This is a genomic window from Pseudomonas entomophila (assembly GCF_029193575.1).
Taxonomy (GTDB): domain Bacteria; phylum Pseudomonadota; class Gammaproteobacteria; order Pseudomonadales; family Pseudomonadaceae; genus Aquipseudomonas; species Aquipseudomonas entomophila_G.
This window is the reverse complement of record NZ_JARGCS010000056.1, coordinates 56,621-111,698: the sequence shown is the minus strand read 5'-3', so window position 1 is coordinate 111,698 and position 55,078 is coordinate 56,621. Positions and strand designations below refer to the sequence as shown.

51 protein-coding genes and 1 pseudogene (2 of these 52 cut by a window edge) are annotated in these 55,078 nt (G+C 67.0%); 15 read left to right on the top strand and 37 right to left on the bottom strand.

Going from position 1 to position 55,078, the window contains the following annotated elements:
- A protein-coding gene (locus P0Y43_RS24305) for a phage infection protein (protein ID WP_275639797.1) crosses the window boundary here: on the bottom strand, positions 1-42 show its beginning. 504 nt of this gene lie to the left of the window's left edge; 42 of the gene's 546 nt are visible here — the first part of the coding sequence; the start codon lies at positions 40-42; its stop codon lies beyond the left edge, outside the window.
- 341 nt (positions 43-383) lie between these two features.
- On the opposite strand from P0Y43_RS24305, the gene P0Y43_RS24300 reads away from it, so the two are divergent.
- A complete protein-coding gene (locus P0Y43_RS24300) occupies positions 384-2,447 on the top strand; it encodes an AsmA family protein (RefSeq protein ID WP_275639796.1) in 2,064 nt (687 codons plus the stop codon).
- 96 nt (positions 2,448-2,543) lie between these two features.
- Here P0Y43_RS24300 and P0Y43_RS24295 read toward each other — a convergent pair whose 3' ends face one another.
- Together P0Y43_RS24295 and osmE are read right to left on the bottom strand one after the other, a co-directional pair.
- Complete coding sequence (locus tag P0Y43_RS24295; protein ID WP_275639795.1) at positions 2,544-3,074, bottom strand: ferritin-like domain-containing protein; 531 nt, start codon at positions 3,072-3,074, stop codon at positions 2,544-2,546.
- A gap of 41 nt (positions 3,075-3,115) precedes the next feature.
- Positions 3,116-3,457 carry an osmotically-inducible lipoprotein OsmE gene (gene osmE / locus P0Y43_RS24290; RefSeq protein ID WP_275639794.1) on the bottom strand — a complete coding sequence of 114 codons (342 nt, stop codon included), beginning with the start codon at positions 3,455-3,457 and terminating at the stop codon, positions 3,116-3,118.
- A gap of 106 nt (positions 3,458-3,563) precedes the next feature.
- On the opposite strand from osmE, the gene P0Y43_RS24285 reads away from it, so the two are divergent.
- Entirely contained in the window at positions 3,564-4,454 is an 891-nt protein-coding gene (locus P0Y43_RS24285; RefSeq protein ID WP_275639793.1) for an esterase/lipase family protein, read from the top strand.
- On the opposite strand, the gene P0Y43_RS24280 is transcribed toward P0Y43_RS24285, so the two are convergent.
- The gene (locus P0Y43_RS24280) at positions 4,435-5,328 is read right to left on the bottom strand and encodes a DMT family transporter (protein ID WP_275639792.1); all 894 of its coding nucleotides are present in this window, start codon (positions 5,326-5,328) and stop codon (positions 4,435-4,437) included. The genes P0Y43_RS24285 and P0Y43_RS24280 overlap by 20 nt on opposite strands.
- Before the next feature lie 161 nt (positions 5,329-5,489).
- Here P0Y43_RS24280 and P0Y43_RS24275 point away from each other — a divergent pair, with 161 nt between their 5' ends.
- The 3 genes from P0Y43_RS24275 to P0Y43_RS24265 all read left to right on the top strand — a co-directional run bounded on the left by P0Y43_RS24275 (position 5,490) and on the right by P0Y43_RS24265 (position 7,712).
- Positions 5,490-6,275, top strand: coding sequence for an AraC family transcriptional regulator (locus tag P0Y43_RS24275; protein ID WP_275639791.1), 786 nt, complete (start codon positions 5,490-5,492; stop codon positions 6,273-6,275).
- Between the two features lie 74 nt (positions 6,276-6,349).
- Positions 6,350-6,634 (top strand): PsiF family protein, encoded by a 285-nt coding sequence (locus tag P0Y43_RS24270; protein ID WP_275639790.1) that lies wholly within the window; start codon positions 6,350-6,352, stop codon positions 6,632-6,634.
- A 70-nt stretch (positions 6,635-6,704) separates the two neighbouring features.
- Positions 6,705-7,712 (top strand): AI-2E family transporter, encoded by a 1,008-nt coding sequence (locus P0Y43_RS24265; protein WP_275639789.1) that lies wholly within the window; start codon positions 6,705-6,707, stop codon positions 7,710-7,712.
- Positions 7,713-7,753: 41 nt separating this feature from the next.
- Here P0Y43_RS24265 and P0Y43_RS24260 read toward each other — a convergent pair whose 3' ends face one another.
- Positions 7,754-9,025, bottom strand: a complete 1,272-nt coding sequence (locus P0Y43_RS24260) for an Hsp70 family protein (protein ID WP_275639788.1) — start codon at positions 9,023-9,025, stop codon at positions 7,754-7,756.
- Positions 9,026-9,189: 164 nt separating this feature from the next.
- On the opposite strand from P0Y43_RS24260, the gene cbpA reads away from it, so the two are divergent.
- On the top strand, positions 9,190-10,140 hold the full coding sequence (cbpA, locus tag P0Y43_RS24255; protein ID WP_275639787.1) for a curved DNA-binding protein: 951 nt from the start codon (positions 9,190-9,192) through the stop codon (positions 10,138-10,140).
- Positions 10,141-10,142: 2 nt separating this feature from the next.
- Positions 10,143-10,448, top strand: coding sequence for a chaperone modulator CbpM (locus P0Y43_RS24250; RefSeq protein WP_275639786.1), 306 nt, complete (start codon positions 10,143-10,145; stop codon positions 10,446-10,448).
- A gap of 74 nt (positions 10,449-10,522) precedes the next feature.
- Here the strand turns inward: P0Y43_RS24250 and P0Y43_RS24245 are convergent, their stop codons facing one another.
- The 18 genes from P0Y43_RS24245 to cbiE form a co-directional block, all read right to left on the bottom strand.
- Entirely contained in the window at positions 10,523-11,056 is a 534-nt protein-coding gene (locus P0Y43_RS24245) for a GNAT family N-acetyltransferase (protein WP_275639785.1), read from the bottom strand.
- A 6-nt stretch (positions 11,057-11,062) separates the two neighbouring features.
- Positions 11,063-11,587, bottom strand: a complete 525-nt coding sequence (locus P0Y43_RS24240; protein ID WP_275639784.1) for a GNAT family N-acetyltransferase — start codon at positions 11,585-11,587, stop codon at positions 11,063-11,065.
- Between the two features lie 30 nt (positions 11,588-11,617).
- The gene (gene urtE, locus P0Y43_RS24235; RefSeq protein WP_275639783.1) at positions 11,618-12,316 is read right to left on the bottom strand and encodes an urea ABC transporter ATP-binding subunit UrtE; all 699 of its coding nucleotides are present in this window, start codon (positions 12,314-12,316) and stop codon (positions 11,618-11,620) included.
- 65 nt (positions 12,317-12,381) lie between these two features.
- The gene (gene urtD / locus P0Y43_RS24230; protein WP_275639782.1) at positions 12,382-13,239 is read right to left on the bottom strand and encodes an urea ABC transporter ATP-binding protein UrtD; all 858 of its coding nucleotides are present in this window, start codon (positions 13,237-13,239) and stop codon (positions 12,382-12,384) included.
- A complete protein-coding gene (gene urtC / locus P0Y43_RS24225; RefSeq protein WP_275639781.1) occupies positions 13,236-14,315 on the bottom strand; it encodes an urea ABC transporter permease subunit UrtC in 1,080 nt (359 codons plus the stop codon). The genes urtD and urtC overlap by 4 nt, the downstream gene beginning before the upstream one ends.
- Positions 14,315-15,802 carry an urea ABC transporter permease subunit UrtB gene (gene urtB, locus P0Y43_RS24220; protein ID WP_275639780.1) on the bottom strand — a complete coding sequence of 496 codons (1,488 nt, stop codon included), beginning with the start codon at positions 15,800-15,802 and terminating at the stop codon, positions 14,315-14,317. Before urtB ends, urtC begins: the two co-directional genes overlap by 1 nt.
- Positions 15,803-15,941: 139 nt before the next feature.
- Positions 15,942-17,207: an urea ABC transporter substrate-binding protein gene (urtA, locus tag P0Y43_RS24215; protein WP_275639779.1), complete on the bottom strand. Its 1,266-nt coding sequence runs from the start codon at positions 17,205-17,207 to the stop codon at positions 15,942-15,944.
- A 248-nt stretch (positions 17,208-17,455) separates the two neighbouring features.
- Positions 17,456-18,868, bottom strand: a complete 1,413-nt coding sequence (cycA, locus tag P0Y43_RS24210) for a D-serine/D-alanine/glycine transporter (RefSeq protein ID WP_275639778.1) — start codon at positions 18,866-18,868, stop codon at positions 17,456-17,458.
- A 228-nt stretch (positions 18,869-19,096) separates the two neighbouring features.
- The gene (locus P0Y43_RS24205; RefSeq protein ID WP_275639777.1) at positions 19,097-20,461 is read right to left on the bottom strand and encodes a PepSY-associated TM helix domain-containing protein; all 1,365 of its coding nucleotides are present in this window, start codon (positions 20,459-20,461) and stop codon (positions 19,097-19,099) included.
- A gap of 55 nt (positions 20,462-20,516) precedes the next feature.
- A complete protein-coding gene (locus tag P0Y43_RS24200) occupies positions 20,517-22,583 on the bottom strand; it encodes a TonB-dependent copper receptor (protein WP_275639776.1) in 2,067 nt (688 codons plus the stop codon).
- Positions 22,584-22,650: 67 nt separating this feature from the next.
- Entirely contained in the window at positions 22,651-23,088 is a 438-nt protein-coding gene (locus tag P0Y43_RS24195) for a DUF2946 domain-containing protein (protein ID WP_275639775.1), read from the bottom strand.
- Positions 23,089-23,107: 19 nt separating this feature from the next.
- Positions 23,108-23,590 (bottom strand): copper chaperone PCu(A)C, encoded by a 483-nt coding sequence (locus P0Y43_RS24190; protein ID WP_275639774.1) that lies wholly within the window; start codon positions 23,588-23,590, stop codon positions 23,108-23,110.
- A gap of 45 nt (positions 23,591-23,635) precedes the next feature.
- Entirely contained in the window at positions 23,636-24,025 is a 390-nt protein-coding gene (locus P0Y43_RS24185) for a DUF2946 domain-containing protein (RefSeq protein ID WP_275639773.1), read from the bottom strand.
- Between the two features lie 172 nt (positions 24,026-24,197).
- Positions 24,198-25,052, bottom strand: a complete 855-nt coding sequence (locus tag P0Y43_RS24180; RefSeq protein ID WP_275639772.1) for an SPFH domain-containing protein — start codon at positions 25,050-25,052, stop codon at positions 24,198-24,200.
- Between the two features lie 27 nt (positions 25,053-25,079).
- Positions 25,080-25,517 (bottom strand): NfeD family protein, encoded by a 438-nt coding sequence (locus P0Y43_RS24175; RefSeq protein ID WP_275639771.1) that lies wholly within the window; start codon positions 25,515-25,517, stop codon positions 25,080-25,082.
- A gap of 112 nt (positions 25,518-25,629) precedes the next feature.
- Complete coding sequence (locus tag P0Y43_RS24170; RefSeq protein WP_275639770.1) at positions 25,630-26,349, bottom strand: cobalt-precorrin-6A reductase; 720 nt, start codon at positions 26,347-26,349, stop codon at positions 25,630-25,632.
- Positions 26,346-27,440, bottom strand: coding sequence for a cobalt-precorrin-5B (C(1))-methyltransferase (locus tag P0Y43_RS24165; protein WP_275639769.1), 1,095 nt, complete (start codon positions 27,438-27,440; stop codon positions 26,346-26,348). The genes P0Y43_RS24170 and P0Y43_RS24165 overlap by 4 nt, the downstream gene beginning before the upstream one ends.
- Entirely contained in the window at positions 27,433-28,644 is a 1,212-nt protein-coding gene (cbiE, locus tag P0Y43_RS24160) for a precorrin-6y C5,15-methyltransferase (decarboxylating) subunit CbiE (RefSeq protein ID WP_275639768.1), read from the bottom strand. Before cbiE ends, P0Y43_RS24165 begins: the two co-directional genes overlap by 8 nt.
- Positions 28,645-28,782: 138 nt before the next feature.
- Here cbiE and cobG point away from each other — a divergent pair, with 138 nt between their 5' ends.
- The 7 genes from cobG (at position 28,783) to P0Y43_RS24125 (ending at position 35,297) form a co-directional block, all read left to right on the top strand.
- On the top strand, positions 28,783-30,114 hold the full coding sequence (gene cobG, locus P0Y43_RS24155; protein ID WP_430540277.1) for a precorrin-3B synthase: 1,332 nt from the start codon (positions 28,783-28,785) through the stop codon (positions 30,112-30,114).
- Complete coding sequence (locus P0Y43_RS24150; RefSeq protein ID WP_275639766.1) at positions 30,107-30,733, top strand: precorrin-8X methylmutase; 627 nt, start codon at positions 30,107-30,109, stop codon at positions 30,731-30,733. The genes cobG and P0Y43_RS24150 overlap by 8 nt, the downstream gene beginning before the upstream one ends.
- Positions 30,730-31,464, top strand: a complete 735-nt coding sequence (locus tag P0Y43_RS24145) for a precorrin-2 C(20)-methyltransferase (RefSeq protein WP_275639765.1) — start codon at positions 30,730-30,732, stop codon at positions 31,462-31,464. Before P0Y43_RS24150 ends, P0Y43_RS24145 begins: the two co-directional genes overlap by 4 nt.
- Positions 31,452-33,158: a precorrin-3B C(17)-methyltransferase gene (gene cobJ, locus P0Y43_RS24140; protein WP_275639764.1), complete on the top strand. Its 1,707-nt coding sequence runs from the start codon at positions 31,452-31,454 to the stop codon at positions 33,156-33,158. The genes P0Y43_RS24145 and cobJ overlap by 13 nt, the downstream gene beginning before the upstream one ends.
- A gap of 100 nt (positions 33,159-33,258) precedes the next feature.
- Positions 33,259-33,948 (top strand): hypothetical protein, encoded by a 690-nt coding sequence (locus tag P0Y43_RS24135; protein WP_275639763.1) that lies wholly within the window; start codon positions 33,259-33,261, stop codon positions 33,946-33,948.
- Positions 33,949-34,009: 61 nt separating this feature from the next.
- Entirely contained in the window at positions 34,010-34,687 is a 678-nt protein-coding gene (locus P0Y43_RS24130; RefSeq protein WP_275639762.1) for a hypothetical protein, read from the top strand.
- Positions 34,674-35,297: a hypothetical protein gene (locus P0Y43_RS24125; protein ID WP_275639761.1), complete on the top strand. Its 624-nt coding sequence runs from the start codon at positions 34,674-34,676 to the stop codon at positions 35,295-35,297. The genes P0Y43_RS24130 and P0Y43_RS24125 overlap by 14 nt, the downstream gene beginning before the upstream one ends.
- On the opposite strand, the gene P0Y43_RS24120 is transcribed toward P0Y43_RS24125, so the two are convergent.
- The 14 genes and pseudogenes from P0Y43_RS24120 to P0Y43_RS24055 all read right to left on the bottom strand — a co-directional run bounded on the left by P0Y43_RS24120 (position 35,294) and on the right by P0Y43_RS24055 (position 54,175).
- A complete protein-coding gene (locus tag P0Y43_RS24120; RefSeq protein ID WP_275639760.1) occupies positions 35,294-35,890 on the bottom strand; it encodes a MarC family protein in 597 nt (198 codons plus the stop codon). The genes P0Y43_RS24125 and P0Y43_RS24120 overlap by 4 nt on opposite strands.
- A gap of 83 nt (positions 35,891-35,973) precedes the next feature.
- Positions 35,974-38,748 carry a hybrid sensor histidine kinase/response regulator gene (locus P0Y43_RS24115; RefSeq protein WP_275639759.1) on the bottom strand — a complete coding sequence of 925 codons (2,775 nt, stop codon included), beginning with the start codon at positions 38,746-38,748 and terminating at the stop codon, positions 35,974-35,976.
- A gap of 135 nt (positions 38,749-38,883) precedes the next feature.
- Positions 38,884-40,179 (bottom strand): phosphoribosylamine--glycine ligase, encoded by a 1,296-nt coding sequence (gene purD / locus P0Y43_RS24110; protein ID WP_275639758.1) that lies wholly within the window; start codon positions 40,177-40,179, stop codon positions 38,884-38,886.
- 182 nt (positions 40,180-40,361) lie between these two features.
- Positions 40,362-41,969 carry a bifunctional phosphoribosylaminoimidazolecarboxamide formyltransferase/IMP cyclohydrolase gene (gene purH, locus P0Y43_RS24105; RefSeq protein ID WP_275639757.1) on the bottom strand — a complete coding sequence of 536 codons (1,608 nt, stop codon included), beginning with the start codon at positions 41,967-41,969 and terminating at the stop codon, positions 40,362-40,364.
- Positions 41,970-42,048: 79 nt separating this feature from the next.
- Positions 42,049-42,369, bottom strand: coding sequence for a DNA-binding transcriptional regulator Fis (gene fis, locus P0Y43_RS24100; RefSeq protein WP_275639756.1), 321 nt, complete (start codon positions 42,367-42,369; stop codon positions 42,049-42,051).
- A complete protein-coding gene (gene dusB / locus P0Y43_RS24095; RefSeq protein ID WP_275639755.1) occupies positions 42,366-43,379 on the bottom strand; it encodes a tRNA dihydrouridine synthase DusB in 1,014 nt (337 codons plus the stop codon). The genes fis and dusB overlap by 4 nt, the downstream gene beginning before the upstream one ends.
- A gap of 202 nt (positions 43,380-43,581) precedes the next feature.
- Positions 43,582-44,910, bottom strand: a complete 1,329-nt coding sequence (locus P0Y43_RS24090; protein ID WP_275639754.1) for a DUF3426 domain-containing protein — start codon at positions 44,908-44,910, stop codon at positions 43,582-43,584.
- Positions 44,911-44,953: 43 nt separating this feature from the next.
- Positions 44,954-45,832 (bottom strand): 50S ribosomal protein L11 methyltransferase, encoded by an 879-nt coding sequence (gene prmA / locus P0Y43_RS24085; RefSeq protein WP_275639753.1) that lies wholly within the window; start codon positions 45,830-45,832, stop codon positions 44,954-44,956.
- A 170-nt stretch (positions 45,833-46,002) separates the two neighbouring features.
- Positions 46,003-47,358 (bottom strand): acetyl-CoA carboxylase biotin carboxylase subunit, encoded by a 1,356-nt coding sequence (accC, locus tag P0Y43_RS24080; protein ID WP_275639752.1) that lies wholly within the window; start codon positions 47,356-47,358, stop codon positions 46,003-46,005.
- 17 nt (positions 47,359-47,375) lie between these two features.
- Complete coding sequence (gene accB / locus P0Y43_RS24075; RefSeq protein WP_275639751.1) at positions 47,376-47,834, bottom strand: acetyl-CoA carboxylase biotin carboxyl carrier protein; 459 nt, start codon at positions 47,832-47,834, stop codon at positions 47,376-47,378.
- A 99-nt stretch (positions 47,835-47,933) separates the two neighbouring features.
- Positions 47,934-48,386 (bottom strand): type II 3-dehydroquinate dehydratase, encoded by a 453-nt coding sequence (aroQ, locus tag P0Y43_RS24070; protein ID WP_011535870.1) that lies wholly within the window; start codon positions 48,384-48,386, stop codon positions 47,934-47,936.
- Between the two features lie 179 nt (positions 48,387-48,565).
- Positions 48,566-50,341, bottom strand: coding sequence for a protein-disulfide reductase DsbD (locus P0Y43_RS24065; protein WP_275639750.1), 1,776 nt, complete (start codon positions 50,339-50,341; stop codon positions 48,566-48,568).
- Positions 50,342-50,461: 120 nt separating this feature from the next.
- Positions 50,462-50,977, bottom strand: a pseudogene (locus tag P0Y43_RS27195) (methyl-accepting chemotaxis protein); the annotation flags it as partial.
- Between the two features lie 1,581 nt (positions 50,978-52,558).
- Entirely contained in the window at positions 52,559-54,175 is a 1,617-nt protein-coding gene (locus tag P0Y43_RS24055) for a response regulator (RefSeq protein WP_275639748.1), read from the bottom strand.
- A 250-nt stretch (positions 54,176-54,425) separates the two neighbouring features.
- Here P0Y43_RS24055 and P0Y43_RS24050 point away from each other — a divergent pair, with 250 nt between their 5' ends.
- Positions 54,426-55,078 carry the 5' portion of a DUF2333 family protein gene (locus tag P0Y43_RS24050; protein WP_275639747.1) on the top strand. The gene runs 415 nt beyond the window's last position, so only the first 653 of its 1,068 coding nucleotides appear in the window; its start codon is at positions 54,426-54,428; the stop codon falls past the right edge of the window.

Here is a 55,078-nt window from a genome sequence, read left to right as displayed (position 1 = left end):
CAGGATGGATAGACTCAGGCTCAGCAGCAGTTGGCGTTTCATGATTCGGTGCTCCTCGTGGGGGGCTGGAAAGTGGCTACGAGGGCAATGCTACGCTTGGTAACTCAAGATAAAAGTTCATAAAGATAATGGTAACAATCGACGGAATTGATGGTAGGTCTAAACCGCTCTATATCAGTGGTTTCGTTGATGATTGTGGCAAAGTGCTACTCGGCTTTTGCAGTAACACCGCATAGCGTTTTCGAGGAAAAGCTGCGAAAGAGGTCAGGAAAATCTTCGCTATCATTGCCGCCATCGATAAAACCCCACAGGTTTTCATCAGTCCCACTCAATAAGTGCCCTCGTCGCGCCACCATCGGTCACGCAGTCAGGAGAACTCCGCAATGACGCGCCCCGCCAGAATCCTCACTTGGACCCTCGCCAGCCTGTTGGCTTTGCTCGCGATACTGCTGGTGGTGATCGCTACCTTCGACTGGAACCGCGTCAAGCCGCTGCTCAACGAGAAAGTTTCCGAAGCCCTGCACCGGCCCTTCGCCATCAATGGCAACCTGGCGGTGCAGTGGCAGCGCGAGCCTGACGAGGGCGGCTGGCGCGCCTGGGTGCCGTGGCCGCGTTTCGTCGCCGAGGACCTGACCCTGGGCAACCCCGAGTGGCTCAAGGAGCCGAACATGGTCGGCCTTGAGCGCGTGGAGTTCCGCCTGTCACCGCTGCCGCTGCTGTGGCAGCGGATCGTCATCCCGCGCATCGATCTGACCCAGCCCAACGCCAGCCTCACCCGCCTGGCCGATGGGCGGGCCAACTGGACCTTCGACTTCGGCCCCAAGGATGAAAACACCGAGCCCTCGAAGTGGGTGCTGGACATCGGCGCCATTGGTTTCGACCAGGGCAACGTCGCCTTCGACGACCAGACCCTGAAAACCAGCCTGAAGGTGCAGATCGACCCGCTGGGCAAGCCCATCCCGTTCAGCGACATCGTCGGCAAGGCCAGCGCCGAAAAGGCCGGTGGCGCCCAGGACTACGCCTTCGGCCTCAAGGCCCAGGGCCGCTACAAGGGCCAGGCGGTCTCGGCCAGTGGCAAGATCGGCGGGCTGCTGGCGCTGCAGGACGCCAGCCAGCCGTTCCCCCTACAGGCCGACGCGCGCGTCGGCGATACCCGGGTGACCCTGGCCGGCACCCTGACCGACCCCCGCAACCTGGGTGCCCTCGACCTGCGCCTGCGCTTGTCCGGCAGCAGCCTGGGCAACCTCTACCCGCTGACCGGCGTGACCCTGCCCGACACCCCGGCCTACGCCACCGACGGCCACCTGATCGCTAACCTGCACGACCCCGAGGGCGCGCGGTTCCGCTATGAAGGCTTCAACGGCAAGATCGGCGACAGCGACATCCATGGCGACCTGGCGTTCGTCGCCAGCCAGCCGCGGCCGAAGTTGTCCGGCAACCTGGTGTCCAACCAGTTGCTGTTCAAGGACCTGGCCCCATTGATCGGCGCCGACTCCAACGTCGAGCAGAAGGCCCGTGGCGGTGCCAGCAAACAGCCCACCGGCAAGATGCTGCCGGTGGAGGCGTTTCGCACCGAGCGCTGGCGGGCGATGGATGCCGACGTCACCTTTGCCGGCAAGCGCATCGTCCATAGCGAGCAGCTGCCCTTCAACGACCTCTCCGCCCATGTGCTGCTCGATGACGGCGTGCTGCGTCTGGAGCCGCTGCGTTTCGGCGTGGCCGGTGGCAACCTGAATGCGAACATCCGCCTCGATGGTCGCGCCGCCCCGTTGCAAGGCCGTGCCCAACTGACGGCCCGGGGCTTCAAGCTCAAGCAACTGTTCCCGACCTTCGCGCCGATGCAGACCAGCTTCGGCGAGCTCAACGGTGACGCCGACATCAGCGGGCTTGGCAACTCGGTGGCGGCGTTGCTGGGCAAGGCCAATGGCGATCTGCGGCTGTTGATCAACGACGGTGCGATCAGCCGCAGCCTGATGGAGATCGCCGGTCTCAACGTCGGCAACTACGTGGTCGACAAGCTGTTCGGCGATGAGGACGTGAAGATCAACTGCGCGGCGGCGAATGTCGGCATCAAGGATGGCTTGGCGACGACACGGCTGTTCGTCTTCGATACCGAGAACGCGATCATCTATATCAATGGCACCGCGAACTTCGCCAGCGAGCAGTTGGACCTGAAGATCACCCCGGAGTCCAAGGGCATGCGGTTGTTCTCGCTGCGCTCGCCGTTGTACGTGCGCGGGCCATTCGCCAAGCCCAATGCGGGGGTGCAGGCCGTGCCGCTGGCGTTGCGCGGGGCGGGGATGGTCGCGCTGGGGGTGGCCATCGGGCCAGCGGCGGGGTTGCTGGCGCTGATCGCGCCCAGTGGCGATGTGCCTAACCAGTGCACGCCGTTGCTGGAACAGATGAAGGCCGGCAAGGCGCCGGCGGCGGTGAAGGCGAAGCGGTAGAGGGGGAGGGCTGCGCCCGTGATCACGGGGCAAGCCCGCACCCACAGGTGCAGCACTGGCTTCTAGAACAGTGCGATACCTGTGGGCGCGGGGGCTTCACAGCCCTTGCAAGAGGTCCGCCATGTCGTCGGCGTGCTCTTCTTCCTGCGCGAGGATGTCCTCGAAGATGCGCCGGGTGGTCGGGTCCTTCTCACCGATGTACTGGATGATCTCCCGGTAGCTATCGATGGCGATCCGCTCGGCCACCAGGTCTTCCAGCACCATCTCCTTCAGCGACCCGCCCGCCACGTACTGGGCGTGGGAGTTCTTGGTCAGGTTGTCCGGGTTGAAGTCGGGCTCGCCACCCAACTGCACGATGCGCTCGGCCAGCTTGTCGGCGTGCTCGGCCTCTTGGGTGGCATGCTCGAGGAACTCCTCGGCGGCCACGCTGGCCTTGATGCCGCTGGCCATGAAGTAGTGGCGCTTGTAGCGCAGCACGCAGACCAGCTCCGTGGCCAGCGACTCGTTGAGCAGGCGCAGGATCTGCTCGCGGTCGGCGTTGTAGCCCTCGGTCACGGCGCCTTGCTCGACATGCTGGCGGGCACGTTCGCGCAGGGTCTTCACATCGGTCAGTTCAACGTTGCTCATGGTCATCTCCGAAAGTCAGGGTGGTCAGGGGGCGGGACGGCTCAGGCGCCGGGAACGGCCTGGCGGTCCTCTTCTCGTTGTTTGCAGGTCTTGAAGCCTTTGGCATCGACATGCCCGGTGGCGTCGAAGCGCACGTAGTAGGGCTGCTGCTTGCCGTCGTGGTTGAGGATGTAGTCATTGCAGGTGCCACCGTGCGGCAGGTCGCTGGCGTTGGACGGGTTGCCGCCGATGGCGATGACCTTCTGCATGGTCATGCCGTGCTCCACCTGCTTGACCAGCGGTTCGTCGCGATAGGTGACGTAGTCCACCGGGTTTTCCGGGCGACTGCCGCAGGCGGCGAGGGTGGCGCTCGCCAGCAGGATGGCCAGAGTCTTTCTGTACATGGTCACGCTCCTTGCTCGGGTCTGTTCTGGTTGGAACCGCGCGGCGCGCCAGGAGTTCGATCGCAACCTATAGTGAGCAGGGGCTTGTCCAGGGAGAGGGAAGGGGATGAAACAAGAACTGGCCACGCGCTACCCGCTGGTGCTGGTGCCCGGCATGCTCGGCTTCGTGCGCCTGCTGCTGTACCCGTACTGGTTCGGCATCGTCCCGGCGTTGCGCCAGGGCGGGGCGCAGGTGTTCCCGGTGCAGGTCTCGCCGCTGCATTCGAGCGAGGTGCGCGGTGAGCAACTGCTGGCGATCATCGAAGACATCTGCGCGCGCACCGGTGCCGACAAGGTCAACCTGATCGGCCATAGCCAGGGCGCGCTCAGTGCCCGCTACGCCGCAGCGCTTCGGCCGCAGCGGGTGGCCTCGGTGACCTCGGTGGCCGGCCCCAACCACGGCTCGGAGCTGGCCGACCACCTGGAGCGCACGGCCCCCGGCGACTCACCCGGGGGCCGTCTGCTCAAGGCCGCGCTGCATGGCCTGGGGCTGCTGCTGGTGTGGCTGGAGACGGGCTGGCGCCGCGACCCGCTGCCGATCGACGTGCACGCCTCGCACCAGTCGCTGACCAGCGCCGGGGTGGCGCTGTTCAACCAGGCTTATCCACAGGGCTTGCCCGATACCTGGGGTGGGCACGGGCCGGGCGAGGTCGGCGGGGTGCGCTACTACTCGTGGTCCGGCACCTTGCAGCCCGGCCGCACCGACCGCGGCCTGAACCGTTTCGACGGCAGCAACCGCTTCTGCCGCCTGTTCGCCCGCAGCTTCGTGCGCGAAAAGGGCCACTGCGACGGCATGGTCGGGCGCTGCAGCTCGCACCTGGGCGAGGTGATCGGCGATGACTACCCGCTCGACCACCTGGACATCGTCAACCAGCAGTTCGGCGCGGTCGGCAAGGGTGCCGACCCGGTGCGGCTGTTCATCGAGCATGCCGCCCGGCTCAAGGCTGCGGGGCTTTAACGGGGCGGCGTAGCGGGGTGGTCCAGCGCTCGGCGAGAATCACCCCGGCGAGGGTCAGCAGGCCGCCGTACAGGTGGTAGCCGGCCAGTCGCTCGCCCAGCACCAGCGCGGCGATCAGCGCGGTGACCACCGGCAGCAGGTTGAAGAACTGCGTGGTGCGGCTGGGCCCCAGGCGCTGCACGGCCTGCATCCAGAACAGCGGGGCGATCATCGAGGCCAGCACGCAGGCATACAGCACCAGGCCGATGTTGCGGGCGGTCAGGCCGGTTTTCTCCGATACCAGGTACAGCGGCAGCAGCACCAGGATCGCCACCAGGATCTGCAGGTACAACAGCTGCAACGGCGGCAGGCGCAGTTGCCATTTCTTCAGCAGGCAGCTGTACAGCGCGTAGGCGAAGGTGGCCACCAGCATCAGCAGGTCGCCACGATTGAGACCGTGCTGCAGCAGCGCCGCTGGTTGGCCCGCCGAGACCACTTCCAGCACCCCGATGAACGACACCACGGCGCCGAGCAGGGCACCGAAGGTGAGGCGCTGGCCCAGCCAGGCGATGGACAGGGCCAGCGACATCAACGGCATCAGCGAGAGGATGATGCCCATGTTGGTGGCGCTGGTGATGCCGGCGGCGAAGTAGGCCAGGCTCTGGTACATGGCCATGCCCAGCACACCGAGGATGAACACCTTGCCCAGGTGCGGGCGGATGGCGGCGCGGTTGCGCCATACCTGGGGCAGCAGGAAGGGGGTGAACAGCAAGCCGGCCAGCAGCCAGCGGTAGAGGCCGATCTCGGCGGGGAAGATGGCCCCGGCCGACATCTTGGTGACCACGGTGTTGCCGGCCCAGATGAGGATGGCCAGCAGTGGGAAGGTGTAGTTCATAGATCTCTCGAAAACGGTACGTCGCCCCTTTGTAGGCGCGGGCGCGTGGCTGTTCTGCCGGCAACGGGAAATGGAGGATGTGCCGATTGGCGGCCATTATCCCCTGTCTGTCCACAAGCCTATACTTCCATCCAGACAACCAGCCCATCGAACCAGACACCATGGCCGGCAAATACCTCGACATCCCCACCTTCAGCGAACTCCCCGCCCCGGTGTACTTCCGTTACGACGAGTTCAGCGCCGACACTATCAGCGCCCCGCACCGCCACGCCTGGGGCCAGCTCAACTACGCCGCCCACGGCGTGATGCACCTGGACGTCGACGGCCAGCGCTTCGTCTCGCCCCCGCACTACGCGGTCTGGGTACCGCCCGGCCACGAGCACGGCTGCTACAACCCCCAGGCCATCGTCTACCGTTCGGTCTACCTCGACCGCAGCCTGTGCGCCGACCTGCCCGCACAACCCTGCAGCCTGTTGATCAGCGACATCCTCAAGGCGATCCTCGGCGACTTCGCCCGGCGCGACCTCCGGGTGGCGCAGGATACCCGCGACCAGCGCCTGGTGCAGGTGCTGCTCGACCAGTTGCTGCTGGCGCCGACCCAGACCTGCTACCTGCCCTACGCCCAGGGCGAGGGCCTGCGCCAGGTGCTCGAAGCGTTGCACGCCGACCCTGGCGACAACCGCCCGCTGGCCGACTGGGCGGCGCAAGCGCACGTCAGCGAACGCACCCTGGCGCGCCAGTGCCTACGTGAGCTGGGCATCAGCTTCGGCGAGTGGCGCCTGCGCCTGCGCTTTCTGCGCGCCATCGAGGCGCTGGAGGGCGATGGCTCGGTGCAGGCCATCGCCTTCGACCTCGGCTACAGCAGCGCTTCGGCCTTCATCGCCATGTTCCAGCGCCAGGCCCAGTGCACCCCGGAGCAGTACCGCCGACGGGCACGGGCGGGCTGAGCGGAATGTAAAAAATCTTGTCTACACTCAGCTCGACGACCGTGCATCCGGCGCGGAAACAAGGAGACCACTCCATGAAGAGGCTGCAAGTGCCATTGCTGGTATTGGGTGTGTTGATCAGCGCGCAGGGATTCGCCGCCACCGCGCAACAGGAAAAGATGAAGACCTGCAATGCCGAAGCCACCGAAAAGGCGCTCAAGGGCGATGAGCGCAAGGCGTTCATGAGCACCTGCCTGAAGGCCAAGCCGGCCCAGACCCAGCAGGAAAAGATGAAGACCTGCAACGCCGACGCCACCACCAAGGCGCTCAAGGGCGACGAGCGCAAGGCCTTCATGAGCGACTGCCTGAAGAAGAAATGACCTGCGCCTATGCCTGCCGCATGAAGGCTGGCAGACTGCGGGTCTTTCCGCTGTCTGCCGCCGAGGCTGTATGACCTTCACCCCCCGCCAGATCACCCTGGCCAGCTGGATCATCGTCATTGCCGGCCTGCTCCTGGCCCTGCCCCTGAAGCTGCTGCCGAGCCTGCTGGCCGGCCTGTTGGTGTACGAGTTGGTGAACATGCTCACCCCGCGCCTGCAACCGCTGATCGCCGGGCAACGCGCGCGTTGGCTGGCGGTGGCGTTGCTCGGCACCCTGGTGGTCAGTACCCTGACGCTGTTGATCGCCGGCGCCTTCAGCTTCCTGCTGCACGAGGCGGAGAACCCCGGCGCCTCGCTGGACAAGTTCATGGGCCTGGTGGAGCGCGCCCGCGGGCAACTGCCGCCGTTCATCGAAGGCTACCTGCCGGCCAGCGCCGCGGAGTTCAAGGTGGCCATCGGCGACTGGCTGAAGAGCCACCTGGGCGAGTTGCAACTGGTGGGCAAGGGCATGGCGCACATGTTCGTCACCTTGCTGATCGGCATGATCCTCGGCGCCATCGTCGCCTTGCAGCGCATGCCCGACCTGTCGCGGCGCAAGCCCCTGGCGGCGGCGCTGTTCGAGCGCCTGAGCCTGCTGGTGCAGGCGTTTCGCAACATCGTTTTCGCGCAGATCAAGATCTCGCTGCTCAACACCTTCTTCACCGGGATCTTCCTGGCGGTGATCTTCCCGCTGTTCGGCGTGCACCTGCCGCTGACCAAGACGCTGATCGTGCTGACCTTCCTGCTGGGGCTGCTGCCGGTGATCGGCAACCTGATGTCCAACACGCTGATCACCATCGTCGGGCTGTCGTTGTCGATCTGGGTGGCGATGGCGGCGTTGGGGTATTTGATCGTGATCCACAAGGTCGAGTATTTCCTCAACGCGCGGATCGTCGGCGGGCAGATCAGTGCCAAGTCGTGGGAGCTGCTGCTGGCGATGCTGGTGTTCGAGGCCGCGTTCGGGCTGCCGGGGGTGGTGGCGGGGCCGATCTACTACGCGTACCTGAAGAGTGAGCTCAAGCGCGCCGAGTTGGTCTGACGCAGGCCAGCGCGCTCCTGCAGGAGCGCGCGGCGTCGTCGTTAGAGGGTGCCGTAGCGCTTGCGCGCCTCGATCGCCAGCCCGCTGCCGATGCTGCCGAAGATGTTCCCTTCCACATGCTGCGCGTTCGGTAGCATCGCCGCCACGCTGTTGCGCAGCGCCGGGATGCCGCTGGAGCCGCCGGTGAAGAACACCGTGTCCACCTGCGCCTCGCTCACCCCGGCCTTGGCCAGCAGCTCGCTGACGCTGCCCCGCACCCGTTCCAGCAAGCCACCGATGGCCTCTTCGAACACCGCGCGCGTCAGGTCGACCACTAACTCAGGCTCCACGCGCCCCAGGTCGATGCGGCGGCTATCGTGCTCGGTCAGCTCGATCTTGCTGGCTTCCACTTCCATCGCCAGCCAGTGCCCGGCGCGTTGCTCGATCAGGTTGAACAGGCGGTCGATGCCCAGCGTGTCCTCGATGTCGTAGCGCATGCTGCCCAGGGCCAGTTGGGATTTCTGCGAGTACAGTGCGTTGATGGTGTGCCAGGTGGCCAGGTTCAAGTGGTAGCTGGTGGGCATCAGCGCACCGCTCTTCATCCGGCTGCCGTAGCCGAACAGCGGCATCACGCCTTGCAGGCTCAGTTGCTTGTCGAAGTCGGTGCCGCCGATGTGCACGCCCCCGGTGGCGAGGATGTCGCTCTGGCGCTCGTCGATCAGGTGGCGCTCCGGCGACAGGCGGATCAGGGTGAAGTCCGAGGTGCCGCCGCCGATGTCGACGATCAGCACCAGCTCTTCGCGGGTGATGCGCGACTCGTAGTCGAACGCTGCGGCGATCGGCTCGTACTGGAACGACACGTCTTTGAAGCCAAGCTTGCGCGCCACCTCGGCCAGGGTGTCCTCGGCCTCCTGGTCGGCGGCCGGGTCTTCGTCGACGAAGAACACCGGGCGGCCCAGCACCACCTGCTCGAAGTCGCGCCCGGCGGTGGCCTCGGCGCGTTTCTTCAGCTCGCCGATGAACATCCCCAGCAGGTCCTTGAACGGCAGGGCGGTGCCCAGCACGCTGGTGTCATGCTTGATCAGCTTGGAGCCCAGCAGGCTCTTGAGCGAGCGCATCAGGCGGCCTTCGTAGCCTTCCAGGTATTCGTGCAGGGCCAGGCGGCCGTACACCGGGCGTCGCTCCTCGAGGTTGAAGAACACCACCGACGGCAGGGTGATCTTGCCGTCCTCCAGGGCGATCAGCGATTCGACGCCCGGGCGGTGCCAGCCGACCGTGGAGTTTGAGGTGCCGAAGTCGATGCCGCAGGCGCGGGCCGGGGATGCGTCAGACATGGTGGAAGGCTTCTCGAGGGCAAAACGGCCGCGCAGTTTATGCCTTTGGCCGACAGAATCAAGACCGGTCGTCTGCTGTGGAACAACCCCAAGCGAACCTTGAAAGGCTATGCTTGCCCCCTATCTTCAGAAGCAACGCGTCATTTCCCATTGGTGATCCTTAGATGGACTTCAAAGACTATTACAAGATTCTTGGCGTAGAGCCGACCGCGGACGAAAAGGCGATCAAGGCCGCCTACCGCAAACTCGCGCGCAAGTATCACCCCGACGTCAGCAAAGAGCGTGACGCCGAGGACAAATTCAAAGAGGCCAACGAGGCCTACGAGGTGCTGGGCGACACCCAGAAGCGCGCCGAATACGACGAGATCCGCAAGTATGGCGGCCAGCACGGCCGGCCGTTCCAGGCCCCGCCGGGCTGGGAAGGCCGTGGCGGCGGTGGCGGTTTCGAAGGCGGTGACTTCTCGGATTTCTTCAGCTCTATCTTCGGTGCCCGTGGCGGCAACCCCTTCGGCCGTGGCGGCCAGCAGCGCAGCACCGGCAGGCGAGGGCAGGACGTGGAACTGGAACTGGCGATCTTCCTCGAGGAAACCCTGAGCAAGGAGTCCAAGCAGATCAGCTTCCAGGTCCCGCAGACCAACGCCGCCGGCCAGCGCACCGGGTTCACCACCAAGACCCTCAACGTCAAGATCCCCGCCGGGGTGACCGACGGCGAGCGCATCCGCCTCAAGGGCCAGGGCGCGCCGGGCGCGGGTGGCGGGGCGAATGGCGACCTGTTCCTGACCGTGCGTATGGCACCGCACCCGCTGTTCGATGTCGAAGGTCATGACCTGATCATCACCGTGCCGCTGGCCCCTTGGGAGGCGGCGCTGGGCACCAAGGTGGCGGTGCCGACGCTGACCGGCAAGATCAACCTGACCATCCGCCCCGACAGCCAGAGCGGCCAGCGCCTGCGCGTGAAGGGCATGGGCCTGGCCACCAAGCAGGGCGAGCGTGGCGACCTCTACGCCCAGCTCAAGGTGGTGATGCCCGCGCAGTCCGATGCGGCGGCCCGTGAGTTGTGGACCAAGCTGTCCGAGAAGGCCGCGTTCAACCCGAGGACACACTGGAGTAAGTGATCATGAGCAGCACCCTGATCGTTCAACTGGACATGCGTACCCTCTGCCAGGAAGCCGACCTCACGGCCGACTGCGTGATCGAGATCGTCGAGCACGGCATCGTTGAACCGTCGGGGCGAACGCCGGACGACTGGCTGTTCGATGACCGCGCGCCGGGGACGGTGAAGCGCGCGGTCAAGCTGCACCAGGAGTTGGAGCTGGAGTGGGAAGGCGTGGCGCTGGCGCTGGAGTTGCTGGAGGAACTGCAGCAGTTGCGCAGCGAGAACAGCATGCTGCGCCAGCGGTTGGGCAGGTTCACCCAGATGTAAAGGGGCCGCTGCGCAAGCCCGCTCTTTGTAGGCGCGGGCTTGCCCCGCGATGGCGTCGGTGAACTCAACATCGCCTACACAGGGGCGCGCAGCACCTTGTAATACAGCGCCGTGGCCCGATACAGCCCATCCGGCCCACAGGCGTAGTCTGGAATCTCCCCCGCCTTGGCGTACCCCAGTGCCCGGTAGAAGCCCTCCGCCCCCGACCCCGCTTCGGTGTCCAGGTACAGCATGCCGCGCTTGCACTGGCGCGCGGCACTCTCCAGCGCCTGCATCAGGTGCTGCCCCAACCCCCGCCGCCGCGCGCTGCTGTGCACCAACAGCTTCTGCACCTCGGCGCGGTTCAGCCCGTTGGGCTTCAGGCACAACCCCAGTTGCACGCTGGCCAGCACCTCCCGCCCCTGGGCCACCACCCAGAGCAACTGCTCGCCATTGCCCAGCCGCACCTTCACCTCATCGAAATAACGCAGCGCCTGCGTCTCGTCCAGGTCGTCGAGAAACCCCACCGAGGCGCCATGGCGCACCGCATCCAACAGCAGCGCGACGAGGCCGTCGCGGTAGTAGGCCAGGCTTTCGTGGGTCACCCGTTGCAGTTGCGCGGCGTTCATCGGGGGTCAGCTCCTCGAAGGGGGAAGGGCGTCGTCATCCAGCATCAATTGCATGAAGGTCAAATCCAGCCAGCGCCCGAACTTCACCCCCACCTGCGGCATCTGCCCGCTGGTGACGAAGCCCAGGCGCTCGTGCAGGCGGATCGACGCGGCGTTGCCGCTCTCGATGGCCGCCACCATCACATGCTTGCCACAGGCCCGCGCGCGGGCCACCAGCGCTTGCATCAACAGCGGCCCCAGGCCCTTGCCGCGCTGGTCGCCACGGATGTACACCGAGTGCTCCACGGTGTGGCGGAAGCCCTCGAACGGCCGCCAGTCGCCGAACGAGGCATAGCCCAGCACGCCCGTGTCATCCGCCGCCACCAGGATCGGGTAACCTTGCTCGGCGCGCGCGGCGAACCACGCCTGGCGGTTGGCGAGGTCCACCGGGGTTTCGTTCCAGATCGCCGTGGTGTTGCGCACGGCATCGTTGTAGATGTCGAGGATGCCGGGCACGTCGTCGGGCAGGGCATCGCGGATCAGGTGGCTCATCGCAGCGTCTCGCAAGGGGTTTGCCGCAGATTAAATGGTAACCAGGCCACGCACACCCTCGGCCTGCATGTTTTCGCCACGGCCACGCTGGATGATCTCGCCCCGGGCCATCACCAGGTACTGGTCGGCCAATTCCTCGGCGAAGTCGTAGAACTGCTCCACCAGCAGGATGGCCATGTCGCCACGCTTGGCCAGCGTGCGGATCACCGCGCCGATCTCCTTGATCACCGAGGGCTGGATGCCTTCGGTGGGCTCGTCGAGGATCAGCAGGCGCGGGCGGCTGGCCAGGGCCCGGCCGATGGCCAATTGTTGCTGCTGGCCGCCGGAGAGGTCGCCGCCGCGGCGTTGCTTCATTTGCTCCAGCACCGGGAACAGCTCGTAGATGAACGCCGGCACCTCGCGGGCCTCGCGGGCCGGGAAGCGCGACAGGCCCATCAGCAGGTTTTCCTCGACGCTCAGGCGCGGGAAGATCTCGCGACCCTGGGGCACGTAGGCGATACCGGCGTGCACGCGTTGCTGGGGCTTGAGCGCGGTGATCGGCTTGCCCTCCCACTCGACGCTGCCTTCGCGCGCCGGCACCAGGCCCATCAGGCAGCGCAGCAGGGTGGTCTTGCCCACGCCGTTGCGCCCGAGCAGGCAGGTGACCTCGCCGACCTTGGCCTCGAAGGACAGGCCGCGCAGGATGTGGCTGCCGCCGTAGTACTGGTGCAGGGTGTCGATCTTGAGCATGTCAGTGTTCCTGAAAAAGTGGCTGTGTCTGTGCCGGCCCTATCACGGGGCACAGGCGCTAAAGATCAGCGGCCGAGGTACACCTCGATCACCCGCTCATCGGCCTGCACCTGCTCCAGCGACCCTTCGGCCAGCACACTGCCTTGGTGCAGCACGGTGACGTGGTCGGCGATGCTGCCGACGAAGCCCATGTCGTGCTCCACCACCATCAGCGAATGCTTGCCCGCCAGGCCCTTGAACAGCTCGGCGGTGAACTCGGTTTCGGCATCGGTCATGCCTGCCACCGGCTCGTCGAGCAGCAGCAACTGTGGCTCCTGCACCAGCAGCATGCCGATCTCCAGGAACTGCTTCTGCCCGTGCGACAGCAACCCCGCCTGGCGCCCGGCCAGCGGCAGCAGGCGCAGGGTGTTCAGCACCTCCTCGATGCGCTGGCGCTGCTCGCCGCTCAGGCGCGCGGCGATGCTCGCCCACACCGACTTGTCGGTCTTCAGCGCCAGCTCCAGGTTCTCGTACACGCTCAGCGCCTCGAACACCGTGGGCTTCTGGAACTTGCGACCGATGCCGGCCTGGGCGATCTGGTGCTCGCTCATGCGGGTGAGGTCCAGGGTGTCGCCGAAGAACGCGGTGCCGGTGTCGGGCCGGGTCTTGCCGGTGATCACGTCCATCATCGTGGTCTTGCCCGCGCCATTGGGGCCGATGATGCAGCGCAGCTCGCCGACGCCGATGTACAGGTTCAGGGCGTTGAGCGCCTTGAAGCCGTCGAAGCTGACGCTGATGTCTTCCAGGCTCAGCACCGTGCCGTGGCGGGTGTCGAGCCCGGCCTTGCGCGGCTGGCCGAGGCCGATGGCGTCGCGGCCGGCGCCGAGGGTGTCGAACACCGGCTCGAGCATGAATTCCGGGTGAGCGGGGGGGACGCCTTTCATGGCTGGCTCCTTTTCTTCAACAGGCCCACCACGCCCTTGGGCAGGTACAGGGTGACAAGGATGAACAGCGCACCGAGGAAGAACAGCCAGAACTCCGGGAACGCCACGGTGAACCAGCTCTTCATGCCATTGACCAGCCCGGCGCCGAGCAGCGGGCCGACCAGCGTGCCGCGCCCGCCCAGGGCCACCCACACGGCGGCCTCGATGGAGTTGGTCGGCGACATCTCGCTGGGGTTGATGATGCCCACCTGCGGCACGTACAGCGCGCCGGCCAGGCCGCACAGCACCGCGCTCAGCACCCAGACGGTGAGCTTGAAGCCACGTGGGTCGTAGCCGCAGAACATCAGGCGGTTCTCGGCGTCGCGCACGGCGGTGAGCAAGCGCCCGAACTTGCTGCGGGTCAGGCGCCAGCACAGGTACAGGCTGCCCAGCAGCAGCGCCACGGTGAGCAGGAACAGCACCGCGCGGGTGCCTTGGGAGGCGATGTCGAAGCCCAGGATCGTGCGGAAGCTGGTGAAGCCATTGTTGCCGCCAAAGCCGGTCTCGTTGCGGAAGAACAGCAACATGCCGGCGAAGGTCAGGGCCTGGGTCATGATCGAGAAATACACGCCCTTGATCCGCGAGCGGAAGGCGAAGAAGCCGAACACCAGCGCCAGCAACCCCGGCGCCAGCACCACCAGGCACAGCGCCCAGGCGAAGTGCTGGGTGCCGGCCCAGTACCAGGGCAGCTCGCTCCACGACAGGAAGGTCATGAACCCCGGCAGGCCGTCGCCAGCGGCCTGGCGCATCAGGTACATGCCCATGGCGTAGCCGCCGAGGGCGAAGAACAGGCCGTGGCCGAGCGACAGCAGCCCGGCGTAGCCCCAGACCAGGTCCAGGGCCAGGGCGACGATGGCGTAGCAGAGGATCTTGCCCACCAGCGTCAGGGTATAGGCCGAGACCTGCAGCGCGTGGCCCTCGGGCAGCAGCGACAACAGCGGCAGGGCCAGCAGCAGCAGGACGACGGCGGCGCCGATGGCCAGGGTGGCGCGCGGCCCGGCCTTTTGCGTGGCGGTGACAAGCAGTGGCTGGTTCATCAGTCGATTACCCGTCCCTTGAGGGCGAACAGGCCTTGCGGGCGTTTCTGGATGAACAGAATGATCAGCGCAAGGATGAGGATCTTGCCGAGCACCGCACCGATCTGCGGCTCCAGCAGCTTGTTGGCTATCCCTAAGCCAAAGGCCGCCCAGAGGCTGCCGGCCAGTTGCCCGACGCCGCCGAGCACCACCACCAGGAACGAATCGATGATGTAGCTCTGGCCCAGGTCCGGGCCGACGTTGCCGACCTGGCTCAGGGCCACGCCGCCGAGGCCGGCGATGCCCGAGCCGAGGCCGAAGGCGAGCATGTCGACGCGCCCGGTGGACACCCCGCAGCAGGCCGCCATGTTGCGGTTCTGCGTCACCGCGCGCACGTTCAGGCCCAGCCGCGTGCGGTTGAGCAGCAGCCAGGTGAGCAGCACCACGGCCAGGGCGAAGCCGATGATCACCAGGCGGTTGTACGGCAGCACCAGGTTGGGCAGCACCTGGATGCCACCGGACAGCCACGCCGGGTTGCTGACCTCGACGTTCTGCGCGCCGAACAGCAGGCGGATGGCCTGGATCAGGATCAGGCTGATGCCCCAGGTCGCCAGCAGGGTTTCCAGTGGGCGGCCGTACAGGTGGCGGATCACCGTGCGTTCCAGGGCCATGCCGACCCCGGCGCTGACCGCGAAGGCCACCGGCAGGGCGATCAACGGGTAGAACTCGATCGCCCCGGGGGCATAGCGTTGCAGCAGCACCTGGACCATGTAGGTGCTGTAGGCGCCGAGCATCAGCATCTCGCCGTGGGCCATGTTGATCACCCCGAGCAGGCCGAACGTGATCGCCAGGCCCAGGGCCGCCAGCAGCAGGATCGAACCCAGCGACAGGCCGCTGAAGGCCTGGCCGAGCACCTCGCCCAGCAGCAGCTTGCGTTGCACTTGGGCGAGGCTGGTTTCGGCGGCGGTGCGCACGCCGGCATTGCTTTCGGCTCCTGGCTGCAGCAGCGCTTCGAGGCGCGTGCGGGCCAGCGGGTCGCCGGTTTCACCGAGCAGACGCACCGCCGCCAGGCGCACGGCGGGGTCTTCGGCGCCCAGTTGCAGGTTGGCCAGGGCCAGGCCCAGGGCGGCGTGCACGGCGGCATCGGGCTCGCTGGCGAAGCGCCGGTCGAGGAAGGCCATTTGCGCCGGCTGCGCGGTTTTCTGCAATTGGCGGGCGGCGGCCAGGCGGGTGTCGGTCTGCTCGCTGAGCAACTGGTGGCTGGCCAGGGCGTTGTCGATCAGCCCGCGCAGGCGGTTGTTCAGGCGCACCTTGCGCGAGTCGTCGGTGGCGACGCGGCCCTCACGCAGGTTCTCCAGCAGCGCCAGGCGCGCCGGGTCGGGTTGCGCCGCCCAGCCTTCGAGCAGGCTGGCCTGCTCGTTGGGCTTGGCGGTGAGGAAGAATTCACCCTCGCTGGCCTGGGTTGCCAGGGGGAGCAGCAGGAGGAGGGTGAGCAGGAGTCTGAGCATGCGGGCAGTCCTGGAAAACAGCGGTGGATTCATCGCGGGGCGAGCCCGCTCCCACAGGTACCCACAGATCCTGAGGGCAGCGGTGAGCCTGTGGGCGCGGGCTAGCCCCGCGAATGGGCCGCACAGCGGCCCCGTGCGATCAGTTGCCTTTCACCGCGTAGTCAGGGCGCTTGTCGTTGCCCGGAATGAACGGGCTCCACGGCTGCGCACGCAGCGGTTGCTGGGTTTCCCAGACCACGCTGAACTGCCCGTCGTCCTGGATCTCGCCGATCATCACCGGCTTGTGCAGGTGGTGGTTGGTCTTGTCCATGGTCAGGGTGTAGCCGGACGGCGCCTGGAAGGTTTGCCCGGCCAGGGCTTCGCGGACCTTGTCGACGTCGGTGGACTTGGCCTTCGCCGCTGCCTGCGCCCACATGTGGATGCCCACGTAGGTGGCTTCCATCGGGTCGTTGGTCACCGCCTTGTCGGCGCCTGGCAGGTTCTTGGCCTTGGCGTAGGCCTTCCAGTCGGCGACGAACTTCTGGTTCACCGGGTTATCCACCGACTCGAAGTAGTTCCATGCCGCCAGGTGGCCCACCAGGGGCTTGGTATCGATGCCGCGCAGCTCCTCCTCGCCCACCGAGAACGCCACCACCGGCACGTCGGTGGCCTTCAGGCCCTGGTTGGCCAGTTCCTTGTAGAACGGCACGTTGGAGTCGCCGTTGACGGTGGAGATGACCGCGGTCTTGCCGCCGGCCGAGAATTTCTTGATGTTGGCGACGATGGTCTGGTAGTCGGCGTGGCCGAACGGGGTGTAGACCTCTTCGATGTCCTTGTCGGCCACACCCTTGCTGTGCAGGAAGGCGCGCAGGATCTTGTTGGTGGTGCGTGGGTAGACGTAGTCGGTGCCCAGCAGGAAGAAGCGCTTGGCCGCGCCGCCGTCTTCGCTCATCAGGTACTCCACCGCCGGGATCGCCTGTTGGTTAGGCGCCGCGCCGGTGTAGAAGACGTTCGGCGACATCTCCTCGCCTTCGTACTGCACCGGGTAGAACAGCAGGCCGTTGAGTTCCTCGAACACCGGCAGCACCGACTTGCGCGACACCGAGGTCCAGCAGCCGAACACCACCGCGACCTTGTCCTGGGTCAGCAGCTGGCGGCTCTTCTCGGCGAACAGCGGCCAGTTGGAGGCTGGGTCCACCACCACCGGTTCGAGCAGCTTGCCGTTGACCCCGCCCTTGGCATTGATCTCATCGATGGTCATCAGCGCCATGTCCTTGAGCGAGGTCTCGGAGATGGCCATGGTGCCGGACAGCGAATGCAGGATGCCGACCTTGATGGTCTCGGCGGCCTGGATGGTCCAGCTCAGCCCCATGGCTGCGAGGCTTGCGCTTAAGGTGACGGCCTTGATCAGACTGCGACGCTTCATGTGCTCTCTCCGGTGCTTTATTAGGGTGTTGGCAACGCGGGGAGGGCTTTTGCAAGTGGTGTGCCGACTTGTGTACAAGTGGCTAGGGCGCATGTTTGCAGGGTTTTGCGCGCAAGCTCAGGGGATTTTCGGGCCAGGTTGGTGCTGCTCGAGGCCTGCTGCACAGGAATGGGGCCGCTGTGCGGCCCATCGCGGGGCAAGGTGGATCGCCGCACTGCGATGGGCTGCGCAGCAGCCCTTTCAGGCGCTCAGTTGTCGCGTGCCACGACGCCGCGCGGCTGGCGCTTGTTGCGCACGAACTGGTAGGTCACCGCCAGCAGCACGAACCACAGCGGCGTCACCACCAGCGCCGCGCGGGTGTCGGCCTCCAGGCTCAGCAGCACCAGGATGCTGGCGAAGAACACCAGGCACACGTAGCACATGAAGCGCCCGCCCGGCATCTTGTAGGTCGATGCCTGGTGCAGCGCCGCGCGCTGCTTGCGGTAGGCCAGGTACGACAGCAGGATCAGCGTCCACACGAACATGAACAGCACCGCCGACACGGTGGTCACCAGGGTGAACGCCTCGACCACGTCGGGGACGATGTAGATCAGCACCGCCCCCAGCAGCAGGCAGGTGCAGGAGAAGTACAGGCCGTTGGCCGGCACGGAGCGGCGCGACAGTTTCTCGAACGCCCTGGGCGCATCGCCCTCCTGGGCCAGGCCGAACAGCATGCGGCTGGTGGAGAACACGCCGCTGTTGGCCGAGGACGCCGCCGAGGTCAGCACCACGAAGTTGATGATGCTCGCCGCCGCCGGCAGGCCGGCCAGCACGAACAGCTCGACGAACGGGCTCTTGCCCGGCACCACCTCGCGCCATGGTGTGACCGCCATGATCGCGATCAGCGCCAGCACGTAGAACACGATGATGCGGATCGGGATCGAGTTGATCGCCCGCGGCAGGGTGCGCTCGGGGTTCTTCGCTTCCGCTGCGGTGGTGCCCACCAGCTCGATGCCGACGAAGGCGAACACGGCGATCTGGAAGCCGGCGAAGAAGCCCAGCAGGCCATTGGGGAACAGGCCGCCGTCGTTCCACAGGTTGGCCAATTGCGCGCTGTGCCCGCTCGGCGATTGGAAGCCGGTGACGACCATGTACAGGCCGGTGGCGACCAAGCCGAGGATGGCGACGATCTTGATCAGGGCGAACCAGAACTCCATCTCGCCGAACAGTTTCACCGTGACCAGGTTCAGCGACAGCAGCAGGCCCACGCAGGTCAGTGCCGGTATCCATTGCGGCAGGCCGGGGAACCAGAACTGCGTGTAGGCGGCGATCGCCACCACGTCGGCGATGCCGGTGACCACCCAGCAGAACCAGTAGGTCCAGCCGGTGAAGTAGCCGGCCCAGGGGCCGAGCAAATCGGCGGAGAAGTCGATGAATGACTTGTAGTTGAGGTTCGACAGCAGCAACTCGCCCATGGCGCGCATGACGAAGAACAGCATGAAGCCGATGATCATGTAGACGAAGATGATCGACGGGCCGGCGAGGCTGATGGTCTTGCCCGAGCCCATGAACAGGCCGGTGCCGATGGCGCCGCCAATGGCGATGAGCTGGATGTGGCGGTTGGTCAGGTTGCGTTGCAGGTGCTGGTCGTCAGCAGGCGGGGAGGAGGAGGTCCGGGTCATGGGCTGCATTCCATTGAGGGTCAGTCTTCTTGTGGAAGCCGGGTAGGCTAACACGCGCGTTCCGATCGCGGGGTGGACAGAAGGCGCCGATCTTGGCGGTACAGACAGGATCGAGGGATGACCCGCATCCATGCCTGTCGCGGAGCAAGCCCGCTGTTACAGGTTCACCGCTGAACCTTGTAGGAGCTGGCTTGCCCCGCGATGAGGCCGGTAGGCTCAGCGCAAACTTCAGGCCCGAACCAACGCCCTGCGCCGCACCACCAGGCTATCGACCAGCCACATCAGCACCATCGACACCCCCACCAGCGGGAACAGTACCCCCAGCACCAGCATCACCCCCACCGCCGTCTTCCAGCGCGGCAGGTCATGGCGCAGCGGCGGCACGCCCAGCCCACCGCTCGGCCTGCGCTTCCACCACATCACCAACCCGCTCACCGACCCCAGCAGGATCATCAGGCACACCAGCAGGATGATCAGTTGGTTCAGCGGCCCGAACATCTTGCCCTCATGCAGCATCACGCCCAGCTCGGTGGCGCGGGCGACCGGGCTGTAGTGCGCCCAGCGCACGTCGGCCAGTACCTGGCCGGTGTATTGGTCGACATGCAGGGTGGCGTCGTTGCGCGGGTCGTTGGCGAACACGGCGATGGTGAACACGCCCTCGGCGGTGCTCGGCAGGGTGATGCTGTAGCCCGGCTCGACCTGGCGTGCCGTGGCCAGATCCTCGACCTGCTGCAAGCTCACCTGCGGTGCTGCGGGCGCGCTGTTCATGCCGTGGTGCCCGGCATGTTCGGCATGCTCGCCGGACACTGGCATCGGCGTGTTCTCCAGCGCCCAGGGCACGGTCTGGCGGTGCGCCTCGTTGAGCACGCGGGCCTGCTGGTCGGACTTCGGCACGTCGTTCCACATGGCCGCCGGGAAGCGGTTCCACAGGTCGGCGTATTGCTTGCCCCACAGGCCGGTCCAGGTCATGCCGCTGAGCAGCATCAACAGCAACAGGGCCGAGCCCCAGAAGCCGCTCACCGCGTGCAGGTCGCGCCACAGCACGCGCCCGCGCGCCGACAGCCGTGGCCACAGCACCCCGGCGCTGCTGCGCCCGCGCGGCCACCACAGGTACAGGCCCGAGACCACCAGCACCACGCCCCAGCCGGCGGCCAGCTCCACCAGGCGGTCGCCGACGCTGCCGACCATCAGTTCGCCATGCAGGGCGCGGGCAATCGCCTGCAGGTTGCGCTTGGCGTCCTGGCCGCCCAGCACCTTGCCGCTGTACGGGTCGACGAACACGTTCAGTTCACGGCCGCCGTCGTGCACCACGAACTGTGCACTGTGAGTGGCATCCACGGCGGGCAGGTACTTGCTCACCTGCCCCTGTGGGTAGGCTTGGCGCACGTTGGCCAGCAGGGTGTCGGCCCCCTGGCGGTGATGGCCGGCCTCGACCACCATCAGGTCGCGGTACATCAAGGGGTCGAGCTGCGGTTTGAACAGGTAGATGATCCCGGTGATCGCCAGCAGGATCATGAACGGCGCGACGAACAGCCCGGCATAGAAATGCCAGCGCCACGCCAGGTTGTAGAAGGAAACGCTTGGTTTGCTCATGGGAGCCTCCCCTTGCCAAGAAGGGCGCGGTCCGGCCCGCGCCCGGATGTTGTTGTCAGAAACTGATGTCGACCTTGGTCCAGAAGGTCCTGCCTGGCTCGTTCACCGGCTGCGGGTCTGCCGCCGGGTAGCCGAACCCGGCGTTCCCGGCCAGGTTCAGGTGCTCGGCGTAGGCCTTGTCGAACAGGTTGTCGACGCCCGCGCTGAGCTTGAGGTTGCGGTTCACCTTGTAGGCGCCGTTGAGCGAGAACACGCCGAAACCGGCGCTTTGCTCGTAGTCCTTGCCGACCACGTTGCCCTGGTTCTCGGCGATGCGGTGCTGCGCCGCCACCAGGCGCCACAGTGCGCCGACGCTCCAGTCGTCACGGCTGTAGGTCAGGCCCAGGCGGCTTTCCAGCGGCGGCATCTGCGGCAGGGCCTTGCCGTCGCTGCTGTTCTTGCCCCAGGCGTAGGCCAGGGTGACGTCGGCCTTCCAGTTTTCCGTCAGTCGGTAGGCCGCGCCCAGTTCGCCGCCCATGATGCGGGCGTCGATGTTCTGCGCCTGGGTGCTGCTCATGCCCATCATGGCGCTGCGGTAGTCGAACAGGATGAAGTCGCGGACGTGCCCCACGTAGCCCGAGGCCCAGGCCTCCAGGCGTTCGCCCTGGTACTGGATGCCGAAGTCGAGCTGGGTGGTCTTCTCTGGCTTGAGGCTGTCGAAGGCGTTCACCGAGCCGTTCGGGCCGCGCGTTGGCGAGAACAGCTCCCAGTAGTCGGGGAAGCGCTGCGCGTGGCCCAGGCCGATGTAGCTGGTGGCCGGGATCGCCGCCAGGTCGTGCTCGTAGCGCACGAAGCCGCTGGGCAGGCGGTCGGCGCGGGTATCGCCGTGGGTGGCGCTGCCCTGGCGGAAGTCGCGGGCCGAGGCGCGGTCCAGGCGGGCGCCGGTGATGAAGCGGTCCTCGCCGCTGGCGTACCAGGTCAGCTCGCTGAACAGGCCGTAGTTGTGGAAGTCGGCGTCCTTGGTCCAGGGCTGGCCCTTGTGCGCATCGACGCCCATGCCGCCCCGCTTGCGGTGTTCGTTGGTCTGCGCGTCGAGGCCGCTGACCAGTTGCACGTCGGCCCAGCGCCAGGTGGCCTTGATGCGCGCGCCGAGGGTGCGGCGGTCGACGTTGCTGACCATGGGCATGCCCATCATGCCGCTGCCCGACGGGGTGCGCAGGCTGTAGTTGTCCATCACGTGGTCGGCGTAGTTGTAGTAGACCTGTGCCTCGACCTTGTCGAGCACCTCGCCGAGGTTGGACTTCTCGAAGCGCAGGCCCAGGCTTTCGCGCTTGAACTGCGAGCCGTCCATGCCACGCCCGGCGTAGCGCGCCTCGCCGTCGCCCTTGCCGGCGGTGAGTTCGAGCAGGGTGTCGGCGTCGGGCGTCCAGCCAAGGGTGGCGTCGCCGTTCCATTTGTCCCAGCGCGACGGCACGCTGTCGCCGTTGCCGTCCTGGTAGTCGTCGGAGCGCGACTGGTTGCCGACGAAGCGTGCGTAGGCCTGGCTATTGCCAGCGGCGGCGTCGAGCACCTTGTCGAAGCGGCCGTTGGAACCGGCCAGCAAGCTTGCATTGACGCGGCTGCCGAGGGTGCCGAACTGCTCCGGCTCACGTTCGAAGAGGATGGTCCCGGCCGAGCCGCCCGGGCCCCAGATCACGCTTTGCGGGCCTTTGATCACGGTCAGGCGGTCGTAGGTTTCCGGCGAGATGTACGAGGTGGGGGCGTCCATGCGGTTGGGGCAGGCGCCGAGCATCACGCCGCCGTTGGTGAGGATGTTCAGGCGCGAGCCGAACATGCCGCGCAGCACCGGGTCGCCGTTGGTGCCGCCGGAACGGATGGCGGAGAAGCCGGGGATGGTCTTGAGGTAGTCGGCGCCATCGCTGGCCGGTACCGGTTGGCGAGGGTCCTTGGGGTTGGTCACCACGGTCAGCGGCGAGCTGGGCGCCACGGCGGTGATCACCGTGGGGCTCAGTTCGGGCGCCTCGACGGCGTGGCCCTCGTGGCCGGTTTCGGCGGCCAGCGCCAGCGGCGCCAGCAGCGAGCCGCAAAGCAGGGCGAGGGCCCCGCGTGGGGACAGGGCAAAAACAGGGGTGCAGCCGGACATAATGATTCCAGTCGATCAGTCATGAGTCAGCGCGAAGCCTCCTGGCTTCGGGCATGGAGCGGGTGGGTCAGACGCTGATCGAGCGGGGCGGGGCGCGGCTGCGCGCACCGGGGAACACGGCCTGGCGGGCGTGGCCCTGGCGTGGGGTAATGGCGGCGAGGGTGGGCGGTGGGGCGCTGCTGGCGCTGAGTGGGCTGAGGGTCTGCGGCAGCGCGGGGCAGTTGAACAGCAGGGTGCAATAGCCGCACTTTTCCCACAGTGCGTGGGCGTGGCCGTCACCGCCATGGTCGCCATGGCCCATGGCGGCATGGTCGTGCCCGGCGGCCATGGGCATGGCCATGTCCATGTCCATGTTCATGCCGGCGTGGTGGTTCATCGGCATCGACTGGGAAACCAGCGGGCCGATGAAGATCATCCACATGGCGAACAGGCTCAGCCAGCCGCCACCGACGCGCCTGCGGTCAGGGCGTGTGGAGCGGGCGCAGCGGTCGCGCGGCAGGCTCATGGCGAGCGCCTGTCAGCGGTCAGTGCGTGTGTTCGTGCCCAGCCTGGTCGGCGGGAGGCTGCTGCTGCACGGCGACCTCGACGGTGATGTCGCCGGCCTTCTCGAAGTGCAGGGTCAGCGGGAAGCGCTTGCCGTCGACGAGCAGGCTGCGGTCTTTCGGTTGCAGCAGCATCACGTGGTAGGCGCTGGGGGCGAAGGTCAGGTCCTTGCCGGCGGGGATCACCACGCTGGGCACCTGTTGCATCTTCATCAGGCCGTCGGCGGTCTTGGCGTGCTCGTGCAGTTGGGCGTCGTCGCTGACGGGGGTGTCGACGCCGAGCAGGCGGTCATCCGCGTTGCCGTTGTTGTGCACGATGAAGTAGGCGGCGACGTTGGGCGCGTTGGGCGGCAGCGCCAGCGACCAGGGGTGGGCGATGTGCAGGTCGCCGACGGTGTATTCGTGGGCGCTGGCGAAGGCGCTGGGCAGCAGCAGGGTGGCCAGGATGAGGGCTTGCTTGAGCATGGTGAGTCTCCGGTCTGTTCGGGTTCGGTCGACAGCGTGGCGAACTCAGGCCAGGGGAGAGGCACGGGGGTTGAGCGCCGGCCAGAGCTGGCGCGGCGTGGGTGGGTATGTGGCGAGCGGCGGCGCGGCGCCGAGGCGCACCGCGGCGGGTGTGTGCAGCTGCGCGGGGTGGCCGCCGAGGGCCAGCAGCGGCGCGGCGCCGGAGCAGCACCAACAGTGCTGCATGTTGGTGTGGGCGTCGCCTTGCGGGCCGAGGTCGATCTTGGCCAGGGCCTGGACATCGGGCTTGGCCTTGCTGGCGCCGCTGGAACAGAAGGCCCCCCACAGCAACTGCTCGGCCGCGCTCTTGGGCGCGGCCGAGGACAGTGGCATGGCCAGCAGGTTGAACAGCACGGCGAGGCAGGCTATCCAGGCGATGTGCCGACGTGGGGGCATGGAGAGATCCGGTCAGGAATCAGATGGGTATTGTAGGGCGAGTATAGGTAAAAACACGGGGGTGCGGTGAAGTGCCGCACCTGGGGGCTGTGCGGACGCAATCGCGGGGCAAGCCCACTCTACAGGGGACGCTGTCATACCCGCGGGAGAGGGCTTGCCCCGCGATGGGAAATCAGGCCTTGCCGCGGCCCAGCAGCCCGCGCACGGTCTCTTGCAGGTCGGCTGGCAGCACCACCACCTTGGCGTTGTCGCTGCCCGCCAGGTTCTCCATCGCGCCGATGTAGCGCTCGCCCAGCAGGTACATGGCCGGAGTGGTCTCGTTGCCCACGGCTTCCTTGACCAGTTCGATCGCCCGCGCCGAAGCCTCGGCCAGGTTGATCTGCGCCTCGGCGTCCAGCTTGGCCGCTTGCAGGCGCGCCTCGGCTTCGAGGATCGCCGCCTGCTTGGCGCCTTCGGCACGGGTCACGTCGGCTTTACGTTCACGCTCGGCGGCGGCTTGGCGCTCCATGGCCACCTGCATGTTCTCCGAGGGCTTGATGTCCTGGATCTCCACCGAGCGCACGGTCACGCCCCAGTCCTCGGTCTGCTCGGACATCGCCTCGCGCAGGCGGGCCTTGATCTGCTCGCGGCTGGACAGCGCCTCGTCCAGGTCCATCGAGCCGACGATGGCGCGCAGCGAGGTCATGGTCAGGCTGGTGACGGCGAAGGTGAAGTTCTGCACGCCGTAGGAGGCTTTCTGCGGGTCGACCACCTTGGCGAAGCACAGGGCGTTGGCGACGATCACCGCGTTGTCGCGGGTGATGATCTCCTGTTGCTGCACGTCGAGGATGATGTCTTTGGTCGGCAGGCGGTAGGCGACCACGTCCATGTACGGGATGACGATGTTCAGGCCGGGCTTGAGCGTGCTGTGGTAGCGGCCCAGGCGCTCGACGATCCATTCCTCGCCCTGGGGCACGATGCGCACCCCCTTGAACACGGTGATCAGGACGAACAGGGCGATGACGCCGGCGACGATGAGGCTGGTCATGGGGGAAAATTCCTTTTTGCTACGGGGTCAGGCCCGGGTGACCCGGGCGGTGTTGCCTTCGATGGCGGTCAAGCGCACGCGCTCGCCGGAGGGGATGTCGCTGTCGGCGATGCACGTCCATTCCTCGTTGCCGAGCACCGGCTTCTGGAAGCGCACGCGGCCTTTCTGGAATTCCGAGACGCTGGCGGTCAGCAGGCCGACCTCGCCGATCACGCTATCGGCGGTCCAGCGCGTGTCCGGTTGCTTGCGCCGAAACACCTTGAACCACAGCACCGTGGTGATGGACGACAGCAGCACCCACAGCAACACCTGCGTGGCCAGCTCCAGGCTGGGCGCCACCACGGCGATGAGCGAGACGAGCACGGCGCCGATGCCGAACCAGAGGATGAAGAACGTCGGCAGGACCAGTTCCAGCAGGATCAGGGCGAGGCCGAAGACGAGCCAGATCCACCATTGCATTTCCATATGGGCGAGGCCTTCCAAGGGAGGAGGCTGGAGTCTACGGCAGCAATGAGTCAGATGGCCATTCGGACGTGTTCGCTGACAGGGGGCGAAAAATCGACAACGTTCGCGTGGGTCAGGGCGCCAGGGCTTGCAGTAGCGCGTCTGGGTCGAGGAACTCGCGGTCGACGGGCGGCAACGCCGGGCGCTTGAGAATCAGCACCGGCACCCCGCGCTCGCGCGCCACCTCCAGCTTCGGTTCGGTCGCCACGCTGCCGCTGTTCTTGCTCACCAGCACATCGATTCGCCGCCGCTCGAACAGCGCGCGCTCGTCGTCGAGATGGAACGGCCCGCGTGCGCCGATCACCTCGCAGCGCGCGTTGCCTGGGCAGGTTTCGAGGGCGCGCAGGGTCCAGAATTGCCGGGGCGGAATTTCATCCAGGTGTCGCAGCGGCTCGCGGCCAAGGGTGAACAGCGGTCGCTGGAACGGCGCCAGTGCCTCGATCAGCCCGGCCCAGCCATCGACCTCGCGCCAGTCGTCGCCCGGCTGGGCTTGCCAGGCCGGCCGGCGCAGGGCCCAGCAGGGAATGCCGGCGGCTTTCGCGGCGAGGGCGGCGTTGTGGCTGATCTGCGCGGCATAGGGGTGGGTGGCGTCGACCAGCAAACTGATGCCCGCCTCGCGCAGGTAGGCCGCCAGCCCCTCGGCGCCGCCGTAGCCGCCGACCCGCACCTGGCAGGCCAGGTCCTGCGGCACCCGGGCGATGCCGGCCAGGCTGTAGACGTGCTGCGGGCCGAGGCGCCGGGCGATGGCCAGGGCCTCGGTGACCCCTCCGAGCAGCAGGATGCGCCCGCTCATTGCACACCTGCCTGGCCGACGATACCGCCCTGGCGATCGATGGCGAACACCTCCACCTGTACCTGCGCCGGCACCACGCTGCGGGCGAAGGCCAGGGCGTGGGCGCACACCGCGTCGCCCAGGGCGATGCCGGCGGCATGGGCCAACGCCAGGGCCTGCTGGCTGGTGTTGGCGGCGACGATCGCCGCCTGCAGTTCGGCACTGGCGCCGATCTGCGCAGCCCAGCCGGCCAACTGCGGCAGGTCGATGCTCGAATGGCGGCTGTGCAGGTCCATGTGCCCGGCGGCCAGCTTGCTGATCTTGCCGAAGCCACCGCACAGGCTCAGGCGCGCCACCGGCACCTTGCGCAGGTGCTTGAGCACCGCGCCGACGAAGTCGCCCATTTCGATCAGGGCGATCTCCGGCAGGGCGTAGACCCGGCGCATGGTGTCTTCGCTGGCGTTGCCGGTGCAGGCGGCGATGTGCGTGTAACCGTTGGTATGGGCGACGTCGATGCCCTGTTGGATCGAGGCGATGTAGGCCGCGCAGGAGAACGGCCGGACGATGCCGCTGGTGCCGAGGATCGACAACCCGCCGAGGATGCCCAGGCGCGGGTTCATGGTCTTGAGCGCCAGTTGCTCGCCGCCCTGCACGTTGACCGTGACCTCGAAGCCGCCGCCATAGGCGCATTCGCCGGCCAGGCGTTGCAGGTGCTCGCTGATCATCCGTCGCGGCACCGGGTTGATCGCCGGCTCGCCCACCGCCAGCACCAGCCCGGGGCGGGTCACGGTGCCGACGCCCTGGCCGGCGACGAAGCGGATGCCGGGCTCGCTCAACAGGCGCACCTGGCTGTAGAGCAACGCGCCGTGGGTGACGTCCGGGTCGTCACCGGCATCCTTGAGCGTGCCGGCCTCGGCGCGCTCGCCGTCGCGGCGGCAAAACTCCAGGCGCATCTGCACCTGCTTGCCCTTGGGCAGGGTGATCTGCACCGCGTCGTCGTTGTGGCCGGTGAGCAGCAGGCGGGCGGCGGCGAGGCTGGTGGCGGTGGCGCAGCTGCCAGTGGTCAGGCCGCTGCGCAGCGGTGCGGGTTGTTCGCGGGTTTCTTCACGCATCGCGGGGCTTGACCACGTCGAGCAGGGTGATTGGCAGCGCCTGGCGCCAGGTGTCGAAGGTGCCGAGGGGCTGGGCCTGGGCGATGTGGATACGGGTCAGCTCGCCGCCGTGGCGCTCACGAAAATGCGCCAGCGCCAGTTCGCTTTGCAGGGTCACGGCATTGGCCACCAGCCGCCCGCCTGGGCGCAGGCGTTCCCAGCACAGGTCGAGCACGCCCTCGCGGGTGACGCCGCCGCCGATGAAGATCGCGTCGGGGCGCTCCAGGTCGTGCAGGGCTTGCGGCGCCTTGCCGCGCACCAGTTGCAGGCCAGGCACGCCGAGTTGCTCGCGGTTGTGTTCGATGAAGCCCTGGCGGCCCTCGTCGGCCTCGATGGCCAGGGCGCGGCAACTGGGGTGGGCGCGCATCCATTCGATGCCGATGGAGCCGCAGCCGGCGCCCACGTCCCACAGCAGCTCGCCGGGGGTTGGGGCGAGGCGGGCGAGGGTGATGGCGCGTACGTCGCGCTTGGTCAGCTGGCCATCGTGGCGGAAGGCGCTGTCGGGCAGGCCGGCCACCGGCGAGCGGCGCGGTGCGTCCGCTGCGGCCAGGCACTCGATGGCTACCAGGTTGAGCGCGGCGGCCTGGGGGTGCGGCCAGTCGTTGGCGGTGCCGCTGAGCTGGCGCTCCTCTGGCCCGCCGAGGTGCTCGAATACCCACAGGCGGCTCGGCCCGAAGCCCCGTTCGCGCAGCAGCGCGGCGATGGCGGCAGGGCTGTCGCCGTCGTTGCTCAGCACCAGGAGGCGGATGCCGCTGTACAGCTGGGCGTTCAGTGCCGCCAGTGGGCGGGCGACCACCGACAGCACCTGCACCTCCTGCAACGGCCAGCCCAGGCGGGCGGCGGCCAGGGCGCAGGAAGAGGGCATCGGCAGCACCTGCAGCTCCTCGGCCGGCAACTGCCGCGCCAGGCTGGCGCCGACGCCGTAGAACATCGGGTCGCCGCTGGCCAGCACGCACACCGGCTCGCCGCGCAAGGCCAGCAGCGGCGCCAGGGAGAAGGGGCTGGGCCATGCGTGGTGCTGGCCGACCACGCAGCGTGGCAGCAGCGCCAGCTGGCGTGGGCTGCCGAAGATGCGCGTGGCCGACAGCAGCGCGCGCCGGGCTTGTTTGCCCAGGCCGCTGAAGCCGTCTTCGCCGATGCCGATTACTGTCAGCCAGGGGGCCATTACGTTCGTTTCCATTTTCAAGGCTGTCGCGCCCCGTGCAGGCGCCTGTTTCATGAGAGCTGCGACCACCGGCTTTTCATGCCGCCGACCAAAGCAGGCATAATACCGCGCCTTCTACACTGAAGCGCACCTTCACGATTGCCGGACACCCCCTTGAAGCAGCCCCCGACCCCCGCCGTTTCACCCCGCCCCTCGGCCTGCCCGGGGTTGTGGCGCATCGTCGCCGCGCGCGATGGCGGCATCTGTCGCATCAAGCTGCCCGGTGGCCTGCTGCGGGCCGAGCAGGCCGAAGCGGTGGCCGAGGCCGCCGAGCGCTTCGCCGGTGGGGTGATCGAGGCGACCAATCGCGGCAACCTGCAAGTGCGCGGCATCGGCAGCGACCACCAGGGCCTGGTCGAGCATCTGCTGGCCGCCGGCCTGGGCCCGCGCGAGGCGGCGGGCGATGACGTGCGCAACCTCATGCTCAGCCCCCTGGCCGGTGTCGACCCTGCCCAGTTGATCGATGTGCGCCCACTGGCCGCGCAGATCCTCAGCCTGCTGGAAACCACCCCGCACCTGCACGCGCTGTCGGCCAAGTTCGCCGTGCAGCTCGATGGCGGCGAGGCCCTGGCGATGCTCGAGCACCCCCATGACCTGTGGCTGTCGGCCCTGCACCTCGATCAGCAACCGTGGCTGGCCTTCGGGCTGGCCGGGTGCCCGGCCGATGGCGCGCCGCTTGGCGCGGTGCCGCTGGCGCAGGGCCTGGCCCTGGTGCGTGCGGTCTTGGAGCGCTTCCTCGACCTGGCCACGCCGGAGCAGGCGCGCATGCGCCAGCTGTTGCAGGGCTGTACGGCCGAGCGCTTCGTCGAAGGCCTGGGCATCGCCCTGCGCCGCGACGCGGCGGTGCTGGGTTGGCGCCGCTCGAGACGCCCCAGCCCCTGGCTAGGCCGCCTGCCCCAGCGGCAGGGCGTGGCCCTGGGCGTGGCACCGCCGCTGGGGCGGCTGACCCCGGCCATGCTGCGTGCGCTGGCGCACCTGGCCCGTGAGTCGGGCGATGGCAGCCTACACATGAGCCCCTGGCAGAGTGTGGTGCTGCCGCATTTCAAGGAAGATCACCTGGCCAACGCCCAGGCGCACCTGCGCGCGCTGGGCCTGCTGTGCGATGCCGGGCAAGCGCTGGCGCGCGTCACGGCCTGCACCGGCGCCAGTGGTTGCGCCAAAGGCCAGGCCGACACCAAGGCCGATGCCCTGGTGCTGGCCGCCTGCCTGCCTAGCGGCGCGCCGGGCAGTGTGCACCTGTCCGGTTGCCCCCGTTCCTGCGCCGTGGCCCATGTCGCCCCGGCCACCCTGCTGGCCCGCGCCCCGGGCCGCTACGACCTTTACCTACGCGATGCGCACGCGCCGGGCTTCGGCCGTCTGCGCGGCCGCGACCTTACCCCAGAAGAAGCAGGCGCGATGCTCGACCTGCCGACGGAGCCCCTTGATGATTGATTACATCCGCGATGGTCAGGAGATCTATCGCAATTCCTTCCGCATCATCCGCGAGGAGGCCCGCTTGGAGCGCATCCCCGCCGACCTGGAAAAGCTCGCCGTGCGGGTGATCCACGCCTGCGGCATGGTCGAGGCCATCGACGGCCTGCAATTCTCCGAAGGCGCCGGCAGCGCCGGGCGCGCGGCGTTGGCCAAAGGCGCGCCGATCCTCTGCGACGCGCACATGGTCGCCGAAGGCATTACCCGCGCGCGCCTGCCTGCCAACAACGAGGTGATCTGCACCTTGCGCGACCCGAGCGTGCCGGGCCTGGCCAAGGACGCTGGCAATACCCGCTCGGCGGTGGCCCTGGAACTGTGGCGCCCGCACTTGGAAGGCAGCGTGGTGGTGATCGGCAACGCGCCGACGGCGCTGTTCTACTTGCTGGAAATGCTTGATGCAGGGGCCCCGAAACCGGCCTTGATCCTCGGCTTCCCGGTGGGCTTCGTCGGTGCCGCCGAGTCCAAGGCGATGCTCGCCGCCGACAGCCGCGGTGTGCCGTTCGTGATCATGCAGGGCCGCCTGGGCGGCAGCGCGATGGCCGCCGCAGCGGTCAACGCGCTGGCCACGGAGGTGGAATGATGACGCCGCGCGGACGTCTGCTTGGCCTGGGCGTTGGCCCCGGCGACCCGGAACTGATCACGGTCAAGGCCCTGCGCCTGCTGCGCGAGGCGCCGGTGGTGGCGTACTTCGTGGCCAAGGGCAAGCGCGGCAATGCCTTCGGCATCATCGAGGCGCATCTGCAGGCGCAGCAGACCCTGCTGCCGCTGGTGTACCCGGTGACCACCGAGGTCCTGCCGGCGCCGCTGTCGTATGAGCAGGTGATCAGCGACTTCTACGACGAAGCCGCCGCGCAGGTTGCCGAGCACCTGGACGCCGGCCGCGACGTGGCGGTGATCTGCGAGGGCGACCCGTTCTTCTACGGCTCCTACATGTACCTGCACGACCGTCTGGCCCAGCGCTTCGAGGCTGAGGTGATTCCCGGCGTGTGCTCGATGCTCGGCGGCGCCTCGGTGCTCGGCGCGCCACTGGTGTACCGCAACCAGACCCTCACCGTGCTCTCCGGCGTGCTGCCCCACGACGAGCTCAAGCGTCGCCTGGCCGACGCCGACGCGGCGGTGGTGATGAAACTCGGGCGCAACTTCCCCAAGGTGCGCCAGGTGCTGGCCGAACTGGGCCTGGATGGGCGCGCGCTGTACGTCGAGCGGGCGACCATGGCCAACCAGAAAATTGTGCCGCTGGATGAGGTGGACCCGCAGTCCTCGCCGTACTTCTCGCTGATCATCGTGCCGGGGGAAAAATGGCAGGGCTGAACCTGAACACCGCACCGGCCATCGTCATCCTCGGCCCTGGCAGCCTGGGCACGGCGCGGCGTATCCAACAGCGTTATCCACAGGCGCGGATCCATGGGCTGAGCGGCCGGGTCGAGGGCGTCGACCAGTATTACCAGGCGTTCGGCGACACCCTGCGTGCGCTGTACCAGCAGGCCACGCCCATCATTGCCCTGTGCGCCGCGGGTATCGTCATCCGTACCCTGGCCGGACTGCTCGACGAGAAAGGCGCCGAACCGCCGGTGCTGGCCGTTGCCGAGGATGGCAGCGCGGTGGTGCCGCTGCTCGGTGGGTTGAGCGGGGTCAACGTCATGGCCCGTGAGCTGGGCGAGGCGCTGGGCGTGGCTGCGGCGATCACCACCAGTGGCGAACTGCGTTTCGGTACCTGCCTGCTCAACCCCCCCGAGGGTTATGCGCTGGCGGACCTGGAGCAGGGCAAGCGTTTCGTCTCCGACCTGTTGGCCGGTGAATGCGTGCGCATCGAGGGCGAGGCCACGTGGTTGGCGCAGGCCCAGTTGCCACAGGCCGACACCGCGCAACGCACCATTCATGTCGGTTGCCAGGCGCGCCCGGCGCGTCGCGACGAGTTGCTGATCCACTCGCGTTCGGTGCTGGTGGCGGTACCTGACGCTACGCCGGGGCTGGCCGTCCAGGTACGCCAGGCGTTGCAACAGGCGGGCATTGCCGAGGCGTCGTTGGCTTGCCTGCTGGCCAACGACACGGCGATGGCCGAGCCTGCGCTGCATGCCGCCGCCCAGGCACTGGGCGTCGCCGTGCGCCATGCGCCGGCCGCCGACACCCCGTCGGCCCTGGCCGCACAGGCCTTGCCCGGCGCGCGGCTGGTCGAGGTGGCGGGTCTGGCGATCGCCGTGGCCGCCGTGCCCATCGACGTGGCGCGGGTGGGCCGGCCACGTGGCCGCCTGGCGGTGATAGGCCTTGGCCCCGGCGCGGCCGAGCTGATGGTGCCGGCGGTCAAGGCGGAGTTGGCCCGCGCCCAGGACGTGCTCGGCTACGAGACCTACGTGCGCATGGCTGGCCCGTTCCGCGACGACCAGGTGCTGCACTGCACCGACAACCGCGAAGAGATGCAGCGCGCCCGCCACGCCTTCGCGCTGGCCGCCCAGGGGCGCTCGGTGGTGGTGGTGTCGTCGGGTGACCCGGGTGTGTTCGCCATGGCCGCAGCGGTGCTCGAAGCGCTGCACGCCTCCAGCGACCCGGCCTGGCACCAGGTCGACCTGCAGGTCCTTCCCGGCGTCTCGGCTTCGCTGGCCACCGCCGCCCAGGCGGGGGCGCCGCTGGGGCATGATTTCTGCGTGATGTCGCTGTCGGACAACCTCAAGCCGTGGTCGACCATCGAGAAGCGCCTGGACCTCGCCGCCCAGGCCGACCTGGTGCTGGCGTTCTACAACCCGATTTCCAAGGCCAGGCCCTGGCAACTCGGGCAGGCGCTGGGCATCGTGCGTCAGCATCGCGAGGGGCAGACCCCTGTAGTACTTGGGCGTGATATCGGTAGGCCGGGGCAGACGCTGAAGGTCGTCAGCTTGGCTGAGCTCACCCCGGAAATGGTCGACATGCGCACCATGGTGCTGGTCGGCTCCTCCACCACCTGCCGGTTTGAGCGGGCCGACGGAGGTGAGTGGGTGTATACGCCGCGCTGGTACCCGGCGGCTGGTTGAAGCGTTGGGGAACTGCTTCACGCCTGCACCACGGCCATCGGCTGGCTAGGGTGAAGGCCCCTGGCGATAGGCGCCAGGGGATTTCACCGGAGTTGTCCCCATGACCGAAGAGAAGAAGGACGGCGGCGATAGCCTTGCCGTCGTCGAGCAGTCCCTGCTGGTGCTCAGCGCAAGCGTTTCGGCACAGAAACGTCGGGATGCGAAAACCATTTACCAGTTCGCCACCCTGGTGGCGTCCAAGGCGCACAACCGCGATGGCGAGTCCGAAGCGTGGTTCAACAAGTTTCTGGAAGTGATGAGAAGCTGTGGCTGGGTCGTTGGCAAGCGCTCCTTCGAGCGTGACTACGACACCACCCGTTCCCTGACCCTCGGCCCCGTGGTGTTCAAAGCCGCCAAGGCCGCAGGCGAGGCCTTGCTCGGCGGCCCGATCGGCGAAGCGGCCGGCAAGCTGGCGGCCAAGGTCTTCAGTTCGCTCGGTGACCTCACCGAAGCCCAGGAAATCTACAAGCAGAACATGAAAGGGCACCCCGTCTCGACCACCGGGCTGGGTACCTGCATCGAGACCCCTGAAGGTGAACTGTTCATGGTGGTCAACGCCTTCAGTTGCTCGCCCGCTGAAAACGACCTGGATACCGTGCTGTTCGAGTGGAAGAGTTCGAGCAAGGACCGCTACAGCGCCTCGGCCGTGCTCAACCTCAACGAGGTGGTGTACACCGATCAGGTGCGCGCGTCGATCGAAGCCAAGTTGGTTGCCAAGGCCGTCAAGGCCCCCGACGAATTCGAGATCTGACCGGCAGACGGGGCTTGCGGGCCCCGTCCTTCCTTTCGGCATTTGCACGATGAGGCACCTGATGAGTGAGCAGGCTTATTCCCTATGGCTCGTGGGCGGCACTGCACTGCTGGTCGAGCAGCCGCCTTCGCCTTTGCAGCGATACGTACTGGAGTCGGTGTTGTACGCCCAGCTGCGGGCGGACAAACAGAGCGGCCCCCGCTTTACCCACTATGACCGTTGGTACAACGACTACCGTGCGGCGCTGGAGGCGCGTGGCTGGGTCGTCACGCGCAGCCACAGTGATTATCGTCCGCGCACGGATGATCGGCCGCTGGCCATCGCCCCCTACCTGTGCGAGCGGCTACAGACCCGCCACCCCCGCCTGGCGGCCCCGCTCCAGGCCGCCGTTTCCAGGCTTCTCCAGGCCGATGCGCAGGCGCAGTTGCGCCCCAGCAGCGTGGCCGGCACCCAGGTGGTCTACGAATTGGGCGTGATACTGCCCGGCCCTTCGCTCGAGCTGTACAGCCTTGCGTTCGACGGTGGCTCGGCCTCGGTACCGATCGACCTTGGCGCCACTGTGGCGGCATCGGCCACACGCGATGGCATCGACCTGCGTGAAAGCCAGGCCACGATGACCGAGCTGCTGAGTGAGGCCAATCGCCAGGATTTGCACGCGCTGATCGAGCGCAAGCAGCTGGCGGGGCATATCAAGGACCTGGGCTTTATCGAGGCGGGAGGCGCATATGGACAATCGTGAAGCGGCCGTGGTGGGTGCAAGCGTGGTGTCGTTCATCCCCGGCGTGACCGTCGAGCAGCGCCAAGCCGTCAAGCTCGCCGCGCTATGGGCTGAAAGCACGACCTTGAAGACCCTGCCGGGCGCAACGGCCGGGGAGCAGTACGACTACTATCGCAAGCAATTGAAGTTTCTCGGCTGGGACGCGCAGCCTCCCGAGGAGGCGCACTGGCCGGACCCGCAGCGGCCAGCGATCGTCGACCAGGCGTTGCGCAGGATCGATGCGGTTGCCGGTGAGCGGCATTCCAGCGGCATGGCGTTGGCGTTCGAGGCCTTGAAAGGCGAAGGTCCGGCATTGCTGCACTTCGAATCGCGCTGTCAGGAACGCGGGGTGTTCCAGTTGCTCTCCTGCGCACCGGTGGGCAACAACTACGTGGACATGGTGGTCTATCACGAAGCGGCGGACGCCAAGCTGCTGACGGCGGGCTTTCTGTTCCGCGAGCGGCGCAGCCTCAAGGTGTCTGCCGAACTGGTGCGCTTCAATACCCGCCTGTTCGTTCAACAGCACCGTGACAAGGTGCTGCGTGCGACGGAGAAGATCTCGCTCAAAGAGATTCATACCCTGCGGATCTAGCCCAGCAGGTAACCCCTGATCCCGGTGAAGATGATCTGCGCCGCCAGCGCACACACGAAAAGCCCCATCAGCCGGCTGACGATCTGCAGGCCCTGGTCGCCCAGGATCCGCTCGATGCGGTGCGAGAGGTACAGCACCAGGCCGACGGTAAGGCTGGCCAGGGCGATGCTGATGATGGCCAGCAGCTTGTCGTCCCAGTGCGGTTGGCCGACCCCCATCACCAGCAACGCACCGATGGTGCCGGGGCCCACGGTGAGGGGGATGGTCAGTGGCACGATGGTCACGTCCTGCTGCACGTTGTCGGCCTGCACCGCCGACTTGCCCTGGGCCATGCCCAGGGCCGAGATGAACAGCACGGAGCCGGCGCCGATGCGGAAGGCGTCGGCGGTGATGCCGAACACGCCGAAGATCACCCGGCCGAACAGGTACAGCAGCACGCTGGCGATCAGCACCGCGCTGGCCACGCGCCAGGCCAACTGCTTGCGCTCCTTGCTGGAGTGGCCGCGGGTCAGGCTGATGAAGCACGACAGCACGAAGAACGGGCTGTAGAGCACGAGCATCTTCAGGTACACGCTGAACAACTCATGGAGCATGGAGGTGGGTCCAGGACAGGGGCGGTGCCGGGAAGTGTATCAGCAGGTGAGGGGTGGTGGTCGGGCCGGCCCAGTCGCGGGTGTCAGGAGCTATGCACCGACCCTGACGCCGCCGCCCTGCGTCCCACCCAGAACTGGATCAGTTCGCGCAACTGCGACAACTCCACCGGTTTTGCCATGTGCCCGTCCATACCCGCCAGGCGCGCCCGTTCCTTGTGTTCGCTGAGGATGTGCGCGGTCAGCGCCACCACCGGGGTGCGTGGGCGCTGGTTGGCGGTTTCCCAGGCGCGCAACTGCTGGGTGGCCGAGAAACCGTCGAGGATCGGCATCTCGCAGTCCATCAGCACCAGGTCGTAGCGCTGCGTCTTCATCGCCTGCAGCGCTTCTTCGCCGTTGCTGGCGGTGTCCGGCTCCAGGTTGAGCTTGCCGAGCATGCCGCGAATCACCTTGGTCGAGATGCTGTTGTCCTCGGCCACCAGGATACGGAAGTCGGTGGGCAGGTCGAGTGGCGCTGGCGCACCGCTCAGGACCAGGGAAATCGCCGGCTCCCGCCCACGCTGCGCCAGCTCCTCGGCCAGGGTGGTCTTGAGCGTGTAGCCGGCCACCGGCTTGGCCAGGATGCGCTTGACCCCGGCATTGCGCGCGATGACCTTGCTTGGCGCGTTGCTGATGCCGGTGAGCATCACCACCAGGATGTCGTGGTTCAGGCTCGGGTCTTCCTTGATTTTCGCCGCCAGTTGCATGCCGGTCATGCCCGGCATGTTCTGGTCCAGCAACACCGCGTCGAAGTAGTCGCGCAGGTGCGCCTTGGTCCGCAGCAGGGCCAGCGCCTCTTTGCCCGACGGCACTGCGCTGACGTTCATGCCCCAGGCGCTGCACTGCTGCACCAGCACCTTGCGGCAGGTGTCGTTGTCGTCCACCACCAGCACCCGGGCATCGCGCAGCGGGCCGTCGAGGTCGGCGAGCGGCTGCTCCAGGCGCAGTGGGTCCAGCGGCAAGGTCAGCCACAGGGTGTTGCCCATGCTGGTGCTGGTCTTGATGCCGAACTCGCCCTGCATCAGGCCGATCAGCTGCTTGGCGATCACCAGGCCCAGGTGGCCGCCGAGCTTGTTGCTGGAGAGGAAGTGGTGGCTGTGCAGCTCGGCCTGCAACAGCGCCTCGCGCTCGGCGGCGGCCATCGGCTCGCCGCTGTCCTGCACGGCGATGCGCAGGCGCGGGGCGTTGCCGCGCTGGTCCAGGGCCACCACCAGCAGGATCTCGCCGTGGTCGGTGTTCTTCAGGGCGTTGTCCAGGAGGCTCGACAGCGCCTGGCGCAGGCGCGTCGGGTCGCCGCTGATCACCCGTGGCACCTGGGGCTGGGTGAAGCTGATCAGCTCGATGTTCTGCTGTTCGGCCTTGGCGCGGAAGATGTTCAGGCAGTCCTCGATCAGCGCGTTGAGGTCGAACTGCACATCGTCCAGCTCGATCTGCCGGGATTCGAGCTTGGAGATGTCGAGGATCTCGTTGATCAACGTCAGCAGCTCGTTGCCGGCGCTGTGGATGGTCTGCACGTAGTCGCGCTGCTTGACCGACAGCGGCGTGCCGAGCAGCAACTCGGTCATGCCCAGCACGCCATTCATCGGTGTGCGGATCTCGTGGCTGATCTTGGCCAGGAACTCGGCCTTGGCGTTGATCTCGGCGTCGCTGGCGGCCAGGGCGCGGCTGGCGCGGAAGCGTTCCTCGTTGATCTTGCGCAGGCGTTCGCTGACCGCCAGGTTGAGCAGCAGGCCGCTGATCACCGTCATGCCCATGAGGATGCCCAGCAGCCAGGGCGTGGGCGTGCGGGTCAGGCCGAGCAGTGCCGGCAGCAGCACCAGGCCGCCCAGGTTGAACACCAGCATGCCGGCGGTGAACAGCCGCGCCGGCGCGTAACCCTTGTACCAGTGGTAGCTGCTGACCACCAGCATGCTCAGGCTGCCGAGGGCGAGCAGGGCATAGGTGGTGAGGTTCAGTGGCAGGGTATCGATGAACAGCAGCACCAGGCCACTGACGCAGGCGATGAGCATTTCCGCCTGCAACACGCGGTTCAGCCGCGGCGAGGCGCAGGGCGAGAAGAAACGCTGGGTGAAGTACAGGCCGCTGAGGCCCGCCAGCACCAGGGTCAGGTAGGCGGCCGGGGTCTGCGCGCTGTGCCACAGGCGCCACCAGGGGCCGCTCAAGTTGAGCAGGATCAAGGCGCTGAGCAGCATCAGCGCGTGATACAGCGCCAGCACTATGGTGGTGCTGGAGCGCGAATAGAGGAAGCGGATCAGGTTGTGCAGGATCAACATCACCAGGCCGCCGAACAGCAGGCCGAACAACAGCGGCAGGCGTTGGTCGGTGGCCGACGCGGCGGCCGGCTCCAGGCTGATGGCCGGGCGCAGTTGGTGCTCTGAGATCAGGCGTACGTAGATGTCCAGCGGCTGGGTGCTGTTGGGCAATGGCAAGACATGGTCGCTGCCGCGCAGGGTGGCGCTGGCGCGGACACTGCTTTGCCGCCCATGGTGCAACTGGCGCAGCAGCTTGCTGCCGTCGAGCGCGTAGAGGTCCAGTTGCGAGAGGTCGGGGGCGAAGATACGTAGCAGGCGTTCGTGGTCCGCCGGCTCCAGGCGGTAGTGCAGCCATAGCGCCTGGCTGGGCAGGGCGGCGTCGAGCTGTTCGAGCGGTAATGGGCTGAATTGGTTGCGGTAGCGCTCGGAGCGCACGTCGGAGAGCATCAGGTTGGCTTGTTCGTCGAGCAGAACGGACCATCCGCCGCCTGGTTCGGCCGAGGCCGGGAGCAGGCAGAGCAGGGTCAGCAGGCTGACGATCAGAGCTGTGGCAATCCGAAGCCGACGCACGACGAAATCCCTTCTTGGCTAAAGTGCCGGACAACAACTATGCGCGGCGCGCGAAGGCGAAGGCAAGGCCCCTGGGGGGCCTTGTCGACGAGCCGAAGGCCGTGCGCCGGGTTGGCACGGCGATTCGGTTGCAGCTTAGCGCTTATCTTCACCACGCTCGCGGGCGATGGCCCGGTAGCCGATGTCGGTGCGGTAGAAGCTACCGTTCCAGCTCACTTCCTTGGCCAGGCGGTAGGCCTGCTGCTGGGCGGCCTCGACGGTATCGCCCAGGGCCGTGGCGCAGAGCACGCGACCACCGGCGGTGGCGACTTGGCCGTCCTTCAGCGTGGTGCCGGCATGGAACACCTTGCCTTCGAGCTTGGCGGCAGCGTCCAGGCCGCTGATCACGTCGCCCTTGGCGTAGTCGCCAGGGTAGCCACCGGCGGCCAGCACCACACCCAGGCTCGGCCGTGGGTTCCACTGTGCTTCGACCTTGTCCAGGGCCTTGGCGAACGCGGCTTCGACCAGCAGCACCAGGCTCGACTCCAGGCGCAGCATGACGGGCTGGGTCTCCGGGTCGCCGAAGCGGCAGTTGAACTCGATGACCTTGGGGTTGCCCGCTTTGTCGATCATCAGGCCGGCATAAAGGAAGCCGGTGTAGACGTTGCCTTCCTCGGCCATGCCGCGCACGGTCGGCCAGATCACCTGGTCCATCACGCGCTGGTGCACCTCGGCGGTGACCACCGGGGCCGGCGAGTAGGCGCCCATGCCACCGGTGTTCGGGCCGCTGTCGGCATCGCCGACGCGCTTGTGGTCCTGGCTGGTGGCCATCGGCAGCACGTTGTGGCCGTCGACCATGACGATGAAGCTGGCTTCCTCGCCGTCGAGAAACTCTTCGATCACCACGCGCGAACCCGCTTCGCCGAAGGCGTTGCCGGCAAGCATGTCACGCACGGCGTCCTCGGCTTCCTGCAGGGTCATGGCGACGATCACGCCCTTGCCCGCGGCCAGGCCGTCGGCCTTGATCACGATCGGCGCGCCTTTTTCCTTCAGGTACGCCAGGGCCGGCTCGATCTCGGTGAAGTTCTGGTAGTCGGCGGTGGGGATCTTGTGGCGGGCCAGGAAATCCTTGGTGAAGGCCTTGGAGCCTTCCAGCTGCGCCGCGCCCTGGGTCGGGCCAAAGCAGTCCAGGCCACGGCTGCGGAACAGGTCGACGACACCGGCGACCAGCGGCGCTTCGGGGCCGACGATGGTCATCTGCACGTTCTGCGCGGCGAAATCGGCCAGTTGCTCCAGGGCCAGCACGTCGATGGCGACGTTCTCGCACTTGGCTTCGGTGGCGGTGCCGGCGTTGCCGGGGGCGACGAAGACTTTCTCGACGCGGGGGTCCTGGGCGACTTTCCAGGCCAGGGCGTGCTCACGACCGCCGCTGCCGATGATCAAAACTTTCATGTCAAAACCTCGAATTCTGTCGGACGGGAGGCAAAGCCTCACGCTGTACGGGGTCGCAATGAAGCCGGTAGATGCAAGGCGGGGTCGGTTCCGATGAGCGGAGTTGCCTTCTGGCAATGAGCATCAGCGGAACCGGCCCCAACGCAGCAGATGCCTGCTTCAGTGCGGCCGATTGCCGTAAATCAGTGGCGGAAGTGGCGCATGCCGGTGAAGACCATCGCGATACCCGCTTCATCGGCCGCGGCGATGACTTCTGCATCGCGCATCGAGCCGCCTGGCTGGATCACCGCGCTGATACCCACTTTAGCCGCGTTGTCGATGCCGTCACGGAACGGGAAGAAGGCATCCGAAGCCATGACCGCACCTTGGACCTGCAGGCCAGCATGCTCGGCCTTGATGGCAGCGATGCGTGCGGAGTTGACGCGGCTCATCTGGCCCGCGCCGACACCGATGGTCTGGCGGTTCTTGGCGTAGACGATGGCGTTGGACTTGACGAACTTGGCGACCTTCCAGGCGAACACCAGGTCGTGGATCTCCTGCTCGCTCGGCGCGCGCTGGGTGACGACCTTGAGGTCTTCGGCGGCGATCATGCCGATGTCGCGGCTCTGCACCAGCAGGCCACCGTTGACGCGCTTGAAGTCCCAACCGGCAGCGCGCTCGGCGGGCCACTCGCCGCATTCGAGCAGGCGCACGTTCTGCTTGGCGGCAACCACGTCGCGGGCGGCCTGGGAGATTTTCGGCGCGATGATCACTTCGACGAACTGGCGGTCGACGATGGCCTTGGCGGTTTCGCCGTCCAGCTCGCGGTTGAAGGCGATGATGCCGCCGAACGCCGACTCGGTGTCGGTGGCGTAGGCCAGGTCATAGGCCTTGCGGATGCCGCCTTCGTTTTCCGGCACCACCGCCACGCCGCACGGGTTGGCGTGCTTGACGATGACGCAGGCCGGCTTGACGAAGCTCTTCACGCACTCCAGCGCGGCGTCGGTGTCGGCCACGTTGTTGAACGACAGTTCCTTGCCTTGCAGCTGGATGGCGGTGGAGATGCTCGCCTCGCCTTTCTTCGCCTCGACGTAGAACGCCGCGCTCTGGTGCGGGTTCTCGCCGTAGCGCATTTCCTGGGCCTTGACGAACTGGCTGTTGAAGGTGCGCGGGAACTCGCTGCGGCCTTCGGTGGACAGGGTGTCCTTGGCCTGGTCGATGCTGCCCATGTAGTTGGCGATCATGCCGTCGTAGGCGGCGGTGTGCTCGAAGGCCTTGAGCATCAGGTCGAAGCGCTGGGCGTAGGTCAGGCCGCCGGCCTTGAGGTTTTCCAGGACGCTGGCGTAGTCGCTGGCGTTGACCACGATGGCCACGTCCTTGTGGTTCTTCGCCGCCGAGCGGACCATGGTCGGGCCGCCGATGTCGATGTTCTCGATGGCGGTCGGCAGGTCGCAGCCAGGCTTGGCGATGGTCGCCTCGAACGGGTACAGGTTGACGGCGACCAGGTCGATCGGCTTGATGCCGTGCTCGGCCATGATGGCGTCGTCAGTGCCGCGACGGCCGAGGATGCCGCCGTGGATCTTTGGATGCAGGGTCTTGACCCGGCCGTCCATCATTTCGGCGAAGCCGGTGTAGTCGGCCACTTCCACCGCGTTCACGCCGTTGTCCTTGAGCAGCTTGTAGGTGCCGCCGGTGGACAGGATCTCGACGCCGAGCTGTTGCAGCTCACGGGCGAACTCGAGGATGCCGGTCTTGTCGGAGACGCTGATCAGGGCGCGGCGGATCGGCAGGCGGGTAGTCTGGTCGGTCATTTCGGGTTCCATAACGCGGTGGAGTCAGCAAAAAAGGCGCCTCTTTGACGAGCCGCCTTTTCGGATTGGGATTCTGGCTTTACAACAGGTCGTACTGCTTGAGCTTCTTGCGCAAGGTGCCTCGGTTGAGCCCGAGCATCTCGCTGGCCTTGGTCTGGTTGCCCTTGACGTAGTTCATCACGCTTTCGAGCAGCGGCGCCTCGACTTCCGAAAGCACCAGGTTGTAGACGTCCGTGACGGTGGCGCCTTCCAGGTGGGCGAAGTAGTTGTGCAGCGCCTTCTCCACGCTGTCGCGCAGGGTCTGCCCCTCTTCGCTCGGCGTGTTGAGGTGCTGTTTGAGGTTGGCGTTGTCGCTCACGGGCGTTGTTCCACTCACTAATGTCTCGGTCAAAATCGTCATGCGGCCACCCCTTGTCCGTCCTCTGTCTCAAGGCTCTGTCGACGTTCGGCGAAGAACGCACGAACGTTGGCGCACTGCGCTTGGGTTTCTTCCAAGGCATTGAACCGGGCACGAAACTCCCTGCCGCCCGGGCGTGTAGCCAGATACCAGCCAACGTGCTTGCGGGCGATACGCACGCCCATCACATCGCCATAGAAGGCATGCAGCGCGGCAAGGTGTTCCAGCAGAATGCGTTCCACTTCCTCCAGCGCGGGGGCTGGCAGGTGTTGGCCGGTCCGCAGGTAATGCTCGACCTCGCGAAAGATCCACGGCCGCCCCTGGGCGGCGCGGCCGATCAGCAGGCCGTCGGCTCCCGTGGCGTCGAGCACCGCGCGGGCCTTTTCTGGCGAGGTGATGTCGCCGTTGGCGAAAACCGGGATCGACACCGCCTGCTTGATGGCTGCGATGGTGTCGTACTCGGCTTCACCGGTGTACAGGTCGGCGCGTGTGCGGCCATGCACCGCCAGCGCCTGGATACCGGCCTGCTCGGCGATCTTCGCCACGGTCAGGCCGTTCTTGCTCGCCCGGTCCCAACCGGTGCGGATCTTCAGGGTCACCGGGACGTCCACGGCGCCGACCACGGCCTGGAGGATCTCGCTGACCAGAACTTCATCTCTCAATAAAGCAGAGCCTGCGGCTTTGTTGCAGACTTTTTTCGCCGGACACCCCATGTTGATGTCGATGATCTGCGCGCCGGCCTCGACGTTGGCCCGGGCCGCCGCCGCCATCATCTGCGCGTCGCCACCGGCGATCTGCACCGAGCGAGGCTCGGGATCGCCTTCGTGGATGCGGCGCAGGCTCGACTTGCGGCTGTTCCACAGGCTCATGTCGCTGCTGACCATCTCCGACACCACCATGCCTGCCCCAAGGGCTTTGCAAAGCGTGCGGAAAGGCTGGTCCGTGACCCCGGCCATGGGCGCGAGGATCAGGTTGTTTCGCAGTGTGTAAGGGCCGATGCGTACCGCCGACATAGGTGTTCCCTGTTGTGGGGCCGGATCATTGGAGTTCGAAAAAGGGTTGGCATGATACCCGCTCTCGATGACCGGATAAAGATGGAACTGGATAAAATCTGAACAGTTGCGTCGTTATGACGTCCAGTTCCAAGCGGCAGCCTCGAGCCGCGAGGAAGAAGCGGACCGGCTTTTTCTCGAAGCTCGAAGCTCGGAGCTGCTTCTACTCCGGCGAGCGGAAGCTGAGGCTGTAGTTCACCGCCTTCGGCCCCGGGTCGAGGATGTCCAGGGCGATGTGGATCGGCGTCTGGCTCGGCATCTCGCCGCGCCCGGCCAGCTCGCCGGACAGGTACTCGCTGGGCTTGAAGCGCCGGCTGGCGATCAACTGGCCGTTGAGGTCGGCGAAGCGCAGTTCCAGCAACGGGAATGGCTGGGAAAACGAGGCGCGGTTGTAGATGATCGCGTCGACGATCAGCGCGCCCTTGAAGTCCGGGTGGCTGCGCACCACCAGGTTGCTGCTCTTGATCCGCGCGATGTCCACCCGCGTCGGCACCTGGCAGCCGACCAGCGGGCATACCTGCTGGAACAGCGGCCGGTAGCGGTCGTGCCGGGCCATCTCGTCGAAGTGGTACCAGACGTACTGGAACACCAGCAGGCCGGCGGCCAGCAGGGCCAGGAAGCCCCACAGCAGGCGTTTGCCCCAGTTCGGTGCGGGCTTTTCCCAACCCAGTTGCAACGGGTCGTCGACCACGTCGACCAGCGGCTCCTTGCGCGGGCGCGGCGCCTTGGCGGCCAGCACCGGCTCCAGGCGTTCGCCGGGGAGCAGGTCGTCGTCCTCTTCCTCGTCGCGGGCCGATACGCGCACGGCGCGGGGCTCGTCGTCGAGGGCGGAGAGGCCTTTTTCGGCGATGTCGTCATCGCTGGCCGACAGCGGCTGGGTGGCTGGCTCCTGCAGCTCGTCGATGACGTTCGCTCGGGCGGGCGGGTCTTCGTCATCCAGGTCCAGGGCCAGGCCCAAGGTTGGCTCGGTGCGTTCTTCGGGCTGCGCTGGCAGGTCGAGAGGTTCCTGCTCGACCAGCGTCGGAGCGGGCACTTCGTGGGGTTCGGGCTCCAGGTGGTGATCGTCGGTGGCGGTGCCGAACGGCTCGTCGCTGTGTTCGTCCGTGCCTTGTTCGTCACGCCGCGCCTGCAAACCATCGCCGTCGGCCCGAGCCGGGTGTTCGGGCTGCCCGCCACGGCGTTCGAGGCGCGCCAGTTCCTGGTCGAGATCGAGGTCGTCCAGCGCCTGGGCGGTGCTGGCCCAGTCGTCCTGGCTCGGCGGCACGCGTTCGGCAGGGGGTTGCACGACCGGTGCCGCGGGCGCCGGCGTCGGCTCGGCGACCGACGGCGGGGCACTGGCGGCCTGGCTCTGTTCCAGCAACTGCCGGGCGGCATTGAACACCTGCAGGCAGTGGCCGCAGCGCACCACGCCACGGGCCACGCTCAGTTGGTGATGAGTGACGCGAAAGCTGGTCTGGCAATGCGGGCACTGGGTGACGAAACTGTCGGTCATGCGGCGATCCGAAGAGCTGTGCAGGAATTGATTCTAGGCCCGCTCAGCGGCGGCGACCACTGATGCGTACCCAGCCGTCGCGCACGACGATCGGGTCCAGCTCGAAGTCGGCGGCATAGGCGGCGGCCACTTCCTCGCCCTGTTCGGCGAGGATGCCCGACAGTGCCAGCAGGCCATCGCGGCGAACCAGCCCGGACAATTGTGGCGCCAGCGCCACCAGGGGCCCGGCGAGGATGTTGGCGACCAGCACGTCGGCCTGCATCGCCGGCATCTGCTCGGGCAGGTACAGGGCCAGCCGTTGGTCGGCGATGCCATTGCGCCCGGCATTGTCGCGCGAGGCCTCCAGGGCCTGCACGTCGATGTCGGTGCCGACCGCCTCGCGGGCGCCCAGCAGCAGGGCGGCGATGGCCAGGATCCCCGAGCCGCAACCGAAGTCCAGCACCTGGGTGCCATCGAGCGATTGGCCGTCGAGCCATTCCAGGCACAGCGCGGTGGTCGGGTGGGTGCCGGTGCCGAACGCCAGGCCCGGGTCGAGCAGCAGGTTCACAGCGTCCTTTTCCGGGGCCTCGTGCCAGCTCGGCACGATCCACAGGCGGCGGCCGAAACGCATGGGCTGGAAGTTGTCCATCCAGCTGCGTTCCCAATCCTGGTCCTCGATCACCTCGGCGTGGTGTTCGGGCAACTCGGCATCGGTCAGCAGGCGCAGGTGGGCGAACACCTGCTCGGGCTCGGCATCGGCCTCGAACAGCGCGAGGAGGTGGGTGTGCGACCACAGCGGGGTGGTGTTGAGGTCCGGCTCGAAGATCGGCTGGTCCTCGGCGTCCATGAAAGTCACCGAGACGGCGCCTACTTCCAGCAGGGCGTCTTCATAGGTTTCGGCTTGTTCCGGGCTGATGGCCAGGCGTACTTGCAGCCAGGGCATGGCGGGCACCTTTGGGGAATCGAGAAGGGCAGCCTGGGCTGCGCGAAGGCTGGCAGTGTACTTGAGTGCGTGGGGTTTGTGGATGCTTCGCCGGCCCTATCGCGGGGCAAGCCCGAACGGGCAATAAAAACCCCGGCACAGGGCCGGGGTTCGTTCACCTCACGCCACGATCACTCCTGGTTGGCCAGTTTGTGCTCGAGGTAGTGGATGTTCACGCCGCCTTTGCAGAAACCTTCATCGCGCACCAGGTCGCGGTGCAGCGGGATGTTGGTCTTGATGCCGTCGACGACGATTTCGTCCAGGGCATTGCGCATGCGCGCCATGGCTTCGTCGCGGTCCTTGCCGTAGGTGATCAGCTTGCCGATCAGCGAGTCGTAGTTCGGCGGTACGGAGTAGCCGCTGTACAGGTGCGAATCGACCCGCACGCCATTGCCGCCCGGGGCATGGAAGTGCTTGACGGTGCCGGGGCTCGGGATGAACTTCTTCGGGTCTTCGGCGTTGATCCGGCACTCCAGCGAGTGACCGCGCAGCACCACGTCTTCCTGGCGGAACGACAGCTTGTTGCCTGCGGCGATGCTGAGCATCTCCTTGACGATGTCGATGCCGGTGACCATTTCCGAGACCGGGTGCTCGACCTGGACGCGGGTGTTCATCTCGATGAAGTAGAACCGGCCGTTCTCGTACAGGAACTCGAAGGTGCCCGCGCCGCGGTAGCCGATCTCGATGCACGCATCCACGCAACGCTTGAAGACTTCCTGGCGGGCCTTCTCGTCGATGCCGGGGGCCGGCGCTTCTTCCAGCACCTTCTGGTGGCGGCGCTGCAGCGAGCAGTCACGGTCGCCCAGGTGCACGGCGTTGCCTTGGCCGTCGGACAGGACCTGCACTTCCACGTGACGTGGGTTGGTCAGGAACTTTTCCAGGTAGACCATCGGGTTGCCGAAGGCGGCACCGGCTTCGGTGCGGGTGAGCTTGGCCGAGGCGATCAGGTCCTCTTCCTTGTGCACCACGCGCATGCCGCGACCACCACCACCACCGGCGGCCTTGATGATCACCGGGTAGCCGACGTCACGGGCGATCGCCAGGGCGACCTCTTCGTCTTCCGGCAGCGGGCCATCGGAGCCCGGCACGGTCGGTACGCCCGACTTGATCATCGCGTCCTTGGCCGAAACCTTGTCGCCCATCAGGCGAATGGTGTCGGCTTTCGGGCCGATGAAGGCGAAACCGGATTTCTCCACCTGCTCGGCGAAGTCGGCGTTCTCGGCGAGGAAGCCGTAGCCGGGGTGAATGGCGGTGGCGCCGGTCACTTCGGCCGCAGCGATGATCGCCGGGATGTGCAGGTAGGATTCCTTGGACGACGCAGGGCCGATGCAGACCGATTCGTCGGCCAGGCCCAGGTGCATCAGTTCGCGGTCAGCCGTGGAGTGAACCGCAACGGTCTTGATGCCCAGCTCTTTGCAGGCACGCAGGATCCGCAGGGCAATTTCCCCACGGTTGGCGATCAGGACTTTTTCCAGCTTCCCAGACATCGTTGGCACTCCGCGATTCAAACGATGGTGAACAGCGGCTGGTCGAACTCAACCGGCTGACCGTCTTCCACCAGGATGGCGTCGATGACGCCGCCGATATCGGCTTCGATGTGGTTCATCATCTTCATCGCTTCGACGATGCACAGGGTGTCGCCTTTCTTCACGCTCTGGCCAACTTCAGCGAAGTTCGGCGAGGTCGGCGAAGGCTTGCGGTAGAAGGTGCCAACCATCGGCGAGCGGATCACGGTGCCTTTCAGGGCCGGGGCGGCAGCGGCTTCGGCGGCCGGAGCGGCGGCTACCGGGGCGGCGGCGACTGGCGCAGCGGCGATCGGCGCCGGGGCGAAGTACTGCTGGGCGGCCGGGGTCTTGCTGTGGCGGCTGATGCGAACGGACTCTTCGCCTTCCTTGATCTCCAGTTCGTCGATGCCAGACTCTTCCAGCAGTTCGATCAGCTTCTTGACTTTACGGATATCCATTAATCATCAACTCCCAAGGTTTCGGTCGGGGCTTAATTTGAAAACGTGTCGAAAACGTTTTTGCGTAACCTCGGCCCAACGGGCCAAGGCCTTGTGTCATCAGGGCTGTGCGTTGGCAGCCAGGTGTTCCAGCGCGGATTCCAGGGCCAACCGGTAACCGGTGGCGCCCAGGCCGCAGATCACCCCTACGGCGACATCGGAGAAGTAGGAGTGGTGACGGAACGGTTCACGCTTGTGCACGTTGGACAGGTGCACTTCGATGAATGGGATGCTCACCGCCAGCAATGCGTCACGTAATGCGACGCTGGTGTGGGTGAAAGCCGCCGGATTGATCAGGATGAAGTCCACGCCCTCGTTGCGCGCGGCGTGGATGCGGTCGATCAGTTCGTACTCGGCGTTGCTCTGCAGGTACTGCAGGTGATGGCCTGCGGCACGGGCGCGCTGCTCCAGGTCCTGGTTGATCTGGGCGAGGGTGGCGGCGCCGTAATGCCCCGGCTCGCGGGTGCCGAGCAGGTTGAGGTTGGGGCCGTGCAGCACCAGTAGGGTGGCCATCTGCGGATTCCTTGATCTTGTAGGGCAATTCGACATAGCGCGGCGACTATGCCGCAAGAGGGCAGCGAGTGTCCAGTTCCCGGCAATAGCCAGCACGATGTCCGAGATTCGCGCAAAGTATGTGACCGAATGACGGTCTTTGGTCACTCTCTTGCAGAAAATTCCCGTCGCGCGGGAAGTTATAGACCGAGTTCGCCGCGCACGCGCGCGAGAATGCTCGTGAAATCGCCGGCGTTTATCTCGCCGACCACACGATCGGCGGTCATTTCGCCGCCGTTCGGCGCAAAGAACAACAGTGCGGGTGGGCCGAACAGTTTGTAGCGGTCCAGCAGCGCGCGCTGCTCGGCGTTGCTTTCGGTGATGTCGAAGCGCAGCAGCTTGAACGCGCCCAGTTGCGGGGTGACCTGCGGCGCATTGAGCACTTCGTGCTCGATCACCTTGCAACTGATGCACCAGTCGGCGTACCAGTCCAGCAGCACCGGCTGGCCCGCCGCCTTGGCCTCGGCCAGGGCCTTGTCCAGCGCGGCGGGAGTGGTGAGGGTCTGCCAGGCGTCGGCCTGGGGCGTGGCGCCGGCACTGGAGGCGCTGGCCACGGGCGGTGGCAGCGGGCGCAGCGGGTCGTTTTGGCCGCTGAGGGCGCCGTACCAGCACGCCAGGGCGTAGACCATCAGCAGCAGGCCGAGCAGTTGCGCCAGGCGCTGGCGCGGGGTCTTGACCACGAACTCCAAGGCGCCGAGGAACAGCGCCACGCCGGCGGCCAGCAGGCCGACCAGCAGCAAGGTCGCCGGCCCCGGCAGCACGCGGCTGAGCAGGCCGATGGCCAGGCCCAGCAACAGCACGCCGATGGCGTTCTTCACCGTGTTCATCCACGGCCCGCTCTTCGGCAGCCAGGTCGCGCCGCCGGTGGCCACCAGCAGCAGCGGCGCGCCCATGCCCAGCCCTAGGGCGAACAGCTTCAGCGCCCCACCCAGGGCGTCGCCGCTGGCGCTGATGTACAACAGCGCCCCGGCCAGTGGGGCCGACACGCACGGCGATACCAGCAGGCTGGACAACACCCCGAGCACCGCCGCGCCGAGCAGCGAGCCGCCGCGGGTGTGCTGGGCCATGCGGTCCAGGCGGCTGCTCAGCGCCTGCGGCAGCTTGAGGTCGAACAGGCCGAACATGGCCAGGGCGAACAGCACGAAGAACAGCGCGAACGGCACCAGCACCCAGGCCGACTGCAAGCGCGCCTGCAGGTTGAGGCCGGCGCCGAACAGGCCCATCAGCGCGCCGAGCGCGGCGAAACTGGCGGCCATCGGCAGCACGTAGGCCAGCGACAGGCTCAGCCCGCGCCAGCCGCCGACCTGGCCGCGCAGCACCACGCCGGAGAGGATCGGCAGCATCGGTAGCACGCAGGGGGTGAAGGTCAGGCCGACGCCGGCGAGGAAGAACAGCAGCAGCGACTGCCAGCGCCAGCCCTCCGACGCAGTGCCAGGCTGTGCGCCGCCGAGGCCATCGATCGGCAGGCGCGCGGTTTCCGGTGGATAGCACAGGCCCTTGTCGGCGCAGCCCTGGTAGCCCACCAGCAGGGTGAAGGGGCGTTGCTCGGCAACGTTTCGCGGCAGCTCGATGTCGAGCACGCCGTGGTACACCTCGACATCGCCGAAGAACTCGTCGTGCTTGGCTTCGCCGGGCGGGATGCGCGGCTGGCCGAGGGCGATGTCGGCAGGCTCGGTGCGGAACTGGAAGCGGTGGCGATAAAGGTAGTAGCCGTCGCTGGCGACGAAGCGCAGCTTGATCGACTGGGCGTCGGTTTGCACCAGACTGAGCTTGAAGGCCTCGCGCACGGGCAGGAAGTCGGCGCTGTTGGACAGCGAGGCGGCGCCGAGGGTGGCGCTGGGGCGGTTGTCCAGCAGGCCCGAGGCGAAGGCGGGCGTGGCCAGCAGCAGGAACAACAGGAAAAACAGGCGGCGCATGGCGGACTCGCGAGGTGGAACGTGGGGGCATGATAGCGGAGTTGCCGGGGATTGTCGGGGGCAGTGCCGGCCCTATCGCGGGCTTGCCCCGCGACAGGGCCGGTACAGGCAGCGCAGGGCTCAGACCCGAAACGCCCGCACCGCCGTATTCAGCTCCCCGCCCAGTTGCAGCAACTGCTCGCCTTGCTCGCGCCCTTCACCGATGCGCTGCAGGTTGTCCTCGCCCAGCGCGTGAATACGCTCGCTGTGATCGCGGATCTCGCTCACCGCGCCACTCTGCTGGGCAGTGACGTCGGCGATGCGCCCCGCCGTGTCGGCGATCGTGCGAATCGCGCTGACGATCTCGTCCAGCGCACCGTCGGCGGCCTGGGCCTGGTTGGCGGTGGCCTCGGCATGTTCGAGTTGGGTGCGCATGCCGTTCACCGACTCGCGCGCCGCGCGCTGCAAACGGTCGATCAGCGCCTGGATCTCGCCGGTGGCGCCTGTGGTGCGCTGGGCCAGCGAGCGCACCTCGTCGGCCACCACGGCGAAACCGCGCCCCATCTCGCCGGCCCGTGCGGCTTCGATGGCGGCGTTGAGGGCCAGCAGGTTGGTCTGTTCGGCGATGGCGCGGATCACCGTCAGCACACCGCCGATGGTCGCCGACTCTTCCGCCAGCTGTTCGATCATCTGCGCGTTGCCCTGCACCTCGTCGACCAGCGCGCGCAGGCCCGACAAGCTCTGGCCAATCACCGACTGGCCCTGTTCCACGGCGCGCCCAGCGTCGCGACTGGCCTCGGCGGCGGCGCTGGCGTCACCCGCCACCTGCTGGATGGTCGCCTCCAGCTCACCCAGGGCATCGCGGATCTGCGCGGTGTCGCCGGCCTGGCGTTCGGCGCCGTCGTGCAACGCGGTGCTCATGCCGGCCAAGGCGTTGCTGCTGCCGGCCACCTGTTCGGCGTTGTGCCGCAGGGTGCCGACCAGCTCTACCAGGTACTGGCGCAGGCGGTTGAGCGACGCTTGGATGTCGTGCAGTTCGCGGTTGCTCTTGCCCAGGGCAATGGGCTGGGCGAAGTCGCCCTCGGCCCAGCGCGACAGCGCCGGCGCCAGGCTGGTCAGGGTGCGCGCCAGGCGCCGTTGCAAGGTGTCGATAAGCAGGGCGATCAGCAGGATCAGGCCAATCATCAGGCCCTGGATGATGCGCACCTCGCTGGCGATCTTCGCGTGCAGGCCCCGCACTTCCGGCTCCAGCCCGGCGATGGCTCTCTGAACCGCCTCCAGGCGCTCGCCAGTGCTGGCGGCGAGCGCCGCGCGGCGTTCGATCTGCTCGCGGGTGCGCTGCAGTTCGGCGGGGTAGCGACCGAGCAGGCTCTGCAACTCGCGCTTCAGGCCCACGGCGACGTCTTCCTGCTGTTCGCTGGCCTGGCTTTCCAGGCCCATCAGCGCGGCGAAGTCGTCGGCGTTGGATTCGGCGGCGCGGGTCACGCCGAGCAGCGGCAGGCCCTCGATGAGCTGGGCCTGGGCGCGGATCGCTTGCAACTCGCGCTCGACCTCGTCGGCCAGCTCCGCGCGGCCGCTGCTGACCAGCTTGTCACGGGCCAGGGCCAGGCGCCCCAGGTGTACCGCGGCGTCGAGCAGCGGCGCCAGGTAGCGGCCGGCGTTGGGGTTGCCGCTGTCGCGGGCGTAGCCGGCCAGTTGCTCGAAGTTCGCCCCCAGCTCGCGCTCGGCCTGCAGTAGCAGGGCCTGCGGGTCGCCGGCCAGCTTGCCGGCGGCGAGCAGTTCGTTGGCGGTGAAGGCCTGCAGCGTGTCCAGGCTCGGGCGCAGTTGGCCGGCGAGTTCCTCGGGCCATTCGGCGAGGGACGCCTGCAATTGCTTGTTGGCCTCCATGGCCGCCGCGTGGCGCAGGGCGTCGCCGCTGCCCAGGTAGGCCTGGATGTTGCTGGCGGCGTCGTTCTGGAAATGCTGGGACAGGCCCAGGTAACGCTCCATCATCTGGTAGGGGCGCTCCAGGGCGCGCTGCGACCACCACAGGGTCGCGCCCAGGGCGATGCACACGGTCACCAGCAACAGGGTGTTGAAATTGGTCAGCCACTTCAGGCGCATAGCCGCGAACTTCCTGCGGGGAGTGGGAGAGGTAGGTGCCTGAAGTTATTGCGGTTTTGTGACGGGGTGATGACGGCGGAGGGTTGGCGCCCTAAAAAAGTGGCAGAGTGCCTTTATGGGGTCGTCACAGGCCGCCTAGGGCTCAACCCTCACCACACAATTGCGCCCCGCATGCTTGGCCCGGTATAGCGCCTCGTCGGCGGCGCTGGCCATGGTCAGGGCGTCCAGCCCGTCATCCAGCTCCACCACCCCGGCGCTGAAGGTGCACTGCAAGTCCTGTGGCTGCGCCGGGTAATGGATCTCGGCGAAGCGCCGGCGGATCTCATCAAGCACCTTGTGCGCCGCGTCCAGCCCGGTGTTGGGCATGACGATGGCGAACTCCTCGCCGCCATAGCGGCCGATGAAGTCGGTCTTGCGCAGGCGCTGCTTGAGGAACAGCGCCAGGCTCTTGATCACCCGGTCGCCCATCGGGTGGCCGTGGCGGTCGTTGATCTTCTTGAAGTGGTCGATGTCGAGCATGGCGAAGGCCAGCGGGCGCGCCTCGCGGCGGGCGCGGAAGCTGCAATCCTCGAGCAGTTGGAGGATGTGCGTGTGGTTGTACAGCCCGGTCAGGCTGTCGCGCACCATCCGCGCCTTGAGGTGGCGGGCGCGGGCGGCGCGGTTGCGCACCGTGGTCACCAGGTGGCGGGCGCGGATGGGCTTGGTGAGGAAGTCGTCGCCGCCCTCGCTCATGGCATCGAGCTGCTTGTCCAGGTCGTCCTCGGCCGACAGGTAGATGATCGGCACGCTGACGTAGCGGTCGTTGTGGCGGATCACCTTGGCCAGCTCCGTGCCGGTGCAGTCGGGCATGTACATGTCGAGGATGATCAGGTCCGGCTGGAAGTCGGCCAGCTCCGCCATGGTGCGGATCGGCTCGGTGAGGGTGCGGGTGATGATCCCGGCGCCGTTGAGCAGGCGCTCGGTGTTCATGGCCTGGGCGCGCGAGTCGTCGATGATCAGCACGCGGAACGGGTCGTACTGGGTGGCGCTGGTCAGCAGCTCGACCTTTTCCAGCAGGCTCGAGGCCTCCAGGGTGCCGGTGAGGAACTCCTGGCCGCCGGCGCGCACTGCCGCCAGGCGCGTGGGGGTGTCGGTTTCCTGGTGGCTGAAGAACAGCAGCGGGATGTGCTGCTCAAGGCCCTGCTGGGCCTGGGCCGCCAGGTGCAGGCCCAGGCCCGGCCCGGTGAAGTCGACGTCCATGACGATCGCCGAGGGCAGCCGTTCGCTCATCGACGCGCGAAACGCCTCGGCGCTGTACAGGGCCTGCACGCCGAGGCCGAAGAACTCCAGCTGCTGGGCCAGGCGCTCGGCGCGGTCGTGGTCTTGCAGCAGGATGTACACCGGCTTGCGCAGCGGCGGCAACGGCACGTGGTCGAGCTGGTCGCCCTTGCGCAGGCCGGTGCGCGACAGGCGCTGCATCAGGCGGTTGAGCTCGCCGATCAGCTCCGAGTTGAGCCGCGCGCTGTTCGCCTCGATGGCTCGCAGGGTCTGGCCGATGGCCACCGACAAGCTGCTGTGCTCGGGCTGCTCGAAGCGCTCGGCGTAACGCTGCAGGCGCAGGTTGGCCTCGCACAGCTCGCCCAGGTCGCCGCTCGACCACTCGCCGCGTTGCAGGCGCTGCCAGATCTCCAGGATCTGTCGGGCCTGGTGGATGACCCGCTGGGCGAAGTGCTGCTTCAAGCGCTCGTGACTGGGCTCGGCTGGTTGGCTCATGTCCTGACTACTTGTTAGAGGTTGGCGTGCAGGTTCAATGATGGCTCTATGCTAGCAGTTCTTTACTGCGTCGCGAGTGCTGCGAATCAACAAAGCGTTTCAGGACGAATATTCAGTTACTGACCCGCTGGTCGCTTATGCGTATGGCGGTGTCTGCTTTATAGTGCCGGGACGCGGGCTTGCCGTGGCACCCTGGCCGAGGCCTGTGGTCCAAGCCCCTGAACCGTCATGATTGATTAAGGACAACGCCATGCTGGATTGGAAAAACCGCGAGGCCAAAGCCGAGCCCCGCGAGCGCGTCGAAGGCCGCGGCGCCGCTACCCGTAGCTACCTTGGCGGCCTGTGGAGCCGCGCCCTGGGCACCCTGGTCGGGTTTTACCTGCTGGTGTGCATCGGCCTGGGCTGGTACTGGAGCCAGGAGCCGGCGCTGTTCCCCGTGCAGCAGAGCGCCCAGGCCGCGGCCGAGCGCAACAACCAGCAGATGGTGGTGGGCTACACCACCGTCGAGACTCTCAAGACCGTCGCCGGCACCCTGCTGAACAAGCCTGGCGGGTACATCTCCAACGACCGCTTCCCGCCCGGCCTGTGGATGGACAACATGCCCAGCTGGGAATACGGCGTGCTGGTGCAGGTGCGCGACCTGTCGCGCGCGCTGCGCAAGGACTTCGCCCGCTCCCAGTCGCAATCCACCGAGGACGCCGACCTGGCCAAGGCCGAGCCGCGTTTCAACTTCGACAACAAGAGCTGGATCCTGCCGTCCAGCGAGTCGGAGTTCGAGGAAGGCATCAAGTCGCTGGGCCGCTACCAGGCGCGCTTGGCCGCCGGTGACCAGGGCGCGATCTTCTACACCCGCGCCGACAACCTCAACAACTGGCTGGGTGACGTCGCCACGCGCCTGGGCTC

What these genes read in the sequence shown, in the direction of transcription:
- P0Y43_RS24300 (WP_275639796.1), top strand. Translation starts at nt 384, where the DNA reads ATGACGCGCCCCGCCAGAATCCTCACTTGGACCCTCGCCAGCCTGTTG.
- P0Y43_RS24295 (WP_275639795.1), bottom strand. Translation starts at nt 3,074, where the DNA reads ATGAGCAACGTTGAACTGACCGATGTGAAGACCCTGCGCGAACGTGCC.
- osmE (WP_275639794.1), bottom strand. Translation starts at nt 3,457, where the DNA reads ATGTACAGAAAGACTCTGGCCATCCTGCTGGCGAGCGCCACCCTCGCC.
- P0Y43_RS24285 (WP_275639793.1), top strand. Translation starts at nt 3,564, where the DNA reads ATGAAACAAGAACTGGCCACGCGCTACCCGCTGGTGCTGGTGCCCGGC.
- P0Y43_RS24280 (WP_275639792.1), bottom strand. Translation starts at nt 5,328, where the DNA reads ATGAACTACACCTTCCCACTGCTGGCCATCCTCATCTGGGCCGGCAAC.
- P0Y43_RS24275 (WP_275639791.1), top strand. Translation starts at nt 5,490, where the DNA reads ATGGCCGGCAAATACCTCGACATCCCCACCTTCAGCGAACTCCCCGCC.
- P0Y43_RS24270 (WP_275639790.1), top strand. Translation starts at nt 6,350, where the DNA reads ATGAAGAGGCTGCAAGTGCCATTGCTGGTATTGGGTGTGTTGATCAGC.
- P0Y43_RS24265 (WP_275639789.1), top strand. Translation starts at nt 6,705, where the DNA reads ATGACCTTCACCCCCCGCCAGATCACCCTGGCCAGCTGGATCATCGTC.
- P0Y43_RS24260 (WP_275639788.1), bottom strand. Translation starts at nt 9,025, where the DNA reads ATGTCTGACGCATCCCCGGCCCGCGCCTGCGGCATCGACTTCGGCACC.
- cbpA (WP_275639787.1), top strand. Translation starts at nt 9,190, where the DNA reads ATGGACTTCAAAGACTATTACAAGATTCTTGGCGTAGAGCCGACCGCG.
- P0Y43_RS24250 (WP_275639786.1), top strand. Translation starts at nt 10,143, where the DNA reads ATGAGCAGCACCCTGATCGTTCAACTGGACATGCGTACCCTCTGCCAG.
- P0Y43_RS24245 (WP_275639785.1), bottom strand. Translation starts at nt 11,056, where the DNA reads ATGAACGCCGCGCAACTGCAACGGGTGACCCACGAAAGCCTGGCCTAC.
- P0Y43_RS24240 (WP_275639784.1), bottom strand. Translation starts at nt 11,587, where the DNA reads ATGAGCCACCTGATCCGCGATGCCCTGCCCGACGACGTGCCCGGCATC.
- urtE (WP_275639783.1), bottom strand. Translation starts at nt 12,316, where the DNA reads ATGCTCAAGATCGACACCCTGCACCAGTACTACGGCGGCAGCCACATC.
- urtD (WP_275639782.1), bottom strand. Translation starts at nt 13,239, where the DNA reads ATGAAAGGCGTCCCCCCCGCTCACCCGGAATTCATGCTCGAGCCGGTG.
- urtC (WP_275639781.1), bottom strand. Translation starts at nt 14,315, where the DNA reads ATGAACCAGCCACTGCTTGTCACCGCCACGCAAAAGGCCGGGCCGCGC.
- urtB (WP_275639780.1), bottom strand. Translation starts at nt 15,802, where the DNA reads ATGCTCAGACTCCTGCTCACCCTCCTCCTGCTGCTCCCCCTGGCAACC.
- urtA (WP_275639779.1), bottom strand. Translation starts at nt 17,207, where the DNA reads ATGAAGCGTCGCAGTCTGATCAAGGCCGTCACCTTAAGCGCAAGCCTC.
- cycA (WP_275639778.1), bottom strand. Translation starts at nt 18,868, where the DNA reads ATGACCCGGACCTCCTCCTCCCCGCCTGCTGACGACCAGCACCTGCAA.
- P0Y43_RS24205 (WP_275639777.1), bottom strand. Translation starts at nt 20,461, where the DNA reads ATGAGCAAACCAAGCGTTTCCTTCTACAACCTGGCGTGGCGCTGGCAT.
- P0Y43_RS24200 (WP_275639776.1), bottom strand. Translation starts at nt 22,583, where the DNA reads ATGTCCGGCTGCACCCCTGTTTTTGCCCTGTCCCCACGCGGGGCCCTC.
- P0Y43_RS24195 (WP_275639775.1), bottom strand. Translation starts at nt 23,088, where the DNA reads ATGAGCCTGCCGCGCGACCGCTGCGCCCGCTCCACACGCCCTGACCGC.
- P0Y43_RS24190 (WP_275639774.1), bottom strand. Translation starts at nt 23,590, where the DNA reads ATGCTCAAGCAAGCCCTCATCCTGGCCACCCTGCTGCTGCCCAGCGCC.
- P0Y43_RS24185 (WP_275639773.1), bottom strand. Translation starts at nt 24,025, where the DNA reads ATGCCCCCACGTCGGCACATCGCCTGGATAGCCTGCCTCGCCGTGCTG.
- P0Y43_RS24180 (WP_275639772.1), bottom strand. Translation starts at nt 25,052, where the DNA reads ATGACCAGCCTCATCGTCGCCGGCGTCATCGCCCTGTTCGTCCTGATC.
- P0Y43_RS24175 (WP_275639771.1), bottom strand. Translation starts at nt 25,517, where the DNA reads ATGGAAATGCAATGGTGGATCTGGCTCGTCTTCGGCCTCGCCCTGATC.
- P0Y43_RS24170 (WP_275639770.1), bottom strand. Translation starts at nt 26,349, where the DNA reads ATGAGCGGGCGCATCCTGCTGCTCGGAGGGGTCACCGAGGCCCTGGCC.
- P0Y43_RS24165 (WP_275639769.1), bottom strand. Translation starts at nt 27,440, where the DNA reads ATGCGTGAAGAAACCCGCGAACAACCCGCACCGCTGCGCAGCGGCCTG.
- cbiE (WP_275639768.1), bottom strand. Translation starts at nt 28,644, where the DNA reads ATGGCCCCCTGGCTGACAGTAATCGGCATCGGCGAAGACGGCTTCAGC.
- P0Y43_RS24150 (WP_275639766.1), top strand. Translation starts at nt 30,107, where the DNA reads ATGATTGATTACATCCGCGATGGTCAGGAGATCTATCGCAATTCCTTC.
- P0Y43_RS24145 (WP_275639765.1), top strand. Translation starts at nt 30,730, where the DNA reads ATGATGACGCCGCGCGGACGTCTGCTTGGCCTGGGCGTTGGCCCCGGC.
- cobJ (WP_275639764.1), top strand. Translation starts at nt 31,452, where the DNA reads ATGGCAGGGCTGAACCTGAACACCGCACCGGCCATCGTCATCCTCGGC.
- P0Y43_RS24135 (WP_275639763.1), top strand. Translation starts at nt 33,259, where the DNA reads ATGACCGAAGAGAAGAAGGACGGCGGCGATAGCCTTGCCGTCGTCGAG.
- P0Y43_RS24130 (WP_275639762.1), top strand. Translation starts at nt 34,010, where the DNA reads ATGAGTGAGCAGGCTTATTCCCTATGGCTCGTGGGCGGCACTGCACTG.
- P0Y43_RS24125 (WP_275639761.1), top strand. Translation starts at nt 34,674, where the DNA reads ATGGACAATCGTGAAGCGGCCGTGGTGGGTGCAAGCGTGGTGTCGTTC.
- P0Y43_RS24120 (WP_275639760.1), bottom strand. Translation starts at nt 35,890, where the DNA reads ATGCTCCATGAGTTGTTCAGCGTGTACCTGAAGATGCTCGTGCTCTAC.
- purD (WP_275639758.1), bottom strand. Translation starts at nt 40,179, where the DNA reads ATGAAAGTTTTGATCATCGGCAGCGGCGGTCGTGAGCACGCCCTGGCC.
- purH (WP_275639757.1), bottom strand. Translation starts at nt 41,969, where the DNA reads ATGACCGACCAGACTACCCGCCTGCCGATCCGCCGCGCCCTGATCAGC.
- fis (WP_275639756.1), bottom strand. Translation starts at nt 42,369, where the DNA reads ATGACGATTTTGACCGAGACATTAGTGAGTGGAACAACGCCCGTGAGC.
- dusB (WP_275639755.1), bottom strand. Translation starts at nt 43,379, where the DNA reads ATGTCGGCGGTACGCATCGGCCCTTACACACTGCGAAACAACCTGATC.
- P0Y43_RS24090 (WP_275639754.1), bottom strand. Translation starts at nt 44,910, where the DNA reads ATGACCGACAGTTTCGTCACCCAGTGCCCGCATTGCCAGACCAGCTTT.
- prmA (WP_275639753.1), bottom strand. Translation starts at nt 45,832, where the DNA reads ATGCCCTGGCTGCAAGTACGCCTGGCCATCAGCCCGGAACAAGCCGAA.
- accC (WP_275639752.1), bottom strand. Translation starts at nt 47,358, where the DNA reads ATGTCTGGGAAGCTGGAAAAAGTCCTGATCGCCAACCGTGGGGAAATT.
- accB (WP_275639751.1), bottom strand. Translation starts at nt 47,834, where the DNA reads ATGGATATCCGTAAAGTCAAGAAGCTGATCGAACTGCTGGAAGAGTCT.
- aroQ (WP_011535870.1), bottom strand. Translation starts at nt 48,386, where the DNA reads ATGGCCACCCTACTGGTGCTGCACGGCCCCAACCTCAACCTGCTCGGC.
- P0Y43_RS24065 (WP_275639750.1), bottom strand. Translation starts at nt 50,341, where the DNA reads ATGCGCCGCCTGTTTTTCCTGTTGTTCCTGCTGCTGGCCACGCCCGCC.
- P0Y43_RS24055 (WP_275639748.1), bottom strand. Translation starts at nt 54,175, where the DNA reads ATGAGCCAACCAGCCGAGCCCAGTCACGAGCGCTTGAAGCAGCACTTC.